This is a genomic window from Pinibacter aurantiacus (assembly GCF_019130065.1).
GTDB lineage: Bacteria > Bacteroidota > Bacteroidia > Chitinophagales > Chitinophagaceae > Pinibacter > Pinibacter aurantiacus.
On record NZ_JAHSPG010000015.1, the window covers coordinates 288,358 to 346,028 of the forward strand.

Annotated in this window: 48 protein-coding genes and 1 tRNA gene (2 of these 49 only partly in view); 19 read left to right on the forward strand and 30 right to left on the reverse strand. The window is 41.2% G+C overall.

The window, feature by feature from the left end; all coding sequences use genetic code 11:
* The 4 genes from KTO63_RS19655 to KTO63_RS19670 all read right to left on the reverse strand — a co-directional run.
* A protein-coding gene (locus tag KTO63_RS19655) for an aldehyde dehydrogenase (NADP(+)) (RefSeq protein WP_217793516.1) crosses the window boundary here: on the reverse strand, positions 1-636 show its 5' end (the start). 849 nt of this gene lie to the left of the window's left edge; the window shows 636 of its 1,485 coding nt (coding positions 1-636); the start codon lies at positions 634-636; its stop codon lies beyond the left edge, outside the window.
* 157 nt (positions 637-793) lie between these two features.
* Entirely contained in the window at positions 794-2,941 is a 2,148-nt protein-coding gene (locus tag KTO63_RS19660) for a zinc-dependent metalloprotease (RefSeq protein WP_217793518.1), read from the reverse strand.
* A 233-nt stretch (positions 2,942-3,174) separates the two neighbouring features.
* Complete coding sequence (locus KTO63_RS19665) at positions 3,175-3,588, reverse strand: DUF3276 family protein (protein ID WP_217793519.1); 414 nt, start codon at positions 3,586-3,588, stop codon at positions 3,175-3,177.
* Positions 3,589-3,720: 132 nt separating this feature from the next.
* A complete protein-coding gene (locus tag KTO63_RS19670; protein WP_217793520.1) occupies positions 3,721-5,550 on the reverse strand; it encodes an ABC transporter ATP-binding protein in 1,830 nt (609 codons plus the stop codon).
* Between the two features lie 218 nt (positions 5,551-5,768).
* On the opposite strand from KTO63_RS19670, the gene KTO63_RS19675 reads away from it, so the two are divergent.
* The 3 genes from KTO63_RS19675 (at position 5,769) to KTO63_RS19685 (ending at position 9,169) form a co-directional block, all read left to right on the forward strand.
* Positions 5,769-7,610: an acyltransferase family protein gene (locus tag KTO63_RS19675; RefSeq protein ID WP_217793522.1), complete on the forward strand. Its 1,842-nt coding sequence runs from the start codon at positions 5,769-5,771 to the stop codon at positions 7,608-7,610.
* A 213-nt stretch (positions 7,611-7,823) separates the two neighbouring features.
* Positions 7,824-8,243 (forward strand): CBS domain-containing protein, encoded by a 420-nt coding sequence (locus KTO63_RS19680; RefSeq protein ID WP_217793524.1) that lies wholly within the window; start codon positions 7,824-7,826, stop codon positions 8,241-8,243.
* 371 nt (positions 8,244-8,614) lie between these two features.
* Positions 8,615-9,169 carry a dihydrofolate reductase family protein gene (locus KTO63_RS19685; protein ID WP_217793525.1) on the forward strand — a complete coding sequence of 185 codons (555 nt, stop codon included), beginning with the start codon at positions 8,615-8,617 and terminating at the stop codon, positions 9,167-9,169.
* Between the two features lie 138 nt (positions 9,170-9,307).
* Here KTO63_RS19685 and KTO63_RS19690 read toward each other — a convergent pair whose 3' ends face one another.
* The 3 genes from KTO63_RS19690 to dinD all read right to left on the reverse strand — a co-directional run bounded on the left by KTO63_RS19690 (position 9,308) and on the right by dinD (position 12,267).
* Positions 9,308-10,528 carry a dipeptidase gene (locus tag KTO63_RS19690; RefSeq protein ID WP_217793527.1) on the reverse strand — a complete coding sequence of 407 codons (1,221 nt, stop codon included), beginning with the start codon at positions 10,526-10,528 and terminating at the stop codon, positions 9,308-9,310.
* Positions 10,529-10,623: 95 nt separating this feature from the next.
* Positions 10,624-11,346, reverse strand: coding sequence for a phytanoyl-CoA dioxygenase family protein (locus tag KTO63_RS19695; protein WP_217793528.1), 723 nt, complete (start codon positions 11,344-11,346; stop codon positions 10,624-10,626).
* Between the two features lie 78 nt (positions 11,347-11,424).
* Positions 11,425-12,267, reverse strand: a complete 843-nt coding sequence (gene dinD / locus KTO63_RS19700) for a DNA damage-inducible protein D (protein WP_217793530.1) — start codon at positions 12,265-12,267, stop codon at positions 11,425-11,427.
* A 324-nt stretch (positions 12,268-12,591) separates the two neighbouring features.
* Between dinD and KTO63_RS19705 the strand changes: the two genes are divergently transcribed.
* Positions 12,592-13,353, forward strand: a complete 762-nt coding sequence (locus KTO63_RS19705) for a carboxypeptidase-like regulatory domain-containing protein (protein ID WP_217793532.1) — start codon at positions 12,592-12,594, stop codon at positions 13,351-13,353.
* 185 nt (positions 13,354-13,538) lie between these two features.
* Here the strand turns inward: KTO63_RS19705 and KTO63_RS19710 are convergent, their stop codons facing one another.
* Positions 13,539-13,955, reverse strand: a complete 417-nt coding sequence (locus KTO63_RS19710; RefSeq protein ID WP_217793534.1) for a helix-turn-helix domain-containing protein — start codon at positions 13,953-13,955, stop codon at positions 13,539-13,541.
* 217 nt (positions 13,956-14,172) lie between these two features.
* Positions 14,173-15,180 carry an aldo/keto reductase gene (locus KTO63_RS19715; protein WP_217793536.1) on the reverse strand — a complete coding sequence of 336 codons (1,008 nt, stop codon included), beginning with the start codon at positions 15,178-15,180 and terminating at the stop codon, positions 14,173-14,175.
* 449 nt (positions 15,181-15,629) lie between these two features.
* On the opposite strand from KTO63_RS19715, the gene KTO63_RS19720 reads away from it, so the two are divergent.
* Positions 15,630-15,717 (forward strand) — tRNA-Ser (locus KTO63_RS19720).
* Between the two features lie 339 nt (positions 15,718-16,056).
* Positions 16,057-16,302 carry a hypothetical protein gene (locus KTO63_RS19725; protein WP_217793538.1) on the forward strand — a complete coding sequence of 82 codons (246 nt, stop codon included), beginning with the start codon at positions 16,057-16,059 and terminating at the stop codon, positions 16,300-16,302.
* 73 nt (positions 16,303-16,375) lie between these two features.
* Here the strand turns inward: KTO63_RS19725 and KTO63_RS19730 are convergent, their stop codons facing one another.
* Positions 16,376-17,089, reverse strand: coding sequence for an endonuclease/exonuclease/phosphatase family protein (locus KTO63_RS19730; protein ID WP_217793539.1), 714 nt, complete (start codon positions 17,087-17,089; stop codon positions 16,376-16,378).
* A 137-nt stretch (positions 17,090-17,226) separates the two neighbouring features.
* Positions 17,227-17,718, reverse strand: coding sequence for a hypothetical protein (locus KTO63_RS19735; RefSeq protein ID WP_217793541.1), 492 nt, complete (start codon positions 17,716-17,718; stop codon positions 17,227-17,229).
* A 343-nt stretch (positions 17,719-18,061) separates the two neighbouring features.
* Here KTO63_RS19735 and KTO63_RS19740 point away from each other — a divergent pair, with 343 nt between their 5' ends.
* From KTO63_RS19740 to KTO63_RS19750, 3 genes are all read left to right on the forward strand, one after another.
* Positions 18,062-19,393, forward strand: coding sequence for a Gfo/Idh/MocA family protein (locus tag KTO63_RS19740; RefSeq protein ID WP_217793543.1), 1,332 nt, complete (start codon positions 18,062-18,064; stop codon positions 19,391-19,393).
* A gap of 322 nt (positions 19,394-19,715) precedes the next feature.
* The gene (locus KTO63_RS19745; RefSeq protein WP_217793544.1) at positions 19,716-20,768 is read left to right on the forward strand and encodes a hypothetical protein; all 1,053 of its coding nucleotides are present in this window, start codon (positions 19,716-19,718) and stop codon (positions 20,766-20,768) included.
* Positions 20,769-20,772: 4 nt separating this feature from the next.
* Positions 20,773-21,342, forward strand: a complete 570-nt coding sequence (locus tag KTO63_RS19750; RefSeq protein WP_217793546.1) for an FUSC family protein — start codon at positions 20,773-20,775, stop codon at positions 21,340-21,342.
* A gap of 178 nt (positions 21,343-21,520) precedes the next feature.
* Here the strand turns inward: KTO63_RS19750 and KTO63_RS19755 are convergent, their stop codons facing one another.
* The 6 genes from KTO63_RS19755 to KTO63_RS19780 all read right to left on the reverse strand — a co-directional run bounded on the left by KTO63_RS19755 (position 21,521) and on the right by KTO63_RS19780 (position 26,914).
* Positions 21,521-23,170 carry an ABC-F family ATP-binding cassette domain-containing protein gene (locus tag KTO63_RS19755; protein WP_217793548.1) on the reverse strand — a complete coding sequence of 550 codons (1,650 nt, stop codon included), beginning with the start codon at positions 23,168-23,170 and terminating at the stop codon, positions 21,521-21,523.
* A 204-nt stretch (positions 23,171-23,374) separates the two neighbouring features.
* Complete coding sequence (locus KTO63_RS19760) at positions 23,375-23,881, reverse strand: hypothetical protein (RefSeq protein ID WP_217793550.1); 507 nt, start codon at positions 23,879-23,881, stop codon at positions 23,375-23,377.
* 107 nt (positions 23,882-23,988) lie between these two features.
* Positions 23,989-24,915, reverse strand: a complete 927-nt coding sequence (locus KTO63_RS19765; RefSeq protein WP_217793552.1) for a CPBP family intramembrane glutamic endopeptidase — start codon at positions 24,913-24,915, stop codon at positions 23,989-23,991.
* Between the two features lie 252 nt (positions 24,916-25,167).
* Positions 25,168-26,109 (reverse strand): phosphate acyltransferase PlsX, encoded by a 942-nt coding sequence (plsX, locus tag KTO63_RS19770; RefSeq protein WP_217793554.1) that lies wholly within the window; start codon positions 26,107-26,109, stop codon positions 25,168-25,170.
* A gap of 38 nt (positions 26,110-26,147) precedes the next feature.
* On the reverse strand, positions 26,148-26,342 hold the full coding sequence (gene rpmF / locus KTO63_RS19775; RefSeq protein WP_217793555.1) for a 50S ribosomal protein L32: 195 nt from the start codon (positions 26,340-26,342) through the stop codon (positions 26,148-26,150).
* A 26-nt stretch (positions 26,343-26,368) separates the two neighbouring features.
* The gene (locus tag KTO63_RS19780; protein WP_217793557.1) at positions 26,369-26,914 is read right to left on the reverse strand and encodes a YceD family protein; all 546 of its coding nucleotides are present in this window, start codon (positions 26,912-26,914) and stop codon (positions 26,369-26,371) included.
* A gap of 165 nt (positions 26,915-27,079) precedes the next feature.
* Between KTO63_RS19780 and KTO63_RS19785 the strand changes: the two genes are divergently transcribed.
* The 3 genes from KTO63_RS19785 to ligD all read left to right on the forward strand — a co-directional run bounded on the left by KTO63_RS19785 (position 27,080) and on the right by ligD (position 29,196).
* Positions 27,080-27,277: a hypothetical protein gene (locus KTO63_RS19785; protein ID WP_217793558.1), complete on the forward strand. Its 198-nt coding sequence runs from the start codon at positions 27,080-27,082 to the stop codon at positions 27,275-27,277.
* Between the two features lie 113 nt (positions 27,278-27,390).
* The gene (ku, locus tag KTO63_RS19790; RefSeq protein ID WP_217793560.1) at positions 27,391-28,164 is read left to right on the forward strand and encodes a non-homologous end joining protein Ku; all 774 of its coding nucleotides are present in this window, start codon (positions 27,391-27,393) and stop codon (positions 28,162-28,164) included.
* Between the two features lie 123 nt (positions 28,165-28,287).
* On the forward strand, positions 28,288-29,196 hold the full coding sequence (gene ligD, locus KTO63_RS19795; RefSeq protein WP_217793561.1) for a non-homologous end-joining DNA ligase: 909 nt from the start codon (positions 28,288-28,290) through the stop codon (positions 29,194-29,196).
* A gap of 157 nt (positions 29,197-29,353) precedes the next feature.
* Here ligD and KTO63_RS19800 read toward each other — a convergent pair whose 3' ends face one another.
* The 3 genes from KTO63_RS19800 to KTO63_RS19810 form a co-directional block, all read right to left on the reverse strand.
* Complete coding sequence (locus KTO63_RS19800; RefSeq protein WP_217793563.1) at positions 29,354-30,289, reverse strand: NAD(P)H-dependent flavin oxidoreductase; 936 nt, start codon at positions 30,287-30,289, stop codon at positions 29,354-29,356.
* A gap of 127 nt (positions 30,290-30,416) precedes the next feature.
* A complete protein-coding gene (locus tag KTO63_RS19805) occupies positions 30,417-31,448 on the reverse strand; it encodes a Smr/MutS family protein (RefSeq protein WP_217793565.1) in 1,032 nt (343 codons plus the stop codon).
* Positions 31,449-31,734: 286 nt separating this feature from the next.
* A complete protein-coding gene (locus tag KTO63_RS19810) occupies positions 31,735-32,358 on the reverse strand; it encodes a DUF4294 domain-containing protein (protein ID WP_317195786.1) in 624 nt (207 codons plus the stop codon).
* Between the two features lie 201 nt (positions 32,359-32,559).
* On the opposite strand from KTO63_RS19810, the gene KTO63_RS19815 reads away from it, so the two are divergent.
* Complete coding sequence (locus KTO63_RS19815; protein ID WP_217793569.1) at positions 32,560-33,501, forward strand: bifunctional riboflavin kinase/FAD synthetase; 942 nt, start codon at positions 32,560-32,562, stop codon at positions 33,499-33,501.
* 117 nt (positions 33,502-33,618) lie between these two features.
* Here KTO63_RS19815 and KTO63_RS19820 read toward each other — a convergent pair whose 3' ends face one another.
* The 4 genes from KTO63_RS19820 to KTO63_RS19835 all read right to left on the reverse strand — a co-directional run bounded on the left by KTO63_RS19820 (position 33,619) and on the right by KTO63_RS19835 (position 39,799).
* Entirely contained in the window at positions 33,619-35,664 is a 2,046-nt protein-coding gene (locus KTO63_RS19820; RefSeq protein WP_217793571.1) for a DUF3857 domain-containing protein, read from the reverse strand.
* Between the two features lie 5 nt (positions 35,665-35,669).
* Positions 35,670-37,571 carry a transglutaminase-like domain-containing protein gene (locus KTO63_RS19825; protein WP_217793573.1) on the reverse strand — a complete coding sequence of 634 codons (1,902 nt, stop codon included), beginning with the start codon at positions 37,569-37,571 and terminating at the stop codon, positions 35,670-35,672.
* A 331-nt stretch (positions 37,572-37,902) separates the two neighbouring features.
* Entirely contained in the window at positions 37,903-38,877 is a 975-nt protein-coding gene (gene lipA / locus KTO63_RS19830; RefSeq protein WP_262902012.1) for a lipoyl synthase, read from the reverse strand.
* Positions 38,878-38,983: 106 nt separating this feature from the next.
* Positions 38,984-39,799 carry a hypothetical protein gene (locus tag KTO63_RS19835; protein ID WP_217793576.1) on the reverse strand — a complete coding sequence of 272 codons (816 nt, stop codon included), beginning with the start codon at positions 39,797-39,799 and terminating at the stop codon, positions 38,984-38,986.
* Between the two features lie 148 nt (positions 39,800-39,947).
* Here KTO63_RS19835 and KTO63_RS19840 point away from each other — a divergent pair, with 148 nt between their 5' ends.
* Positions 39,948-40,352, forward strand: coding sequence for an OsmC family protein (locus KTO63_RS19840; protein ID WP_217793577.1), 405 nt, complete (start codon positions 39,948-39,950; stop codon positions 40,350-40,352).
* An 84-nt stretch (positions 40,353-40,436) separates the two neighbouring features.
* On the opposite strand, the gene KTO63_RS19845 is transcribed toward KTO63_RS19840, so the two are convergent.
* From KTO63_RS19845 to KTO63_RS19855, 3 genes are all read right to left on the reverse strand, one after another.
* Positions 40,437-41,618 carry an AIR synthase related protein gene (locus KTO63_RS19845; RefSeq protein WP_217793580.1) on the reverse strand — a complete coding sequence of 394 codons (1,182 nt, stop codon included), beginning with the start codon at positions 41,616-41,618 and terminating at the stop codon, positions 40,437-40,439.
* Between the two features lie 235 nt (positions 41,619-41,853).
* Positions 41,854-44,304, reverse strand: a complete 2,451-nt coding sequence (gene ccsA, locus KTO63_RS19850) for a cytochrome c biogenesis protein CcsA (RefSeq protein WP_217793582.1) — start codon at positions 44,302-44,304, stop codon at positions 41,854-41,856.
* A gap of 11 nt (positions 44,305-44,315) precedes the next feature.
* The gene (locus KTO63_RS19855; protein ID WP_217793585.1) at positions 44,316-44,720 is read right to left on the reverse strand and encodes a cytochrome c maturation protein CcmE domain-containing protein; all 405 of its coding nucleotides are present in this window, start codon (positions 44,718-44,720) and stop codon (positions 44,316-44,318) included.
* A 343-nt stretch (positions 44,721-45,063) separates the two neighbouring features.
* On the opposite strand from KTO63_RS19855, the gene KTO63_RS19860 reads away from it, so the two are divergent.
* The 4 genes from KTO63_RS19860 (at position 45,064) to KTO63_RS19875 (ending at position 48,952) form a co-directional block, all read left to right on the forward strand.
* The gene (locus tag KTO63_RS19860) at positions 45,064-46,104 is read left to right on the forward strand and encodes an agmatinase family protein (RefSeq protein ID WP_217793587.1); all 1,041 of its coding nucleotides are present in this window, start codon (positions 45,064-45,066) and stop codon (positions 46,102-46,104) included.
* Positions 46,105-46,175: 71 nt separating this feature from the next.
* Positions 46,176-46,757, forward strand: coding sequence for a hypothetical protein (locus KTO63_RS19865; RefSeq protein WP_217793589.1), 582 nt, complete (start codon positions 46,176-46,178; stop codon positions 46,755-46,757).
* A 227-nt stretch (positions 46,758-46,984) separates the two neighbouring features.
* Positions 46,985-47,596, forward strand: a complete 612-nt coding sequence (locus KTO63_RS19870; RefSeq protein WP_217793591.1) for a hypothetical protein — start codon at positions 46,985-46,987, stop codon at positions 47,594-47,596.
* A 54-nt stretch (positions 47,597-47,650) separates the two neighbouring features.
* A complete protein-coding gene (locus KTO63_RS19875) occupies positions 47,651-48,952 on the forward strand; it encodes a radical SAM protein (RefSeq protein WP_217793594.1) in 1,302 nt (433 codons plus the stop codon).
* Positions 48,953-49,198: 246 nt separating this feature from the next.
* On the opposite strand, the gene KTO63_RS19880 is transcribed toward KTO63_RS19875, so the two are convergent.
* Entirely contained in the window at positions 49,199-52,411 is a 3,213-nt protein-coding gene (locus KTO63_RS19880; protein WP_217793596.1) for a tail fiber domain-containing protein, read from the reverse strand.
* Positions 52,412-52,458: 47 nt separating this feature from the next.
* Positions 52,459-53,985: a T9SS type A sorting domain-containing protein gene (locus KTO63_RS19885; protein ID WP_217793598.1), complete on the reverse strand. Its 1,527-nt coding sequence runs from the start codon at positions 53,983-53,985 to the stop codon at positions 52,459-52,461.
* A 218-nt stretch (positions 53,986-54,203) separates the two neighbouring features.
* On the opposite strand from KTO63_RS19885, the gene KTO63_RS19890 reads away from it, so the two are divergent.
* Entirely contained in the window at positions 54,204-54,674 is a 471-nt protein-coding gene (locus tag KTO63_RS19890; RefSeq protein ID WP_217793599.1) for an META domain-containing protein, read from the forward strand.
* A gap of 156 nt (positions 54,675-54,830) precedes the next feature.
* On the opposite strand, the gene KTO63_RS19895 is transcribed toward KTO63_RS19890, so the two are convergent.
* Positions 54,831-57,671, reverse strand: partial view of a TolB-like translocation protein gene (locus tag KTO63_RS19895; protein ID WP_217793601.1) — the 3' portion only. The gene runs 27 nt beyond the window's last position; only the last 2,841 of its 2,868 coding nucleotides appear in the window; its start codon lies beyond the right edge, outside the window — the gene reads right to left on this strand; it ends in the stop codon at positions 54,831-54,833.

The window sequence follows — 57,671 nt, forward strand, 5'->3', positions numbered from 1 at the left end:
TCCTCCTGCAAACGAGCCGGTAAAACCAACCGCTTTAGTACGTGGATGCAGCACGAGCGTTTTGCCGGTTTCAAAACCCTCGCCATGTATATGCGCAAAAATGCCGTCGGGCATATGCGTCTTCTTTGCTGCCGCGAATATCGCATTGGCAACCATTTCAGACGTTTCTGCATGTGCAGGATGCGCTTTTACTATAACAGGACAGCCGGCCGCAAATGCACAGGCAGTATCGCCGCCTGCCGTTGAATAGGCGAACGGAAAATTGCTGGCACCAAAAACAACGACCGGACCGAGTGGCACCATCATTTTGCGAATGTCTGGCTTCGGTGGCGTTTTATCGGGAATGGCGGTGTCTATTCTTATATCGAGCCAATCGCCGCGTTTACAAGCATCGGCATAGCTCTTCAATTGAAATACGGTTCTCTTTCGTTCTGACTCCAACCTGTCTTTCGGCAAATTAGTTTCCTGCGAAGCTATCTCTACCAGTGGAGTGGCAATGTTATCGAGCTCATTCGCCATGGCATACATGAATTCCCATCTTCTTTGCAATGGCAATTTTCTATAGGCTAAAAATGCATCCCATGATTTTTCCATTACTGCATTGATCTCTTCTGTTGTTGCGTCTGTAAATTTCATCGTTGATTCTTTTTTGATTAGAAAAATGGAACGCAGATTTCAAGATTGTCATGATTTCTTATGATATCTGATTTGATATTTAAGATCAGTTCTGGCAGTCAATCTCAAATATCAAATCATCAAAAATCATGACAATCATGAAAATCTGCGTTCTCGCTCATTGTTTCAAAATCTTCGCCACATATTGCTGATCTTTTGTGTGCACAATCAAAATGTACATGCCGGCTTGCAGGCCCTTATCACGAATATCGAATTGATAGTTGCTGCCTGATCTGTCCGTTTTCCACTGAGCAACTTGTCTGCCGGAAACGTCTATAAGTGTTGCTGTCAGCGCATTGCGCGCCCTCCCTTTCACGCTGAAAGCAACATTGTCAATGACAGGATTTTTCATCAAGGCAAAATCACTTTCCACATTCACATCACTTCGTTTTAGTGCAACAACATTACTCAATGTGGATTGTCCGTCGATATCAATTTGCTTGAGCCTATAGTACAATTCAGTTTGCTCGATATTAAAATCTGTAAACGAATAACGATGTTGCTCGGTGTTTTGTTGAGTCGCTTTTACAAATCCAATCGTGGTAAAATCAACCCCATCGAAAGATCTTTCAATTTCAAACCCTTTGTTGTCGATTTCTTTAGTAGTTATCCAGTTTACAACCACATCGTCTCCTTGTTCTTTGGCGGTGAAGCTCAATAATGTTACAGGCAAAACAGACGTTATCATCACGGGATAATCCTCGGCCTGTCCATACATAAGATCATTGCAGGCTGAGTTAATATCCTGAACCGGAAAACCAGAATAACTTGAGTAGTCATCCATTACGCGCATGCGCACAACAACATTTTCCATTGCCTGTTGCGGCACTGTGAAAGTGCCGGAAACAGTACTGTTTGGTGCTGCGTCAATTCTTGTGTTAATGTAAATTTGTTCAGTAACATTATCAAAAAAACCATCGTTATTAAAATCGATCCACACTCTTATTTGCTCCTGCTCTTCGCCCAAAACGCTGATCGAAAATGTATTCAGACTCCCTTTGGTAAGAGAGATCACATTCAGACATCCTGTGGCTGCATTTAAATAGCCGCTGTGAGGATTATCGTCTTTAGAAGCTCCTGATAGAAAACTTCTGTCATTGATGGTAACGTTTGTTATACCCGCGAAATAGCCACTTAAACCAATTGTATTGGTAGCGGGAGTACACCGGGCGCCTGCAATAGGCACAACGCCTCCGGGAAATACAATGGGATTCAACGCTCTTGAATTAATTAAAGAAGGTCGGAATTGAAGAAGAGCAGCACGCATTTTTGCCACCTGCCCGGGAGTGAATCTATCCTGGCAATCTTCTGAAGAATAATCCATGTAATTCTTTACCACGTTGTTATCGGGAGAGCAGCTACCATAGGGAACTGCGGGACAATCTGAACGGCTTCTTTCGTGTGGCCCCGTGTCACACACACCATCTCCGTCTACGGTGCAATCTGCGTTTGGCGGGCACCTGTCAGGAATACCATCGAAATTTGCATCGTCACCCTCAAAAGTATGATACAGGCCAAGTTCGTGCCCCATTTCATGTGTAACGATCTTATTTTGCCGTGTACCAGCTTTCAAATTGTATCCAAGTGTACCGTCCGGGTCATAACCAAACGCACTGTACAAAATAACCAGTCCATCCACACCTGAGGGTGCACCAGGCAAATAAGTAAATCCCTGCGTCCCGGCACCGCCATCATTTCCGTTTATTTCGCTTACAACCCAGATATTGCAATAGTTTGTATTGCTCCAGTTGCTTAGTTTTTTTACGTCCAGCTCATTCTGGTATCCCGGAAAGGCACTATTAGTAAGGCCGTACTGAAGATATCCATTTACCGATGATCCGTTTACACGGTCGATCCCGGCAGTGGGCTGGCAGGATGGATCAACTTTTGCCAGTTCAAACTCAATGCCCACATCTACGCTGTTTCCTAACTGCGCCCGGTAATATTTTGTAAGAAATGTTATGGCGCTTGTCACTTGGGCATCTGAAATATTGGAGCCAACGCCGGCAGCCTCGCCTTTATGAATAACGTGCACTACCACCGGTATTTTGAAGATGGAACCAGGAGTTCCGTCGCCACCGGCAGAACCCAGTGTTTTAGAACCGTTCTGTATCTTAAAGTTTTCGTTTAATTTTTTATAGTGGGGATCGGCTTTCTGAAGCTTGTGGTTTACTTCGTCAAAACCACAGGTATATTGGGCATTGGCGCGGCTAAATAGTATACACAAAGCCGGAATAATGACTATCCACAGACACAAGCTCCTCATATGCAAGAATTGTTATCGTAAGTTACCGATTTCCTTTGGGAAGCCGTGTTACCAATCGCAAATCTGTGATTTCTAGATATCTCCATAATTCAGCGGTGAGCAGTTTGACAATTATGGTTTTCAATGTGCGGATAGCGGGGTTACCAGATCAAACAATGACGAAATATTGTGCCAATTTTTTGCAATAAAAAAAGCCGCAAATAATTGCGGCTTTTCATTTATCGGAAAAAATTTTACCATTTGTCTACATCTTCGCCCAGAGTATCTGCAACCGGAGCTGCCGCAGGTGAAGGAGTAACTGTAGTTGATTCAGCAACGATATTTTCGCTAGTTGCAACCTCACCCTCGTTGTCGTAATTATCGTGGTTGTACGCGTCAAAATCAAAGTCGGGCATCAATTCTGTCTTCACGTAGTCTACCGCTTCTGTCAATGCTTTCAAGAACTTGTTGAAATCTTCTTTGTAAAGGAACACCTTGTGTCTGTCATACCCATCTTCGTTGAATTTCTTACGGCTTTCAGTAATTGTAAGATAATAGTCGTTGCTGCGGGTTGCTCTTACGTCAAAGAAATAAGTTCTTCTCTTTCCGGCTCTGATGCGCTTACTGTAAACGCTCTCCATTCTTTTTTCATTACTTTCGTACGCCACGGTAATAATTTTTTACAGTTAGGAATTTTTTAATTATTGTTCATTAAGCTACAAATATAATATTGTTTTCGAATTGGCAAAATTTGAAACCATTGAATCTACTGATTTTTATAAGAGTATCCACTTATTTCATCAAGATTCTTTCTCCGAGTGTTCCTGCAACTGTTGCTGTTCGTATAAATAAGCATAGTAACCATTGCGTGCGATCAAGTCCTGATGTTTTCCCATTTCTACAATGCGCCCGTTTTCTAAAACTACGATCTTGTCAAAATCAAATAGGGAGAAAATCCTATGAGTTATGATAATCGCTGTCTTATGATGTAGAAACGCATATAGATTTGCGATAATTTCTTTTTCCGTACTTGCATCTACTGCACTTAAACAGTCGTCAAACACTACCATCTGTGGATTCTTGATCAGCGCCCGGGCGATGGATATACGCTGTTTTTGTCCGCCACTCAAGGTTACGCCGCGCTCCCCTATCATTGTGTCAAACTTGCCGGAAAACTGGTTGATCTCTTTTTCCACGCTGGCAAACTGCGTCGCTTTTACAACATCTTCAAATGATGTATTTACCGCTCCGAAACGAATGTTGCCCGTCACAGTGTCGCTAAACAAAAACACGTCCTGCGGCACATAACTGATTTGCTCGCGAAGCCTTCGCAATTCAATATGTTTTAGATTGGTTCCATCAATGGAAATACTGCCACTACCGGGGTCGTACATGCGCAAAAGCAATTGTGCAAGGGTTGTTTTACCACTTCCCGTTCTGCCGATGATGGCGACTTTCTCCCCCTTTTTTATGTCGAGAGAAAAATCTTTCAACGCATGAATTCCTGTATCAGGATATACAAAATTCACATTGTCAAATTGTATATGCCCCGTTAACACCGGATCGATAGCCTTTGGCGCATTTGCAATAGCGGGTTCGGTTTGCAAAAATTCGTTGAGTCTTTTTTGTGAAGCAGATGCTCTTTGTACCATACTGGCCGTCCAGCCAATGGCACTTACCGGAAACGTAAGCATATTCACGTACATCACAAACTCCGCAATCGTTCCGGTTGTTACACCCGAACCGGGAGTGAGTGAATAAAACCCACCAATCATGATCGTTAGCAAAGTGCTTAAGCCAATGATCAACGACATGGAAGGAAAATAAACAGCTTCCAGTTTTGCCAAACCAATAGCATTTGCGCGGTATTCCTCGCTTTTCTTATCGAAAAAACCAAGCATGGCTTTTTCCTGAACAAAGGATTTTATCACACGGATGCCTGAATAAGATTCCTGCGCCGCCGTCGTAAGATCTGATAGAAGTGCCTGAATCCTTTCACTTTTCCTGTGAATAATATTGTTGATGAAATAGATGATCGCAGCCAGCAATGGCAAGGGAGCCAGAACATACAAAGTAAGGCGCGGATTTTCTCTCACCATATAAGTAACACAAAAACCGATGGTAGCTGCAAGGTTGATAAAATACATCAACGCCGGGCCGGTGTACATTCGCACACGACTAACGTCTTCGGTTATGCGATTCATCAAATCCCCTGTACTGTTTCGTTTATAGAAAGCCGAATCCAATAATTGATAGTGGCTATAAACTTCATTCTTCTGATCATATTCGATCAGCCTGCTCATTACGATGATCGTTTGTCTTGTGAGGAACAGGAAGAAGCCGCTGACCAGGGCTGTTACCAACAATACAACGCCGCATAAGACAATTTTTTGATTGAATGTAAATGCCGCCGCCGAACGGAACATTTGCGCAACCAAGGGATCGTAATGGGAAGAAACATTTTTAGGTGTGTAACCCGGAAGGCTGCTCTCCACCGCATCCACCACAAATCTTGTTATTTGCGGCTGTATGATTTTAAAATAGTTGGAAAGGATAATGAAAATAAAACCGAGCAAAAATCTCCAACGATATTTCCAGAAATACTTATTAACTGCCTTTAGGTGCTTCATGGTCATGCGAAGGTAGGAAATTGTTATCAGGCCTGTTTTTCCTGCACGAAACTGGTGATTAACTAATGATAAAAATCATATTACGCTTTTGCAGAGACAAGAAATGGACTATTTTCGCCCGCTGTAACTAACAGATATTCAAAAGGTACCGTCAAATAGTAAGAATATACTTTAGCTACCATTAAAATGAGGTTTAAAGACCCCAAAACAAAATCCTGATGAAATTCAGATACGACATCAATGCATTAAGGGCCATCGCTGTGGTGGCAGTTATTTTTTATCATTTCAATGTGCCCGGCTTTTCCGGCGGCTTTTTAGGTGTGGATACTTTTTTTGTTATCTCTGGCTATCTAATGTCTAAAATTATATTGGATGGATTCGATAACAATGATTTCTCATTAAAAGAATTCTATTTCAAGCGCGTAAAAAGAATAATACCGGCGCTGTTGGTTGTAGTCGTATTTAGTTTGCTGGCTGGCACCATTCTCCTGTTCCCTTTCGAACTAAAAACACTTTGCAAAACGTCCATATCAAGTCTCACTTTTGTTTCAAATATGTATTACTGGCGCAATTCCGGATACTTCAATCCCGCCGCTAAAAATAATCACCTTCTTCATACATGGAGCTTATCTGTAGAATGGCAGTTTTACATGATCTATCCCATAGTGCTGATGATGGTTAGAAAAGTATACTTATCTAACAAAAGACTGTTTAAGGCAATTATTATCGCTTTAACAGTTCTCTCCTTTGGTACGACCTTACTTGTAATGGAGAAAGGAAATTCGCTGGGGTTTTATTCTTTTCCAACCCGTTCATGGGAAATGTTGATAGGTTGTATTATCGTTCTTTTCGAGAAAAAATTTATAGACACAGTTCACTTACATCTGCGAAATGCTATTTGCATACTTGCTTACATAGTACTGATAGCTTGTGTTGTTTTATTTAATGAAAAACTGACCTGGCCCAACGCATATGTGGGCATTCCGATAATTGCAACTTTTTTAATCCTCATTTGCAACTGCAACTTTACTTTATTAAGCAATAGGCTAATTCAATTTATTGGAAAAATCTCCTACTCCCTTTATTTATGGCACTGGCCGTTATGGGTGTTTGCCGCCGGACTTGCTTTCAATAAGCCTGGGCACGTCTTTGTTATATCGATTTTGACACTTTGTTTTTCAGTCGTATCATATAGATATATTGAATCAAACAAGAAATTATTTTATCCCTACAAGATTATCGCATGCACAGCATTCATGACACTTGTTGCCGCTTTGCTGTATGTATTTCCGGTTAATCAATATTTTATCGACAAAAAAATAATTGCCCTGGCAAACTACCAGGCAAGTCACGATGAAGAAATAAACGAACAGATGAAGAGAGGCTCGTGCTTTTTGTATTCAAAATCAAACGAGCAGGATTTCTCAAACACAGCTTGTTTAACGTTGTCGGATTCGATGGAAAATATTCTTCTGATAGGCGACAGCCATGCCGCCGTTCTATCATTAAGTCTAAGAAAAAAACTGGCAAGCCAGAATAAAAATTTATTACAAGCCACTACTTCCAACAGCGGTTTTTTTCTGAATCCAACAGGCAGGGATGCCAAACTGGTTAATTACGTCTTACAAGAATTTATTCCTCAAAATCATAGCAAAATCAGCGAAATAATTATCACCAAGAACTGGTTAACGCTGGAGAATGATCAACTAAAAGCCAAGGTATTAGAACTAGTGGGATATTTACAACGTTTCAATATAAAAGTAAGGGTTATAGGACAAACCAAAACATACGCAATATCGTATCCAACCATTGCAGCGAAGGAAATTTACCTGAGCAAAGACCTGAACAATAACTATGCTATGACTGAATCACAGCAAGCAAATACGCTATTAAAGCAATTGCTGCCTTCCAGTGTTTACGTGGATGTATACGATGTTAACCTGACAAAAATAAAAACACAGGCAGAAGGCTACACTCCTTATATGTATGACGACAATCACTTAACCGTTTTTGGCGCAGATCAGCTGATTGATTACGCAGGAAAAAATGGATTATTCTGATATGCCGCCCGAGGTTCATATATAGAAAGAACAGAATAGACTAACCTCTGGAGATTACTACTCCTGATTCAATTTAATCGATAAAAAAGCCCATAGCATGTACTATGGGCTTTTTTTGTTGGCGAATGATGAAAATCATTTAATCACCTTTTACATGTCAGAATGTAACGGATTATCGATTCCTACTTTTGAGTGTTTCCAAAAATGATCTATATGAAAAAGAGAACCCCGGTTGCCAAGATCATGACCTCTGATGTAATATCTGTCGATATCTGTGAAAGCCTGAAAAATGTCGACAGGATAATGCATGACAGACATATCCGCCATCTTCCCGTGATATCGCATGGTAAGCTTGCGGGGATCATCAGTCACACAGACATCATGCGTTTGAGCTTTGGTTCACTTTTCGATGGTCAGCAATCTTCTGACGAGGCCATTTTTGAGATGCTGAAACTGGAACAGGTCATGGTTTCGAATCCGAAAACAGTTGCACCGACAGAAAGCATTAAAGATGTAGCAGAGTTTTTAACCAAGGCTGAGTTTCACGCATTGCCGGTGGTTGAGGACGGCAAACTTTTAGGAATCGTTACAACAACAGACGTCATCCGTTATCTGGTTGACCAATACGAATAGGTTCAAACCCAACATGAGAAAGCAATCCAGTATCCAACAAAATGAAATAACACAATCCAGTATCCAATAAATGAAATAACCTGGAATCACATGGTGTTTTGTTTACAAAGGGTATGTTTCAATCTGGCCCCGCCCCCCGTAGGCGGGGTTTTTAGTTGAGAGCGGAGAATTGAGAGTTGAGAGTTTAATGGATAGTTGTTAATTTAAAATTGAAAGTTGAAAATGAGTAGGGACAAATTGAATTCCTCTTTAAAAGAAAAATCTGCTTTAATTTAAAACTCTCAACTCTCAATTCTCCACTCTCAACTAAAAAAACTTCCTCCGCTTGTCCAACTTTCGCCATCCCAATTGTTGTAATTAAAACTTCGTCTATGGGCAAACTACATTCATTCACTTTCATAACGCTTGACGGCTATTACAAAGGCGCCGGCAACGACATTAGCTGGCATCCGCATGGCGGAGACGCGGCAGAGTACGCTGCTCAAAAATCGCAGGGAGAAAACACGCTCGTCTTCGGAAGGGTGACTTATGAAATGATGGCCGGCTTTTGGCCGACTCCCATGGCCAGGGAAAGCTTTCCAGAAGTGGCCGAGGGAATGAATAAGGCAGAAAAAATTGTTTTCTCCAGAACGCTTACAAATGCAACCTGGGAAAAAACACGAATCATCCAGAACGATATTGTCGGGGAAATGAAGCATCTGAAAAAAACGAGCGACAAGGATATGACGATTCTGGGAAGTGGGAGCATTCTCGCCCAGTTCGCGAGTCATGGTTTGGTGGATGAGTTTATCATAATGCTTGATCCGGTTGCGATTGGCAAAGGCACGTCTATTTTTCAAAACATTGAAAAGCAACTCGACCTGAAATTAAAAGAGCACCAGGTTTTCAAGAGTGGCATCATAGTGATGACCTATGTCCCGGCTTAATGAGCGCGCAGATGACACAGATTTGACTGATTTGCGCAGATTTTAATAACAGAATAACTGAATGTTGAATGGCGAACGGTCTGATCATTTCTTGTCTTTCGCAATACAAAGAATCAGTGTAAATCAGTCCAATCAGCGTCATCTGTGTGCTCCCTCAAATACCCTGCAATAATTTCCGCCTCCTATTTTTCCTATTTCCTGTTCTGTAAAACCTGTTTTGAGCAAGGCGTCAACAACGGTAAAATAGAAGCCGGTTTTCTGATCGGCCCAAGCTTCATTGGTTCTTTCACCAATGCGCTTGCCGCCGTTTTGCGGATTTGGCTTCCTGTCACTTTGTTTATTGTCCCCGGGTTTATTATCCTGATTTCCCGGAGGTGGTGCATTATTGGGCTTACCGCCAAAATCATTTGGAGAGCGGTATGCAGGCGTTAGTTTAGTATCTGTGCCAATACATACGTGATCAATGCCAACTACGTCTACAAGTGCGCGAATATTTTGTGCATGTTCCAACGGAGTGTCAGCCAAGTGCGTCCACACACCGATAATGCCACCTGCTTCAGCAACAATCTTCGCTTGCTCTTTGCTTATTAGCCTTGGCCGCATCATCTTTGCCATCATTTCATTTTTGCCCAATTGCGAATCAAGCCCCGTGTGGGAGATAATGACAGGCTTTGTCGTTATTTTTAAGGCTGCATTAATGGTGTCGTTACTCGCATGTGCAAGGTCAATCAACATTCCAAGGCGGTTACATTCTTTTATTACATCGGCGCCCAAACTTGTAAGGCCCCCAAACTTCGGGGGATTGGTGTACACATCACCCAAAGGCATGGAGGCATCGCTGTCATGCAGCAAACCCAAATGCCGCAAGCCCCGGTTGTAGGCTTCTTCTACACGTTCAACCTTGCCTTCCAGGAAATGACAGCCTTCTATCGATTGAATAACTGTGGGTGTTTTCTTTTTGTGCGCCGCCTTGATGTCTGCGAGATTCAAGGCCCGCTTCATATCGTCGTCCTTTAGCACTTTGTCCATTGCTTCCAATCCATTGAGGAAACGCTGGTAAGCTTCACCCGGCTGAATGTTTCTTTTGTAGTCTGTGGCAAAGGTCATGACAATGGCTGAAAGACCCGACGTCTTCAATTCGCCTGCGAGATCCAATGCCGGACCGGGCAACTCAGCATTGTCAAGCGGCACATCAATATGGTTGTGGGTGTCAATGCCAATAGTGCTGGCAACGATTTTGGCAACCCGTGAATCCTGATCGTTAAGCGCCCATGACCATAAAGGATTCAACATTACTGCGGCTCCCGTTCCCGATATAGATGTGATGAATTTTCGTCGCGACCATTCGTTTCTGTTCATGCCTTTTGATTTGCAGTTTATTTCAATAAAACAGGAAGATAAACTTTAAGGCACTGCAAGATTTGAATAATCGATGAACGGCGAGATTCACTCGGTCAGGCAAAACTTTCTTTCTCGGACCATTGCAAGGCTCCTCCCAGCGAACAATTGCTAAACTCAATATGTATCACTCGTCTCTTGTTATTGTTTGTTGTTCTGTTCGATGCATGCAGCAGCAGGGGTTTCATGATCATTACCCCGCCTTGTTTAACATTACAAAAGGTTTCTGTTTCTACTTTCCAATCAATCGTTTCCGGTCTGTAAATCCCTTTGAGATGTGAGCCTGGAACGACTCTTAGTGCACCGTTATTTTCATCCGTATCGTCAAGGTGAATGCGAATGGTGAAGTTGCTTTCCAAAATATCAAGTGGAGGTTGAACGGCAAACTGATTCTGTTTAACCGACCACGGACCATAGCCTTCAACGTCAAGTTTTTTATCTACAGAAATTGTAAGATCCTGGTGATAGGCCACAAACCAGTTTGATTGCTCGGGCTTATCAAAATAAATTGATTTCACCACAAAGTAGTCGTTGCCGAAAAGTGATGAAATAATGGAGCGTATGTTACTGTTGAAAATCAAATCGAATGTCTCCGGCACTTCTTTTAAAAACTGGCGGATTGCAAATAAGTCACTTGTTTTTCTAAAAGTAGGTTTTGTAGTATCAACGCGTGAAATGGTTTGAAGGATTTTGGTGAGTTCTTCCGTTGAGAAAACATTATCAATAACTGCAAAGCCCTCTGTTGCGATGTTCTTCCTGATGTTCGGCGTTATATTCATTGAAAATTGTGCAAATTTTATCTTTCTCTTTAGTTATAAGTGCATCTATTTTATTTTACCTAAAAGCTTCAAGGACTTCTATTTCTTCTTTCTTTTAGCGTCTTTTAAAACGTTCTTTTCATCAACATTTAACTGACGCTGCACCTTTTTAAGATCTTCTGAGGCAGGTAGCTGTTCTGGTTTTACTCCTCGATCTATAACCATTTTTCTAACTGCAACGTTATTATCAACATGCTCCTTAGAGATAGGGTGTTCACCTCTTAAATCTTTCTCTATCACGTTATGACTAGTTAATTCTATTGCAAAATCTTTCGCCTTAATTGTAAGTGTAGGTAAAAAATCTGCCAAAGTTCTGCCTTCTGGGACTTTTATTTTTTTCTTCATTTCATTTGTAGCAAACCCACCAAAAAGAGCTTGATCTCCTTTGCTACGAATAATAGCAAATCCTTTTTCGTCCACTCCTCTTTCATAGATTATGCCAGAAAGCTTCTTCTCTGATTTAGTCAACTTTTCTCTAGCTGTAATACGGGCAACGTCCAACAATCTTTTCTCAATTATTTCCTGTTTCCGTGTCTGTACAGCAAAATAGGTTTGAGCAAAAGCTATTCCCGGTTTACCTGCATCTCCATTTTGGGCTATAAGGTAACACGCATATCTTGTAAGTGCAGTGTCTTCAACCTCGCGCTGAGCTCCTTTCGCTATACTTATCATTTTCCCGACGTCGGCAAAATGATCAGAAATATTGGCTCCAGCATTTTCGCAAGACATTTTCGCTTTGTCAATAACGTTTACAAAATTGTCCCATTTGCTATAACCCAATATACTCTGTAATTCCCTTGCGCTCCAACACTCAATGTCATCGTGGTAGTAACAAGCATTTTCAAATTGCTCAAAAAGCTGTTTTATTTGTTCCTTTTTCATATTTGTAGCTTTTGCTGTCGTCATTTATGGTAGGTATTTGTTTAAATCGTTCAGCATTTGGGCTACTAAGAGGAAAAATTATTACTTATCGATATGGAAAGATAAAAATAAGATGGTTGAGGAATTTAACCCAGCACCTTTTTCTAAAACGTTCATTGAATATTTTCAATGCTTGCCGTTGTCAACTACAAATATATTAAAAATGGGATTTTTGACCTGAACCAAAGAAAACAACCTCCTCTTTTAAAAGCCCCTAAACCTTTGTATATTTAGAGTAATAGGCGACGATTGCGACTCATGTTTGTGTTACCCAACTAACGCTTTATGAAAACCGTACTTGTAACATTGCTAGCCATTGCCTTTCAGTTTGCGTTCGCGCAACAGCCAAACAAAAACTCTCCTTTTCTTGGCAGGGACTCAGTTTATATTTCCGGGAAGGTCGTTGATGAATCCGGTAAGCCGATGGAAAATGTAATGGTGCTTGTATATCCATTCTACACCGAAAAATTTGACGTTAACTGGTATGAGCAGGATACTTTTTACACAAACAAAGATGGAAAGTTTATTGCGGCGCTAAACGGCAGACAATTCGACAATCATTTATATTTCAAAGCTCATGACTGCCTTCCTTCAAGCATTTATTTGCCCAACAAATCTAGTTGGTTGATCGTTGAAGAACCAGTGAAAATGCTCAGTCGCAAACTGCATTATTTTGACACAAGGAAAATAGACAAGAAAGACTTATCGCTTACTGTTGAAAAAGCATTGCAGAAATATAAAGTCAGCCTGAGCCAAACTAAATTATCCTCCTTTCCCACCGATATCGGCAACATGCGTGGCCTTCGATTTGAGACTGCAGACAGCTCGATCATACTTTTAGCAACGGCAAATTTTTGGAACAACCCGGCAACTAATAAAGCTGATCTGCTTGACAGAAAAATAACCGGCATAGGCATCGCGTTTGCAAACGGCGACAAAGTTGTATTGGGCAATGGTTTAGAAATCGCTGAGCGGAAAGTGTACAATGAGTATTTTCAGGAGAAGAAGGATTTGGAAGCGAAGCAACAGAGTGCGATAAAAAAATGAGAACAAGCTTTTATTCAAACAAACCCTAATATTGATGCCCTACGGGCAAAACACTCATTCATATTGACTTCTATTGATATTGTTTCCCTACGGGAAATGCTTTTGCCCGTAGGGCATCAATATCAATAGAAATATAACATCACGAGCAATATTGTCCGTAGGACATTAACATCGTAACACCTTCTTTATTGTTTGTCTAACATTTTTTGAAGAAGTTCAACCTTTTCTCTTTCGGCTTTAAGCAAGCGCTCGTATAATTCTTTGTTTTCTTGCAGTGCCTCCATTAGTTTATCCAATGGATTAAAATTGCATTGATAGTTCATTGCTGATGCAACTGCATTGTCTTTAAAATCCTGAAAAGTATTTGAAACAATATTGATTGCCATCTCTTCGTCAAAATTTCTAATCGCATCCACGGGCACTTTTAATGCTTTTGCAATTTGCTCAAGCAACTGATCTTCGATTTCTTCTTTTTGCTCTAACAAAGAAACTTTTCGTTGGTTCCAATCTTCTCCCAATTCAGAGGCTAGTCCTTCTTGCTTATAGCCCATCATTTCTCTGAAGCGCTTTACGTTACGTCCGTGATGAATAGTCTTTTCCATGGTTTGCGGTTTAATCACAAATATAACAAAATGAGGATGGCAAAAGAGAAAGCGTTTTTTGAGGACTTAATTTTACGGTGCTTAAGAAACGTACGCGCCGCCTGCACGATGAAGCACATCGTCTGGTAAAAATAAAAACCACAGTAGAAAAGAGGATTAATGCCTCTCCTTTCCACTGTGCCTTTTGACTTTCTAATTTTTACTTTTTACTTCTCTCTCAAAACCATCCTTCCTCCAGCAAACCCGCCTCTACCATTGCCTTCCAAAAATCTCCAGGCACTGCCTGGTTAACCATATCCACAGTTGCTTTCAATCTCTCTGGTTTGGAAGCAGCAACAGCAATGCTTTTCACGCCAGGTGCCGTTAAACCAAATTGCAGCGCCACGGCAACATGTGAAAGACCATGTTTTTTGCAAAGCTCATAAAAACGTTCGCGCCAGCTAAGCAGGTCCTGTCCACGTTTAGTAGTATCGTCTACAAATTGATAATTATAAAAACTTCCGCCCGTTAAGAACCCTCCATTAAACACAGCTGAGTTGATAACAGTAACGTTTTTATCAGCAAGCGATTTCATGAATTGGGCCAACTCTTTGGGATGACTATGAATGCTCATGCTGTTGGCAATCATTACCCAGTCAAAATCGATGTCATGACTTAAGCGTTGGATCGATTTCCAGTTTTTTGCACCCACTCCAATGGCATCGGCTTTACCGCTTTTCTTCAACTCAAAAAGGGCGCGATAGGCTTCTAAAATTTCTTTATATCTTTTTTCTTCATCGCTAGCATCAGTTGCTGCTGCCAAATATTCATCCGGGTCATGTACAGAGACAAATCGGGAATCGTATCCGCCCAACAATTGATTGCCTTGCTCAAAGCAGGCAAGAATACCGTCATAGCCTAACTTTTGAACTGCATCATTCTTAATATCCTTCCAGATATCCTTTTCAAATGTTGGCTCGTCTGTAGTTAATGGTACGCGGTACCATCCTAATTTATTACTGATGATAACATCTTCCGGTGAGATGGAAAGTTCTTTCAGGCCTTTGCCCAATGCTTCAAGAGCAAGGCCGGCGCCATATTTACCTGCTGTATCAAAAAAATATGGTTTGTCGGTTAAGGAGATATAAGCCTCAATTAGGGCTGTCTTTTCCTCCTGAGAGAGTGCATTGTAAAGGTTTCCGAGCGTGCTCGTTCCCATAACGGCCTTTGGTAAATTAACGTGCATGGTCGAAAATAACCAGATTTCGGCTCGTAGAAAAATCAAATTAGCGTACTATATTAGCAACAGAGAGGACGCAGATTTTCATGATTTTCATGACTTTCATGATTTACGCAGATTTTTATTATTTGAAATTTGACATTCAAGATTTGAGATTGAAAGCCGGACGCAGATCCTTATGGTTTTAATAGTGAACCATAATGTAATTTCAAATCTCGAATCCAACGAGGTCCTTTTTTTAGTGACATAGCTGATATCGATCGTCTCGATGCTTGTTCCGGTGCATGTTTCGTTATATTAAAGTTTTGTCTTCAAAACTTTTCTTCAAGCATCAAACGCCCAAACCTCTTGCTATTACTAAGTTTCAGCCCATCAATCATATAGTTGAAAAAAATATTTTCGATTTTTTGAAATCTTTTTTGGCAAATAAATCCCGGCACCTTTATTTTGCACCCGGAGAGATGGCAGAGCGGTCGAATGCGGCGGTCTTGAAAACCGTTGACTGTCACAGGTCCGGGGGTTCGAATCCCTCTCTCTCCGCCAAAACCCTTCAAAAAAAGGAAATAAAAAAAGCGCTAATTTTTTAGCGCTTTTTTATTGGAACTATTCACTAGTGAACCTTGCATGAACACAGAACGAAAACATAAAACATTTTATACAACATCTTTAATAATAGGACTGATACTTCTCATGTTGGAGATAGGTTTCTATCAAAAAACGATCATTCCGTTATGGATTGCTTTTTCTGTCATATTGATTTCATCTACTATCACCTTTTTTATTCTTAAAAAGGACTATCAACAGACATATTTAAGTAAAAAAATAATTTACCCCATAGCTCAAAGTGTTGGCTCTTTTGGATTCATTACATGTTACTTGTTTATGGCCATTAACTTCCAATTCGCGGATAAAGAAACCACTGTTAAAACAGTTTCAATCATATCAGAGAATACAATCGGAACACAAAATCCAAGCACTGCAATAAACATTGACTACGATGGATCAGAGAAACAAATTGTTTTTAGCTCAATTGAGAAAAACGAAGTTTCTGCAGCAACCACTGTGAGACTTACAGTAAAAAAAGGATTCTTTGGGTATGACGTTTTATACGACATACAACTAAAGTAGCTCTATTTCATTTTAACTCTAAATTCAATATGTGTTTTATTACGGCAGATGAACTTTTATAGATGACCATGTGCTAAGAAGTAAATGTTACCATCACAGGAACATGATCGCTATACTGTTTCCAAAATTCATAATCTCCGATCTCTACCGATTGAATTTTGTCTATCATGTCAGTTGATGCAAAACAATAGTCAAGGTGATAGGGTTTGTTCTTGTGCTTGTACAAATAAAAAGTAGGATGTTCTTCTTTACCTTGTACTTGTTTGTGATGTAAATGATAACAACTAAAGATTCCTTTCTCTTCGAGTCGTTTCACCACATTTGAATGATTGCCGATTCTGTGTTGCCTATCCCAAATCGTATTACTATTAAAGTCTCCGACCAATACCGTTTTCTTGTTCCTTATTTTTTTATCATAATGATCAATTGCCTTCCAAACCTGTTCGATATATCGACCATCAGGATCGTCCGGGTTGTTCGCCCAGATTGCGTACAGCGTGAACTTTGTGTCATTCCCCGTGACAGCAATGGGAATAATCATTTTCAATTCTGGATTGTGATTCTTAAGTAATTTAAGCCTAAAGCCATTGTAAGAAAAAATGCCAAGTCCTTTATTCTTGTTGCTGCCAAACCAAAGCGTGTCGTTGGGTATTGGCATCGCCGGGTTGTATTTCAATTTGTCTGGATGTTCGCATTCGGGAATAATCAAAACTTCGGGCGTGTGAGCCAAAATAAACTCCGCCTTTTTCCTGAAAGCCATATTACAGTTCCACGTTATGATTTTCATTTAGCGGAATGTTTGATTAGAATTACCCACACAAGCTACAATTTGGTGAAGTGTGTCACCCAAGGTTCCGCAAGCCTCACTAAAGGTAAATTGTTCCTTAGAATTACAAATGCTGATTTATGTATTCAATCTTTGTTTTATAATACGTTAGTGTAAGGTCTTAGCTGGTCTTCAATCTTCTCAATAATTTGTTTGTTCGGTGAAGTAATTTGTCCCCAACCATCAGAGGCTGAACCAGGAATAGCTATTTCTATTGTCCACCCGAAGTTTGTCAACGCTCGATACCGTTTATCGTCAGCCAAATTGGTCGCTTTCAGCTTTAGTGAAGCTGCATCATGAAATACCGCATAACAGCCTTGTTCATCCCACACATCAATAAATTGTAGAAATTCAATCTTGGAAATCGAAAAATCAACGTCAAATCCTTTTAGCGATGGAGTTAATATCAGTCCTTTGCTTTGTATTTCAAATTTAAACTCAGTTCGTTGCATTCCGAATTGCCTAAAGTTTTCAATAGTGACATTGTCACTTCCTAACTCTGCCGCAAATAGAATGATTTCTTTCGGACATTCGAAAATCTCCAGTGCGAAACATCTTTCATTTAAGTCTTTTCTTCTATACCTTTCCATACGAAAAATTTTAGCGATAGTTTTCTGCGAGTGTTAGGACTTTACAAACTATTTTTTCTTTCCTCTTTGGAGATTTAAATCTAAGTCATGCAAATATAATCTTGGTTGGAAAAGTCAATTTTGAAATCTCTTTTTGTAAGAAATACATACCGATATAGCAATGCTTCGCCACCTAAGTCACCGACAAAGGGTTTAGGTAGCGAGGAAGTGAACTTACTAATTATTCAGGAAATCAAAAAACAGGTAAGCATTGAAGAAATTGTCAAATTATCCCATAATATTATCATTGATTAAATTTTAAACAGACTCTTAGTATATTCAAACAAAAATTACTACCAGCTATATGAAAAATGAAGAAAAAAATAACAATGTTTCCCGCCGCTCATTCATGGGCAGTACCGCAATGGCCCTTGCAGGGATTATGATTGTTCCCAGGCACGTGCTGGGTGGAAAGAGTAAAGCAGGACTTCTTTATACCGCACCCAGTGATATGATTAACCTCGGACTGATTGGCGGAGGTAAGCAGGGTAAAATATTGTCTTCCTATTTCCTGAAAACAGAACAGATTCGTTTTGTGGCGCTGAGTGAGGTGTATGACGCAAAAACAGAGCTTACACTCAAACACATTAAAGATAGCTACGCAAAGATGCCACAGCTAGGCAACTATGCCGATATAGCGGTGCACAAAGATTTTAGGGAACTATTGTCCCGTAAAGATGTAGATGCTGTGGTAATTGCAACCCCTGATCATTGGCATGCAGCTATGGCAGTGCGGGCAGCCGAAGCTGGAAAAGATATTTATTGTGAGAAGCCCATGGCCCTTACCGTTAAAGAAGGAAGAGCAATGGTGAATGCTACTCGTAAATACAATCGCGTATTTCAAACGGGAAGCATGCAGCGTTCATGGCCAGAATTCAGGCAAGCAGCAGAGCTTATTCGTAACGGCTACATTGGAGAAATTAAATCAGTAAAGGTGAATGTAGGCCCTCCGCCTAAGCCATATGACCTTCCTGCAGAACCGATGCCGGAAGGGCTTGACTGGAGCAAATGGCTGGGGCCTAATGCAGAACAATCTGTGTTTAATGCAGAGCTGGCGCCACCTGTAAGCAAAGATGTATATCCGAACTGGCGCAACTATCGTGAATTTGGGGGTGGCATGGTGACTGACTGGGGCGCTCATATGTTTGACATTGTTCAATGGGCGCTTGACATGGATCATAGCGGCCCGGTAGAAGTAATTGCACCCGATGGTGGCGAACACCCATTCCTTACATACAAATATGCGAACGGAATAATTATGACGCATGAGAAATGGGAATGGAACAATGCCATTCAGTTTATCGGCACCGAAGGAGAACTTAAAGTGCAACGTGGAAAACTGGAAACTAATCCCGCCTCGCTAAAAGACAGAGTGATTGGTGATACAGAGAAACATGTGTATCGCAGCACGGATCATTACAAAGATTTCCTCGATGCTATGCGCAAAAGAACCATGCCAATTTGTGATGTGGAGATTGGGCAACGCACAGCAACTGTATGCAATATCGGTAACATTGCTTATCGTCTTAATCGTAGCCTGACTTGGGACCCTGTGAAGGAGAAATTTAAGCACGACGCAGAAGCCAATCAATTGTTGGGAAGAAAGATGAATAAAACCTGGGGAGTACACATATAGTTCCGGATACCGGCCTTTCCATAAAACCAATTTCAAAGCGCTAATTTTTAGCGCTTTTTTTTATTGTATCCATTCAAATGGGACCGGATTCGTTGGATGATTGGCAAACCGGATTTCTGACCTCTTACATGAGGTTGATAAATGAGCAACATCAACACAAAAAGAGCCACACTCTTTCAAAAAACGGCAGTAAAACAACCACTTCAGCAACGGCAGTTTACCGTTAAACGCTTCCTATCTCGTTAAAAAATTTGTACTTTATAGAGAGTTTGATACTCTCTCCTTGCTAACACTTGAACCTTGTCCTTATAATAACTCTATTATGCAAAAATCACATGCCCCGGTAAAGCCGGCAAAGAAAAAAAGCATTAAAGCCAAGGGAAGGCACCAGCCTAAACCAGCTAAAAAAACTGCTACAAAGTCAACACCTTCTTCCGGCCCAACAACTGAGAACGGACATCCGGAAACCAGCTCGTGGGTGGGAAAGATACCACACATAGAGCAGGGTGTATATTCTGACGGTCTTCCCTATCCGGATTTTAACTATCTCGCATTCAAGCTCATCCTTAAGCCCAACCGCTTTATTTCGAGAGACAGTTTGTTCGATTTCGCAAAAGTGATCAAAGCGCCTGCGGCAGAGCATGGGGTTAGTTATAACATACACAACTATATTGACGCTCCTACTAAAATCCGCGAGATCATTTTTATTGACACGGATGACTTCAGACTGTATAACAACTCTTTCATTTTGCGTCGCCGCATAACATATGTAAACGGATTCCCGGAAGGCGATCCTGAGATTGTCTTCAAGTTTAGAAATGCAGATCTACAGAAGACTGCAGAAACAGATGTACGGCCGCAAATACAGGGAGATTACACCGTCAAATTTAAGTGCCAGGTATTGCCACTAAAAGAAAAGCTCGGCGGTGTACGCATTCTATACTCCAATAATGTGCAGTTCCCGCGCAAAAATGTAACGCAGAGTGATGTGCTTTCTTTTGATGTTATATCTGAAGTATTTCCGGCCCTGCAATCGCTGAAACAGAAAGAAGGAGAAAGAATTAATCTCGTAAACAACGCCATTGTAGAAGAAGTGCTGCAGGATATTTGCCTGCTCGATTTCGGGGATGGGCTTACCGCAAAGGCAAATGTGGGCATCTGGCGCACCCGTGGCGAGCATCGTCCTCTCATTGGAGAATTTGCTTACCAGATTAAATTTAAAGACAGAAGAGAACTGACCCGGGAAGCAATGCAACGTGCAGAAGCATTTTTTCTTGCACTACAGTATTCAGCAAAGGACTGGATGGCTTTGAACGCCACAAAAACGGGCATTGTGTATAGACTGCTCGGCAATCCGCCTAAATCCAACGAGTAAAAATATGGCACGACCATCATCACAAAGAGCTGAGGCGTTAATGAAACGGCTTGGCCTTTCTTTCGATCACATTCTTGCGATGCGGTTTGCAGTAAACGTTGGCATTGCTACATGGATCACTTGGGTCACATTAAGGTCCATCGAGGACACCAATCCCATTTGGGCAATCGCATCAATGGTAGCAGCATCGGATCCTCAACCTGCCGAAGCACGAAAGATGTTCAGAGCAAGACTCATCAATGTATTGGTTGGTTGTGCAGTCGGGCTCCTGTTTCTGCTGATCGGAGGTGCAAAGGAATGGCTGCTTCCAATTGCGCTGGGCACTACAGTACTGATATCATCATACGTTGTTCGCATTAAAACGATGTGGCGACAAGCGCCTATTACAGCCGCAGTAGTTATAGCTGCCAGCATTACACATGGTGCTTCTGCAAGAGTGGGTATACAATATGGCCTTCACAAAGTTGGAGAAGTAATTTTCGGTTGTCTCGTCGGTTTCTTAGTGAGCCTTGCCATGTCAAGACTCTGGCTTATCCAGCGCAATCCGGAAGAAACAAAAGTCTTATCGAAGTGAATTACGTCCGAAGTCAAAAGTAAAAAATCAAAATTCAAAAGTTTGTAACATAATCGCAAACTCCAGCGAAAACAAATCAGCGTAAATCAGTCCATTCAGCGTCATCTGTGTGCTCCCTCCAAAAAAGAAGCCCGGCTGAATTTAATCAGACGGGCGTTCAAAAAAATCTAAAACTATCTTATGCTAAAACTTTATCGCCATACATTTCTGCACGCAATTGTTTTACTCTGTCGTCTTCAAGATATTCGTCAAATGTCATCAACCTGTCGAGAGCACCGCTCGGTGTAATTTCTATTACACGATTTGCCACGGACTGCATGAACGTATGGTCATGAGATGTCAACAACACTACGCCTTTAAATGTCGTCATGCTTTCGTTGAAGCTTTGAATGCTTTCCAGGTCAAGGTGGTTCGTAGGCTCATCAAGAACAACTACGTTAGGGTTTTGCAGCATCATACGGCTCACCATGCAACGTACTTTTTCACCCCCACTCAATACTCCTACTTTCTTCATGATCTCATCTCCGCTGAACAACATCTTTCCAAGGAATCCGCGAAGGAATGGTTCATCCACGTCCGTAACCGTTGGCGGCACATATTGACGCAACCAATCCATCAGGTTAAGGTCTTTGCTATTCTCAAAAAACTCACTGTTGTCGTTAGGCAAATAAGCGGCAGTGATGGTTGTACCCCACTCAAATTTACCACCGTCTGCTTGCGCTTTATTGTCAATGATCTCAAAGAAAGAAGTCAATGCCAAAGGATCTTTCGAGAAGAAAGCGATCTTATCATTTTTGCTTACAGAGAAACTAATGTCTTTGAAAAGAATACGTCCGTCATCAGCTTTCTTCGTTAATTTTTCAACGTTCAGAATCTGGTTACCAACTTCCCTATCCTGTTTGAAAATGATACCAGGATATTTACGGTTAGACGGCTCGATATCTTCAATAACCAATTTCTCCAATGCTTTCTTACGGCTGGTAGCTTGTTTACTTTTAGAAGCGTTCGCACTGAATCGCGCAATGAAGTCAAGCAAGTCTTTACGCTTTTCTTCCATCTTCTTGTTCTTGTCAGTCATTTGACGTGCAGCCAATTGGCTTGACTCATACCAGAATGTATAGTTACCAGTGTAGATTTTAATTTTCTGACGATCAACGTCTGCTACGTGGGTACAAACCGCATCCAAAAAGTGACGGTCGTGCGATACAACAATTACAATGTTTTCGTACTCTGCCAGGAAGTTTTCCAACCAGCTGATTGTTTCTACGTCAAGGTGGTTCGTAGGCTCATCCAGGATTAGTGCATCAGGATTTCCAAACAGTGCCTGTGCTAACAATACACGCACTTTCAAACTACCACTTACATCTTTCATCAAAGAGCCGTGATATTCTTCTTTCACACCCAACTCGCTTAGCAAACTTCCCGCATCGCTTTCTGCAGTGTAACCGCCCATTTCGCCAAACTCACCTTCCAATTCACCCGCACGGATACCGTCTTCTTCGGTGAAATCCTCTTTGGCGTAAATAGCGTCACGTTCCTGTGATACTTCCCACATTTTTTTGTGGCCCATTAACACCGTATTCAACACAGTAATTTCGTCAAATTCAAAGTGGTTTTGTTTCAACACGGCCATACGCTCACCGGGAGTAATGCTTACAGAACCTTTACTTGGTTCTATTTCACCAGATAAGATCTTTAAAAAAGTAGACTTACCTGCACCGTTCGCTCCGATAACGCCATAACAGTTGCCTTTGTTAAACGTTAAATTCACTTCGTCAAACAATACCCTTTTTCCAAATGATAGAGAAACATTATTAACCGTAATCATGTAATTGCTAAATTTTTCGAGTTGCAAAGGTACGATAATACAGGCAGGAGAAAAAGTAAAAAGGCAAAAGTAAAAAGTCAAAAACGTTAACGTTCTACCTTTACAATTTCACGCGAAGGCGCAAAGAAGCAAAGACCGCAAAGGATATCTAGTTTGCAATAACATATGTATAATCAATACGTTATCTTTTTGACTTTTGAATTCTTACTTTTTACTTGCTTTAATTTCCAGCGTAAACTCACCTTTGTAAGGTTTCTCCGCCATTAAATCCTCTCCTATTATCAATTTGTAAAGTCCTGTTCTCTTAATATCATAATTAAGCTCCTTTCCAAACGGCCCATCAGAGGATTTGTCCGGCATAAATATCTGGTTGAACCGGATATTGCCTTTGCCAGCCGGAGTTATGATCCTGGCGGATAAAACGCCCTTATTTCTAACCTGGAAATTACAGGAAACCGGCGCAGATTTCTTAAGGATTCTAACTGTCAAACTATCCCCATTTTGTGGTAGTTCCAGATTTAATACGGAATCAGTTTGGACCGCACCGCTTTCCGGAGATTTGGCAGGCGAAGAAGCCGTATCGTCCGTGTGTTTTTCTATCCGTTCCTGTGTCACACTATCTGCACGTCCCTCAGTAACAGGTGATTTTGAACCATTGTTGTTGCAGGAAACAATTGCAAAACAGGCAATTAGAAACAATGTGCTTTTCATGGGAAAACTTTGAGGGATTTGCTAAAAAACCATTCCCAAATATTCGTTAGGATGTTACGACCAGATGACATTCGTACATCGTACATCGTACATCGACTGAAGTGTTATTAATGTCCAAAAAGATTCCCCAAATATCCTCCTACTTCCATCATCCACGCAATGCCAAGATGCACCATTAAACCACCGAGAATGGAGCGGGTTCTGTAGGTGATACAGCCCAATAAAAATCCGCCGAAGAAACTCGAAATACATTCCAGCAAAGGTTTACCAAAATGTATGCTGCAATAAAATGCGGCCATTGGCAAAATAGCATCTGGACCGACGTATCGCGCAAATGCTATCACTAAAAAGCCCCGAAAAAAAAGCTCAATACTTACAAAGTCCAGTCCGTAAGAAATCTCATACAGCAAATGATAAACCCAGTTGTTTGAAGTATGTTCATCGATGAAATAGATGTTTTTCATTTTGGGATAGGCCTGCAAAAAATCGTGCTGCGTAGAAGCAAAGGTTATCAGTGGAATCATGCACAAGAGCATAACGGCATAGGGTTGCCATACAAATCCTTTTGTTGTGAAGCCCCAAAAGCTTTCATCGTTTTGCCATATTTTTCTTGCTAACCACAACAAACAAACTGTAATGCATAACCGAAGTGGCAGGTCAACGATAACACCCACATACTGCGACCATGGAGACGCCAAAACCTCATTAAGCAAGGCTTTCCAGCCGCTTGCGCTTACCTTGACAGCAAATATTGCGGGAGCGACAAAGACCAACACCCAAAACAATTTATCTTTTGTGAGCAGTTCTTTTTTGAAAAGAAAAATAATCAGATAAGGAATGATGAATGCTGTTAAATAGATAAAATAAAAACCAAAAAATTGCTTTACCCCTCTATAACCGTAAATAACTTCCGTTTCTATATGATAAGTGTAATTCAATGTGATAAGCAACGCTACAACTGGAATAACGCATAACAATATGCGCTTATCAATAATGGAAAAGGAATACTTTATGTAGGTGAAAATTGTTTTCAAGCGATGATTTTAAGGAGCGCCCGCCTGAATGGCTTTAGTCGGGCAGGCAGATTTTGATGATCGTGAAGATATGTTATGATTTGAGAAGTCGAAACTCAAAATGAAAATTAAAAAATCAAAACTCTGAACCTAATAATTAAGCCAGGACGATAAACAAACTCCGTTGAAGACTGGAAGCAGTAAACAAACGAAAGATTAACCTATAAAAATCAGGGAAAATCATGACAATCTGCGTCATCGGCGTGACTTCTCTTAACTCTTAAAGCTTTCCTGCATTTTATCCAGGAATTTTGAGTCGATCATTTTTGCAGCAAGTTTGATCATGTTCATGAAAGCCTTAGCGTGGGAAATGCCGTGGCCGATAATTACAGGTTTGGAAACCCCAAGAACGGGCGTTCCTCCGTAATTTTCGAAGTTGAATTGTTCAAGGTATTCGTGGCGAATGCCTTTTTGATGGGTGATCTCGTAAAAAGATTCAGCCATTTTGAGGATCACATTTCCTGTGAACCCTTCGCAAACCATTACGTCTGCTTTGTCAATGAAAATGTCCCGGCCCTCTATGTTTCCAACGAAGTTGATCTGGTTATTTTCCTTAAGCAAAGGATAAGTACCCTGCGCAAGAATATTACCTTTTCCTTCTTCTTCACCTATGTTTACCAATCCCACTTTAGGATTTTCAATGCCTAAAATGTATTTGGAATAAAGCGAGCCAAGAATAGCAAATTGGTTCAGATGTTCCGGCTTGCAATCTGCATTGAGGCCTACATCTAACAATAAACCAGCGGTGCCATCTTGTTTTGGAATAATTGTAGAAATAGTGGGGCGTAAAATACCTTCAATAGCTTTAATGCTGTACATGGCTCCTACCAGCATTGCACCGGTGTTGCCTGCACTGATAAAGGCATCGATCTTTCCTTTTGCCAAAGCATAAAAACCGACAGCTATAGAAGACTGTTGTTTTTCCTTTAGCGCTTTTGTGGGGTGCTCGTTCATCTCAATTACCTGAGGAGCGTGCACCACGGAAATATTTGGAGCATTCACATTGAACTGTTCCAAAAGGGGTCGAACTTTCTCTTCGTCACCGAAAAGCACAAAATTAGCCGGAGAAACATGTTCATTCATGAATAGATGAAGGCCCTTCACAGCTTCAAGCGGTGCAAAGTCTCCACCCATTATGTCTAATCCAATGTTCATCTCCGGCCAAGCTATTAAATAAATCTATTAACTAAGGACTATTTCTTGATGGGTGCTTTTTCAGCTACCAATTTACCTTTGTAAAACAATTTACCTTCGCTCACGTGTGCACGATGACGTACGTGTGTTTCACCAGTTGTGCTGTCTACACTCAAAGTTGTTGTTTCAGCTTTGTAGTGTGTTCTTCTTTTAGCAGAACGTTGCTGTGAATGACGTCGTTTGGGATTTGGCATAACTCAACAATTTATAATACAAATAATCAATTATCTAAATCTTTAAATTTCTCTAACCCTTTCCAGATGGGGTTTTGGGTTTCGTTGTTCCCCGTGTCCATCTTTTTCAACATATCAAGAACCTCTTTATTGCATTTGGGTCCGCCCATTTCATCTTCACTGCACATTTTCTGCATCGGGATACTAAGGTTAATAAACTCATAGATCCAATCAGATACATGTAAATGGCTCTCGGTTCTGGAAATATAATAAACATCGGGATCTTCCTCTTGTTCGTTCATTTCCTCCGGGTTTTCCACCAGTTTCACGACTATGTTAAATTCGTCCCACAAATTAAATGGGAGCGGATTTCCACAACGGTCGCAAACTACTTCCAGTTTGCCGCCAATTTCAAACTTCAACAACATAAAGCCTGTCTTCTTATCAAGACTTAACTTTACAGTGGCGTCTACATTTGAAAAATCCTGCGCCTGGTACGCTTCAAAGAATTTATCTTTAATTTCATAGTTATATTCATGAACACCTGGCTTTAAACCCACAAATGCGATATCAAATTCCCTACGATGACTCATGAATGCCCTTTTAAAGAGTTTGCAAAGGTAAGGGATATTTTTGGAAAAATATCTTTCTCTTAAAACAAATTTAATCAACTAGTTAATATTCTCACTGTCCAATTTTTTCCACAGCCCTCCGTCCCTAAAATGGAACAATTTTTTAACGTGTTCAAAATAAATGACATGGCTAAGAAATCCATTATAAATCAGCCTGATCAGAATAAGCATTCGGGCAAACCAGATCCTAAAAAACCTAACAGCGACCCAAAGCACCAGGCAGAACTACACAAAAGAACGAATAAAAAAGGATACAACGAGCAGACAACAAGTAATACTCCGGGTGCGAGGAAAACGTCGAATGAGGATAAGCATGATGGTTAAGGCTCTACGCTTAATGCCTAACGCTTAACGCAGTACTATGTGCTGCACCCTGCGTTAAGCGTTAGGCGTTAGGCCTTCAGCGTTAAAATATCTCAAACTAAAAACTTCAAACAATGAGAGCAATTTGGACCGGATCGCTGGGCTTCGGCCTGGTTAACATCCCTGTTAAATTGTACAGCGCTGTGGAAGACAGCACTTTAGATCTTGATATGCTGGACAAAAAGGATCATTCGCACATTAAATTTTTGCGGGTGAATGAGAAAACCGGCAAGGAAGTGAAATGGGAAAACATTGTGAAAGGTTATGACCTCGATGGTAAATATGTAATACTTACGGATGAAGATTTCCAAAAAGCCAGTCCCGAAAAGACCAAACATATTGAGATCCTGCAGTTTGTGGAACAAGCGGAGGTGGATTCAATGTATTACGAGTCACCTTATTACCTGGCGCCGGAAAAAACGGGTGCTAAAGCTTATGCCCTTTTGAGGGACGCCTTGGAGAAATCAGGCAAGGCTGGTGTGGGGACCTATGTTTTGAGAAACAAGGAAAACATCGGGTTGATCAAAGTATCGGGCGACGCGCTGGTGCTGAACAAGATGAGGTTTGGGGAAGAAATACGTTCCACAGAAGAATTGAAGCTTCCTGAAGCCAATCCTAAAGCGACAGAGTTAAAGATGGCGATGGCGCTGATCGACCAGCTTACGGAGAAGTTCGACATGTCGAAATACCACGATACTTATTCTGACGAGCTGATGAAGCTGATCAAAGCAAAAGCAAAAGGTAAAGTCATTACTCCTGGTCCGCTTAAAGTGGTGCATTCAAAATCAAAAGATCTGATGTCACAATTAAAGGCAAGTTTGGAAGGTGGAAAAAAGAAAGCGAGTTAGGTAATTGAAAGTTGAAAATTGAAAATGGTTGCCGTAGGGGCGAATCGCATTCGCCCTGTTGCACCGAACGTACCATATTTAACAATTTCGTACGATCGACCTTGATCAAACAAAAATCATTTTATGGAAAATACAGTCACCGTTGATAAACATACTTTGGAGTTTACAAACCTGGATAAGATCTATTGGCCGAAAGAAAAATATACGAAGGGCGATGTGATCCTTTACTATGAGAAAATCGCTTCTTACATTTTGCCTTATTTAAAGAACAGGCCATTATCGCTTTTGCGTCACCCAAACGGTATTGAGCAGCCGGCGTTTTTCCATAAAGATGTTGGCGATAGCGCACCAAAGTGGATCCAGAAATTTGAAATATTTTCTGAATCCGCCAATAAGGATATCAATTACATTGTTTGCAATAACAAAGCGACATTATTGTACGTCGCGAACCTTGGAAGCATTGAAATCAATCCTTGGAACTCTACCATTAAAAAACCAGAAAATCCAGATTACATCGTCATCGATATTGATCCGTCAGATGGAAACACTTTTGACCAGGTGGTGGAAACAGCATTGGCGGTAAAAGAAATTCTGGACAAAGCAGGAATTGATGGCTATTGCAAAACGTCGGGAGCATCCGGGTTGCATATATATATTCCCTTTGGAGCAAAATACAACTATGATCAGGCGAGGGATTTCGCGCATGTGATCGCTTCGCTTACAGTTGAATTATTACCAGATTTCACAACGCTTGAACGTTCGTTGTCAAAACGTGGCAAGAACAATATTTATGTTGATTTTCTTCAAAACAGAAGAGGACAAACGCTTGCATGTGCTTATAGCATACGCCCCAAGCCAGGGGCTACTGTATCTACTCCGTTGGAATGGAAAGAGGTTAAGAAAGGATTGACTCCTGCGCAGTTTGATTTTAAAAATATTTTCAAAAGACTTGAAAAGAAAGGTGATTTGTTTGCTCCTGTGTTGGAAAAAGGAATTGATATGAAAAAGGCGCTGAAGAACCTGGGAGTGTGAACGAAGGCACACTGATGACACGGATTGGACGGATTTACACGGATCTTTTTGGGGCACTCAGAAGACACTTTATCTAGCAGATTTTCACAGACTATTATATAATGGCAAATTCAAACAAGTGTCGAAAACTAATCCGTGTAAATCCGTCCAATCAGTGTCATCTGTGTGCTAATTGGCGCAAGCAGTCATTGTATTCTTTCCAGATATTTTCAACTACTTCCGCAGCTGGCAGGATATCTTTTACCAAAGCACTTACCTGTCCTATTTCCAATTCGCCTTCATCAAGATCGCCTTCGAACATGCCTCTTTTGGCGCGACCGCGGCCAAGGAGTGTTTTCATTTCTTCTTCTGACGCGCCGGAAAGTTCCGCTTGCTTCACCGCTTCAAAAAAATGGTTTCGCAGAAGACGCACAGGTGCCAATTTTTTCATGCTTAACAATGTATCTCCTTCTTCACTATTGATAACGGCGTTCTTAAAATTAATGTGTGACGAAGCTTCGTGTGTTGCGACGAAACGAGTTCCAAACTGCACGCCCTGTGCGCCAAGCACCATCGCTGCCAGCATCTGCCTGCCAGTTGCAAAACCACCTGCGGCAATCACAGGAATTTGTACAGCATCAACCACTGCAGGAATGAGCACCATTGAAGTAGTTTCCTCTCTCCCGTTGTGGCCGCCAGCTTCAAAGCCCTCCGCTACCACAGCGTCGCAACCTGCCTGCTGTGCCTTTAACGCAAACTTGCTGCTGCTTACAACATGCACTACTGTAATTCCTTTCTCTTTCAAAACGCTTGTCCAGGTTTTTGGATTGCCGGCAGAAGTGAAAACAATCTTTACGCCTTCGTCGATAATTGTTTGTATGTGCTTGTCAATATCAGGATATAACAAAGGTACATTTACTGCAAAAGGCTTGTCTGTTGCGGCTTTGCATTGTTGAATGTGATAACGCAATACATCGGGATACATACTTCCGCTGCCTATTATTCCTAAACCTCCGGCATTACTAACGGCACTGGCTAAGCGCCATCCGCTGGCCCAGATCATGCCGGCTTGTACAATGGGGTATTTGGTGTGGAAGATACTTGTTATGTTCATATGGCTGAAGTGAATGAATAACTGAATAACTGAATGACTGAATAACTGAGGGGTTGATAGTTATCGACCAAAATCGAAAATGAGCTACTCAGTTATTCAGTTATTCAGTTATTCAGTTACTTCTTGATTAGTATTGAAAATAAATTTCCGTGGCTCCGTAACCATACGACGCATGGTACTGGTTAACGAAAAATTTTACTTCTTTGCGGTGCTTTAGCAGATCGTGTATTTCATCACGCAGTTTGCCGCTGCCAACACCATGTATTACGGTGAGGCTGGGCTGCCTGTGTTGCAAGGCAAGTTCATAATACTTTTCAAACTCACTTAACTGGAACGACAGTATTTCGAAGTTGCTCATGTGCTTCCAGTTGTCGGTGATCTTTTCCATGTGCAGATCGACCACAGTGCGTGCAGGCGGCAAGTTTTGGCGCACTTTGGAAGCGTCGTAAACTTTGAAGCCTTTTGCAGCCAGTTTACCTAATTCAAATGTGTCAGGTTCCACCGTTTTTTGTGGATAAACATCAAACAGCTGATAAGAAAATGTAGGTTCACCTTTCTCTTTCAGTTCTTCAATCTTTGTAAAAAGCTGTTTGGGCTTCAGTTTGAGATTGCTTTCAAAATGTGAAGCCTTATCTTTTTCCGGAGTGATCAAAGAGAATTCAAATTCAAAATTCGGGTTGTCGCTGAGGTCTGAAAATGGTACATCGTGCAAATAAAAATCCTCAAATGCATGCACCTGGTTTTTCAAACCAAATTCAGACTTGCCGAAATAATTGACTTTATATTCGAAGTTGTAACCGGTTTCGGTTTGATTGATGAGGTGTATTTTGAAAAGTTCTACTACTTCATCTCCAAATTCGTCTGTTTCAAATTTTGGCAGGAAGCTTAACCAAACACCATTGGAAACTTTTTTGCCGATGGCTTTCGGTTTTTCCTTGGGCACCTGGTCTATATATTGTTTCGGCTTTTTTGCCGGTGGTGTTACCAGTTTTTTTTCTGTAAATCTTTTAAAGTATGGGTAATCAAGCTGGTCGTTATAAGCGGGAAATTTCACGCCTTTTATTTCAACCATAACCATTGTGTCGTTAATAATATCAATCACCTCTCCTTCTTCGTTGGTAAGCTTTACCAATACTTTGTCGCCAACTTCAAATTTCATGCGGAATTAATTCTAATCTAGATTAAAAAAGTAGTGCAAAGGTACAATTTTCACGCGAAGCTTTTTGTTTCACGCAGAGGAGCAGAGACAATTCACGCAAAGGCGCAAAGAAGCAAAGGACGCAAAGAGATTGCTTTTTGCGCAAAAATGTTTTATGTTCAATAGTATTACTTCAGTTGAAGAGTGCGACGCAAGGATGTTTAATTGAAATACAAATGCTTAGTTCAAAATCGGTCTTAACTTTTTGTATTACAATCTTGGAGTGCAGGGTGAATGCGATTCGCCCCTACATTTTTGGATACATTCTTTCTACTTCCAGCACGATGCTTTCAATCTGTTTGTCGTCGCCGGAGGCGTCGTAGGGTTGCTTTAAGCTGCTATTGAAGAAGAAGGCAACGGTTTGGTAAACGCGTGCGGTAAAACCACCTTTATATTCTTTGATGATGTCGTAGCAGTTGTTGCCGGTTTGACGGTTGATCAGCTTCATCAACACTTTTCCCTGGTAAACGGAAAGATTGGTGAGCGGCTCAGTAAAATCTTTCCTGAGTTCCTTTTCCCTTGATTGAATATACTTTTTGCGTTGGCTTTCATCCATTTTGGCAACTTTGTTATTGATGTCGTTAAGGATGATGCCCGCTCTTCTCGCGTATGGATAAGTGACATACACAGCGTTGCGCAATCTTGTCCATGCCTCAAGGCGTTTGCGCATTTCAGGTGGCATTGGAGCCTGTACCCAGGTCCATTCGAGCGTGTTTGCGGGATAAAGTTCGCCGTCGGCGATTTTAGCGGGAACCGGTATCGTATCATTCGGGCCAAGTTCAGGATGCTTGACACTTCCCAGCGTGTCCTTTGTCTCCTGCGCACGAGCGCTGGTTACGGAAAGGAGAGCACCTAAAAAAAGGACGGCCACAAAATGATATTTACGCGTCAGGGTCATGTTTACGACTACAATCTAAATATTATTCCAATAATGACAAAAAACTAACCTAAAAAGCTGTCTTAAATACTTTAAAAAATAGTAAAGTTTTTAAAGGTCACTGATTTTCAATTGCAACATGAAAAGCTTGCACAAATCACTCTAACTGATTTAGTATTAACTTCGTTCGCAATTATGCAGGTTCATACAAATATCGAATCGCTTCCATCATTCAGGAATGCGGTTGTTACTATAGGCACATTTGACGGCGTACACATCGGGCATCAAAAAATACTTAACCAGCTGAAACAAGAGGCAAAACTTGTTGACGGCGAAACGGTTGTGATCACATTTCACCCCCATCCAAAAAAAGTGGTGACAACAAATGCGGACCCGGTTTATCTTTTAAACACCCCCGAAGAAAAAATTGCGCTGCTTGAAAAACAAGGCATTCACCACGTCGTAATCATTCCTTTTACAGAAGCATTTGCAAACCAGACGGCTACAGAATATATCGAGCATTTTCTTTGGCAAAAATTCAAACCGCATACACTGATCATCGGTTACGACCACAAGTTTGGAAAGAACAGAAGCGGTGATTATCATCTGCTTGAAAAATACGCTCCGGAGCTGGGCTTTCGTTTGATTGAAATTCCTGAACATCTTTTAAATGAGGTAACAGTGAGCTCTACACGCATTCGCCATGATTTGAAAGCGGGAAAAATCAACGAAGCAAATTCACTACTTGGATATACCTATTCTTTTGAAGGAAAGGTTATTGAAGGAAATAAACTTGGCCGCACAATCGGCTTTCCAACTGCCAATCTTCAAATTTTAAATGAGGAAAAGCTTATTCCGGGAAACGGGGTATATGCAGTTAGTGTGATAATTGAACATTCAACCATTCATGCGTACCACGGCATGATGAATATCGGCATCCGCCCCACTATCAATGGCACCAACAGAGTGATCGAGGTAAATATTTTTGATTTCAACGAAGATATTTATGGGCAAACGCTGCGTGTCTTCGTTCATCAGTTTCTTCGCCATGAACAAAAGTTTGCGGGGCTTGATGCGTTGAAGGGACAGTTGGCGGAGGATAGGAAAAATGCGGAAGCGTTTTTAATTAATAATTAATAATGAATAATTAATAGGTGTAGCTGCGAAATAAAAATTAAACTCAACTCTGTTCAAATAACGACAAGGCCGCATTCAATCACGAATGCGGCCTTATTAATTTTTAATTCCTAATTATTAATTTTTCTTCAACAGTATTTTGGCATTATAAAACCCCTGCGCCGATTTTGTAAACGCTGTTATTTTATTCCAATCTGATGCAGGATAAAAGTTGTTGATGTAATATTTTGTTGTGTGTATCACAAGATTTTTCCCGTCTATTTTGGCGGTTGAAACAAATGCCCCTGATCCGTTTTCGGATTTGATATTGAAGTTCTCAACACCTTCTACTGTATAGCCATCAGGAATTGCAAATACAATGTCGTTGGAAAAAGTTCTTGGATAAGCCATATAGATATCTCTCGTTCTTTTCAATTGATCATCTTTAATTTCCAATTGTTTTTCGATCACCTTTCCAAGTTCGATGATTGTATTTGGCCCCGCTTTTTTTGTCAGGTTTTCTATTGTAAAATTTTCAGAGTACTCTGTGGTTGGCTGCGTTTCCCACATGCCAATGCTTTTCAGATTGAGCTTGAAGTTGGAAATCTTCACATCCATTTCAGATTCTATCTCATCCTTTATACGCTTGTCTCTGTCGTTGTAATCTGTCGTAAGTCGCTGTTCGTATTTATCTTTTTCTTTGTTATAATCTTTAATGATGCCGCCCATCAAACGAGATCTTTCTACCTGGTACTTAGGCAAATCGTAGGCTTTAAGATAGTCATAGTTAGTAACCACCAATCCCTGGTGATACTCTTTTGTATGCCCCTTTGCAACGATATTTCTTTGAACGTTGATCTTCGTTTTATCCGCATCGTCCAATGAAACTTTTATCTGCATATTGGTGACGTTTTGCTCCATTGAAGAGGTTCCAACAGTATCCAGATTATCTATTGTATATTTTACTGCAGCAGTCGTGCCTTCGTATTGGTAAGCGGTTTCATTGGCTATAGAAAACGGTGTTGGCCTGGTAATGTAAATTTTAGGCGTTGTATTTACACGAATCACGATGTCGCATGACGACAGATTTACCAGGTTGGCAAATGGCCCATAGCCGCGTGAAGGCGCCAGCATAAGATCGTGGCTGATCTTGTATTTATCAAGGCATTGACTCATCACCAGGAAGAATTCCATTGGCAAATTGTCCAGTCGCAAAGGATTTCCCTGCTGAATGCCGAAATAAGCTTTCAGGTAAAGAGGATTGCGGAGAAGATTATACAACTCATACGTAATCTTTTTCTGATCTGTTTCGCCTTTGAAATTTCCTTTCATGTAATCGACAACCACGCCGATGTCAATTCCGGGAAATCTGCTTATATCGTTCAGTGTATTTACAGCCAATGTTTTTGCATCAGGCGATACCTGCCTGCTTTTGATGCGGTACCTGAAGTTTGGCGCTGTTCTGTAATCATAGTCCCACAGCAGATCTGGAGATTTTTCACGCATGTTATCTTCCAACGTATATACTACACATCCATCACCAAATGATCTCTGGAATTCAGGTGCACCATTGAAGCTTTTGTAAGTAAGCTCCAATTTGTCATACAGGTTAAAACGCAATGTTTGTTTTATTACCGGGTATTTCATTTCCAGCAATTCTTCATCACTTACCGAAGAACTGTTATCGTCTTTGAGCGCGGCGAAATAATCAATGATGTCACCTGGTTCAAGATTGGGAATAGGAATTTTTAATTCCTTGTTGCTACCCGCATCTTCTTTAACAGCGTCCTTCAGATCAATCTCTTTTTCAGTGCCATTGGCCTTAATTACTTTGATGCCCAAAATCCTGTAACGCAGGGCTTTCCCAAACAAATTTGTTTTAACCGTGTTGTTGTTAAAAGACATTTCGGAAAATTCCTGCACAGCAGCTTTATCCTGTAGCTTAATGCGATAGTGAGAATTGAAAGTTTCATGATAACCCGCCTTTGCCGTTTCCCATGAATGCTCTCTTAAAACAGCGATCAAAACAGCCGATTCATTTTTCCATTTTTCCGGTACTTTGGTTATTTTAAACTCTGCGGGAGCCTCATCCCACATTTGTTCTTTCACCTTTTTTTCGGTCTGGGAAAAAAGGGCACAGCTTAACATCACGTTACAACCCAACGTAAGCAATACTTTCTTCATAGAAGTTATTTTTTAAGGACTATTTGGTTATCGTAAGATTTAATCAGTTCTTTAACGGCGTTGTTCCATTTGGAGAAATTCTTCTTTTGAATAACGCCTTCTGGTATGTTCAGTTCTTTTGTGTAGATCACTTTGTCGCCTTCCTGTTTGTATTGAACATTGAAAGAAAATTCAGGTTCTTTAATGTTGATGTTATCCGGAAGAGTTGCCACTTTATAACCCTGTGGCACCGCTAATGTTACTGTTATTTTCTCGTGTATTCTTTCTTCAAAGTCAACATCACTTTGCCTGTCGTCTTTGATTACCCAGCTTTGAAAACTTTTTGAAGGATCAAGATCAACATAGCATTCGTTGTTAAATGAACTTACAGCGCCGGGATAAGAATAGTTACAGTCAAATGACAGCATACCTTCTCTTTGATCCAGGTTCGGCAATTTCAAGTTGGTTATTTTGATCTTGTCATTGCCGTCAGAGGCAAAACTGTTTACCCATTCCGATTTGTCGTCGTTCTTAGTGTAGTGGTATTGATAGAGGAAATTCTTTTTGGATTCTCCTTTTAATGTCACTGTGCATTTCCCTTCCAGCGCTTCGCCATTGATGGTTGCGGTAACGTTCCTCACATCTGCATCGCTATCAGCAACTGGAATTTTTTCAAGGATAAATTTATTTCCATCCTCAATCATCGCAGGGCGTCCCTGTATGCGCAAAGCGTTTTCACCAAACGGAACATATTTTTCCGTTCCATCAAGGAAATATTTTTTGCCGTTCAGGATCAATGTACAGATCATGTGATTATTAGCTGCTAACGTAGGAATTGACTCATACATGATGTGGCGTGTACCTATCCATGTTAGCCTGGCATCGAAACCGGCTGCTTTCAGCATTTCTTTGGTAAGGTTTGCCATGCCTTTACAATCGCCGTATTTTTTTTCAAATACATGCTGCGCCTCATCGGGTTTGAACGCAGCAACGCCATCTTCAAAAGCGATGTAGCGGATGTTGTCCTGTACCCAGTAATAAATCGCCTTTACTTTTTCTTCGTCTGTTTTTTTATCTTTTGTAAGTTGATTAACGGTCGATTGAAGGGCTTGCCTGTTGGGCTGCAACTGACTTGCAAGGCCGCTGTACCAATTGTACAGATCTGCATTGGAAGACAGGATCATCATTTGCTTTCCCGAAACGTTGGCAGATTTTGGAAGTATGAGCAAATGCGGATAAGTATATTGCATGCCGCGTTCCGCCCGCTCCGTTTTCATTCCTTTCAACTTTGTAGCGGTGTATTCAATAACCTTGTCGCTGCCATCGGCCGTTTCCGACTTCTTTATGGAATAGCCATCGAAATTGAATTCTTTGATCTCTATGTCCAGCTCTTTGGGTATAACCAGTTTTATCTTTTTTTCTGCTGTTGGATAGGAAGATGGGAAAAAAATGGTGCTCAAATATTTTGCGTCGTAGATCTTCTTTTCAAAATGTGTGTGCCAAACCTCTCCTACTTCTTTTAATCTTAGCTGGTGACCGCAGAACTTGCTGTCGTCGAAAAACAACCCATCACTGGTGTAGGTGCCACAAACTTTTTTATCGTCCGGTGCTTTTTGATGCAGGTTACTTTCTGCGTAAAATTTCTCAATTTTCGAGTTACCATCATAAACCTGCAAAAGACTTATTCCATCATTGTATCGCAACGACAGCAGATCCTCATCGCCTGATATCTCCACTTTCGCACCGGCTTTACTGTCCTTCGAAAACTCGTAGGTTGTAGCCGTGTTAAGCACATATGCTTTATCGTCTTTGAATTGTTGTTGCAAGTCCTTCGCCATTTTAGGGTAATCCTGGCAAAAAGATATAAGTGGTAAACAGCTCAGGGAAAGAAAAGCCGTTTTCTTTAAAGCGGTATTCAGTAAGTTCACTGGTCTAAAGGTTTACGATGTTCGAAAATTGGTCTGCTATTTAACGCATTTAGCTCTTTACTGTTGTGCAAGAGTATTTACAGGCGGGAAGATTTTAGTTTTTCCGGGAAGAAAAACAAATCTGTTTCGACGAGTAAGGGTCTTTGCAGTCAGGGGTTACTAAACCGGTTTTAGCAGTAGCAAAATAAAATGTATTGGTTATTAAAACAATATCGCCAAACTACTATTTGAACATTATTAAATAAATAAAGCGTAAAACGGTGACTGCCTTGGCAATAAATAAAGAAGCCGCAAAACATTTTGCGGCTTCTTTGATGAAAATCATATGTTCTTATGCGATCAGCATAGCTTTTTCTTCTTCCCATTTTTGTCTGCCATAGCCAGGAACAATGTGTTTTTCGCTATGATAACTTGAACGAACCAACGGACCACTTTCTACATAGTCAATGCCCAGTTCGTAACCAATTTCCCTGTACTCTTTGAATTCGTCAGGATGGACAAAACGCTGAACCGGCAAATGTTTTTTAGTTGGCTGCAAATACTGGCCAATTGTAATAACATCCACTTTGCTTTCAGCAAGGTCTTTTATTGTTTGAATAACTTCCTCTTTAGTTTCGCCTAACCCTAGCATGATGCCGCTTTTGGTACGCATACCACCTTCTTTCAGTGTGCGCAGTACTTCCATGCTGCGCCAGTATTTGGCTTGTATACGCACTTTGCGGGTTAGGCGCTCAACTGTTTCAATATTGTGAGAAACCACTTCAGGAGCAGCTTCAATAATGCGTTGAATGTTCTCTTTTTCTCCTTTAAAATCCGGGATCAAAGTTTCGAGCGTGGTATCCGGGTTCAAAGATTTCACGGCTTTGATGGTATTGTACCAAATGATAGAACCACCATCTTTTACTTCGTCTCTGTCAACGGAAGTAATAACGGCATGTTTTACTTTCATCAGGTGAATCGCTTCTGCCACGCGTTGTGGTTCGTCCCAGTCAATCGGATCGGGGCGACCGGTTGCTACGGCGCAAAATCCACAGCTACGGGTACAAACGTTACCCAAAATCATAAAGGTAGCAGTTCCTTCTCCCCAGCATTCACCCATGTTAGGGCAATTTCCGCTTTCGCAGATCGTATGAAGTTTGTGGGTATCTACAAGGCCGCGTACATGTTTGTAGCTTTCTCCGGTGGGAAGTTTTACGCGCAGCCAATTGGGTTTTTTAATCTTAGATTCAGTTTCAACTATATTTGAGACGATAGGTAATTCCTGCATAGCTTTTTCCTTTTTCCTTTTTCCATGATCTCCCGACATTCGACCGGGATTAATTAATTCTAATTCAATAACTTAATACAACAAACAATCGATCGATGAATCATTATCCCCATCTTGCGGAAAAAATTCATTCTGCAAAAATACGTTACTTGCGCCTTCCAAACAGTATTGTTAAATAAGCGTTGAAAAAGAACTTCTTTTCCGTTACCAGCAGCATCTGTTCTACACCTGTAAAATAATATTCTGCATTTACACCAGCTTCGATAGCGGCTATGGTTGGATTGAATTTTGCGTAGTCAAAGCGCAAGGCAGCTTTCGCATGTAAACCGGGAGCAAATTTCATTTTGCCCCAGCCTTTGAAAGGTCCGGAACTTCCAAGCACCACGTTTTCATACACTCCTGTTGAGTCCATGTAAAAATCTTTTGATGGCACGCTTACTGTTTGCCTGGTTGTAGCGTCCACAACGTCGAGGTAGTAAGGTTTCATCAACCCGGCAGAAATACCGCCGGCACCAATTGCAGTAACGGCAACACCGTTCTTATTTCCTTTCCCACCAATAAGATATTGCTGGCCCATGCCTATTTTGAACTGATAAAAATTATTGACTTTGCCATAGATCGCCTGGTTCAACTGACCGAATGCATCGACACCGATGGATTGTTTTTCTTCCTTCGGATGCTTTTTCTCGTTAAACTCAAATTGTAAAAGAGTCGTTTTGCGCGGCGTTTTGTATTTGCCTTTTTCGAAAGAGATCCCGTAGCCATCGGTAGCTAGCTTTATACCGAAGGCGCTATGTTTATTAAAAATAATTTCATCTTCTTCGTGCAGTCTCGCCTTACTGTTTTCCTTTGCTTTTTTGTTTGCCTTTGCGCTTGACTTTGCGGGCTGTGTAGGTTGGTTTTGGGCCATGGTACACAAGCATACGAACAAGCCTAGTGGTAGCAACAGTATTTTTTTCATCCGGTGAATTATTATTTTTTAAATAGTCTGCCGAGGATTTCTTGGTCTATTCTATTACAATCTCGTACAATATTTCCTTATAAAAAAATTATCGCAGCAAGATAAGTCTTAAGCGTTTATGTAGGTAAATTTAGGGCAAAAATTGATAATGACTGCATCTGTTATTTACGAGGGAAATTTGCGTTGCAAAGTAACCCATAATCAAAGTGGAACGGTAATAGAAACTGACGCTCCTACCGATAATAAGGGCAAAGGCGAACGCTTTTCACCTACCGATACTGTTTGCGTGGCGCTGGCAACCTGTGTGGTCACCACAATGGGGATCAAAGCCAATGAAATGGGCATTGTGCTGGATGGCACTACCATCGACATTCAAAAATACATGCTGGCAGATCCGCGCCGCATCGGCAAAATTGATGTGACTTTGAAATTTCCTAAAACGCTGAATTTATCTGAGAAAGATATTACGATCCTGGAGAGAACGGGAAACAATTGCCCTGTGGCGAAGAGTTTGAGCGGAGAGCTGGAGCAGAATATTACTTACGTTTGGTAATTGAAAGTTGAGAGTTGAGAATGGAGAGTTGAGAGTTCTTTGGATACTATCATACATTTTTAACTCTCAACTCTCAACTCTCAACTAAAAATTATAGACAAGCTCTTCCGTCTGCGGCAACTTAATCACCAACTCCTTCTTATCGTTCCACTCTACCCTTCCCACAACTTTTGCCTCCATGCCGAATGATGCGGCCATTTGGATCATGCTTTCAGCGTTTGCGCCCGGAGTGAAGATTTCAAGACGGTGGCCCATGTTGAAAACCTGGTACATTTCACGGTTATCGCTATGCGACGCTTCCTGGATGAGTTTGAAAATAAGTGGCGTTTCAAATAAGTTATCCTTAATGATCCTGAAATTATCAGGAAGATATTTCATGCATTTTGTTTGTCCGCCGCCACTGCAGTGAATAAGGCCATGCACTGCGTCCAGATTTTCAGATAACAGCTTTTTAAGGAACGGTGCATAGGTGCGGGTTGGACTCAACAATAAATGACCAATGTCCATTTTGCCAAAACCTTCCACTTCTATTTCGTCGGTCATTCTGTGTGGCCCAATGTACACAACACTTTCGTCCAGCATCGTATCATAAGATTCCGGGAAACGGGCGCCATATGTTTTGTGTAAAGAATCGTGACGTGCACTTGTTAAACCATTGCTTCCCAAACCGCTATTGTAAGCTGTTTCAAAGTTTGCTTTACCAAAACTTGCCACGCCTACAATTACGTCTCCGGCTTGTATTTTATCGTTGGTAACCAATTTATCTTTTGGCCAGCGAGCAGTCATGGTACCATTTACAGCGATTGTTCGTACCACATCTCCTACGTCTGCAGTTTCGCCGCCGAGGTAGTGAATGTTCACTCCGTAGGTTTTCATTTCGTCGAAAAACTCCTGTGTACCGTTTATGATTGTTTCCAGCACTTCGCCGGGAATGAGGCGTTTATTTCTATCAATTGTAGAGGAAAAAAGCAGATTATCGTGAATGCCTACGCAAAGCAAATCATCAATGTTCATCACGATCGCATCCTGGGCGATGCCTTTCCATACCGACAAATCGCCTGTTTCTTTCCAATACAGGTAAGCGAGGATGCTCTTGGTGCCCGCTCCATCCGCGTGCATCAAGTTCACCCAATTGGCATCGTTACCCAAAAAATCGGGATATATTTTACAAAAAGCATTGACATACAAACCTTTATCTAACTTTTCTGTTGCTTTGTGTACTTCTTCTTTTTGGGCAGATACGCCGCGCTGATTGTATAACGACATGAAGGTTTCGATTTGAGCGGCAAAACTAGTTTTTTTAGTTGAGAGTTGAGAATGGAGAGTTGAGAATTGAAAGCAGGAATGCAGATTCTCACGATTTTAATGACCTATCATGATAATTAACTCCGGCGGAAATACCGGAACTGAAAATGGCAGCCTCATCGGCTGCCATTTTCATTAAATATTGTTATTATTTTCCTTCATTCTCCATTCTCAACTCTCCATTCTCAACTATCGATTACTTCGCCACTTTAAGCCTATTGCTCTGCTTAAGCCTGAATACCATGCTCATTACAAAGCCAATAATCATGATGAGCGTTCCAATCCACAGCACGTTGATGTGTGGGAACTCGTACACTTTCAGCGCTACGAACGGCACCATTCGGGTTGATTCTTTTACTTCCAGCTCTATTTTACCACCATCCAGGATTCTGCCGAAACCAATTGCAAGGTTTTGCGCAAACACGGTGTCCAGTGTATAATTGGCCTGGTTGTTTTTTACGTAAAACGCAGGACGGGCTTTGTACTGACGACCATCTTTTGAAAACACGGTAATATCTGCCATCACCGCAGTATCGCTGGAAGTGAATTTGTATTTATCGTTGTTAGGATTAGGAACTACTTTGTTTACCACAAAGAAACCGTTGGAGTAAAACACCGTGTCACTAACGTTTACAGGATACTTTCTAAACGAGGTTGTATCCTTCTCACTATCCATATCATCTGCATAGCTGATGTATGTAAAGATGTCTTTTCCGAAATAGTGTTTTGAATCCGGGTTATTGGAAAATCCTTGCTGTCCCTTTGTATTACGGATCAGGTTTGGATAAAGATTGAATTCTTCTTTGCCGTTTTTGTTCTTAAAGTTTACTTTGAAATACATCACAGTTCCGTGGCGGCTTGTAGAATCATTGCTTTCGTAGGTCGCCATGTATTTGCCCATGTCTGTTGGTAATCCTTTAACCAACGTGAGATTCTCCAAAGATTTTTCTTTCGACTTAGGATCAAATGCCAAATTGATGCCTGTTGTATTAATGGACAAAACTTTTCTATTGGAAGAAGCGATGATAATACCAACCAGCATCAAGCCGAAACCGATATGGGCAACTGAAGCACCTGCTGCTTTTACTTTTCCATGCAAGCCCGTCCAGATGTAACCCATGTTTGCAACTATTGCATATAAAGCCGCGAACAAAGCAACGTGAATGGAACCTAAAAAACCGATACCTTGTTTGTTGTATTCTATGCCGCTGAAAATGCTGATGCAAAGTGAAAGCACTGCTGCGATCAAGGTAGGAACGGCAATCTTTTTCAGGATCGTACCGCGCGGAGTGTCTTTGTATTTGAAATATTGGGTAATGGCGGTCAACACCCCAATTACGATGGCAACGAAGACTTGTATTTTGTTAAATGCAAACTCCGGATCCTCCGGCATTGCAGTTGTTTTGCCGGTAATCTTGTTATAGATCGGGGTGAAGGATGTTTGCCATGTAATTACCAAGGCTGACAAGAACAAAACCAACGCGCCAATGAACATCCAAAACTCGCGGGAATAGGAACTTTCCTCCTTTACTACATGCGGGATTTTTGTGTAATTCCTCGCCATCAGATAAATCGCCGGCAGGAAGAATACAGCGATAAACAGCATCAGTTGGAAGTTCATGCCGGAATCTGTGAAAGCGTGTACGGAGCTATCTCCCAATACGCCGCTCCTCGTAAGGAAGGTAGAGTAAAGAACCAATACGAAACTTAGAATATAAAAAATGTAAGTGGCTCTCAAAGAGTGTCCAGTGGCGTTGAAGATAACGTGGGTGTGCAAACCGGCTATCATCACCAACCAAGGTACAAGCGATGCGTTTTCTACCGGGTCCCAAGCCCAAAAGCCGCCGAAAGTAAGTGATTCATATGCCCAAGCGGCACCCATCATAATACCGGTTCCCAAAATAGCACCTGAAAACAAACTCCATGGTAATGCAATTTTTGTCCAGCCGCTGTAATCTTTTTTCCAAAGACCCGCGATGACGTAAGAGAACGGAACGATGGTAGAGGCGAAACCAAGGAACAATATGGGCGGGTGAATGACCATCCAATAGTTTTGCAGCAATTGGTTCAGGCCTTGCCCATCTTTCATTTGAGGAATGCTCAAATAATCTGCACGCTGGAAGATCGGTGCATCCTGGAAATGCTGGCGAACAAGCAGGAACGGGTTGCTCCCGATTTTAGTGTCTCCCAAATAAAGACCTATTATCATTGTAGCAAGGCAAACCTGCGCAAAACTGATCACCGTCATTACCGGGGCTTCCCATTTACCACCTTTGGAAATAAGTATCAATCCGATTATGGAATGCCAAATGGCCCACAGAAGGAAGCTTCCCTCCTGTCCTTCCCAGATACAACTTAGAAGATAGTTGACACTCAGTGAAGTGCTACTATGGTTCCATGCGTAGAAATATTCAAATGAGTGGGAGGAAACGATATAATATATAATAGCGAAGGTTCCGAATACAGAACCGGCTTCAATGAAAAAGCTAATGCGTGCGAGCTTGCGCCAGCTGTTGTGTTCTTCGGGCACGAGTGCATTAGCGGCTTTTATGTATGCAATTGCAGCAACCAACGAAGCGACCAAGGAAAGCACAACAAAAAAGTGCCCAAGCTGACCGGGCAACAGGTTTTCACCAATGTATTGCATGTAATTGCGGATTAATTAGATGTAAGATTTTTCTTCGCGGCGTTAGGATCGTCTTTATATTTCGATGGACACTTCATTACAATTTCATTGCATTCAAACTGTCCGTTTTGCATTTTACCTTTCAAAACCAATCGCTCGCTTTTCTCAAAGTCAGTTGGTTTGGAGTTATGATAAACTACCCTGGCGCTTCCACCTAACGAATCCAGTACGGTAAAAGTCATGTAGTTAGGGTTCTTAACAGGGTCGTATTGTACCGGCTGTTTCAAATCCAATTTTGCTATAAGATGTACGAACTTGCCTTCCTTTTGATTAGCTGATGCGATAGTGTCATAAGTCGTCAAATCTCCCATGTAACTAACCAAAACAGCGATTGCTACGGCAATTAGAATGAGGATGATAATGTGAGTTTTTTTCATGAGCGCCAATTTCGTCCGCAAAATTAGTTCAAAAAGCCATGTGTTAACTATTAGTTTGAAAGTTGATACATTTTTTAACGATTTTCCGTTAGAGAGATGGGTGTCAACATTTTTTACCTCTGTAAATAACTAAGTAATCAACAAGCAACGGATGATAAATGTTAAAATATAAACTAATCTAAATCACTGTATAGAAATTAAAAATATTTTGATTTTCATTATAAGAGGTTGACTATTAATAGTATTAGGTTTGATGGTTGCACACTAATGTGTGGGAAATACGATTTATTCATTTTGGCGCTTAGTAAGACTACTGTAACTTGCGCAGCATTTCAGTAAAATCATGACAGACCTTTCAAACTTTGATCCCAACAGTCCGGGTAATCCCAACAACAATATTTTCGGACTTCCTTTTTCGGAGGACGATGCCCAACTTGTGATCCTGCCAATTCCGTGGGAAGTAACGGTAAGTTGCGCGGCCGGCACGGCAAGATCATCTGAACATGTTTTTAAGGCAAGCCTGCAGGTGGACCTTTTTGATGCTGATTACAAGGACATGTGGAAGAAAGGGATTTACATGCGCCCGATGGACAAAAAGATCCTTATTAAAAGTGACTACCTGAGAAAAGAGGCGGAGCTGTACATTGATTATATCACCAAGGGGGGAATTGTGGAGAAGAATAGCTTCATGTGCAAATCACTTAAGGATATTAATGAGGGCGGTATTTTTCTGAACGACTGGGTTTATCAGCACACAAAACAATTACTGGACAAAAATAAACTCGTCGGCCTGCTGGGTGGCGACCATAGCACTCCTTTCGGTTTTTTCAAGGCCATTGCAGAGAAATATGGCGATTTCGGAATGCTGCAAATTGATGCGCATTGCGACCTGCGTAAATCTTATGAAGGTTTTAAATACTCTCACGCCAGCGTAATGTATAATGCGTTGACTGAAATTCCTGAAATAACAAAACTGGTTCAGCTGGGCGTTAGAGATTTTTGCGATGAAGAGTGGGATTACGTTTGCAACAGCAATTATCGTATTGTTACTTATTTAGACAAGGATATTAAAGAGCGTTTATACGAGGGCCAAACATGGAAACATATTGTTGACGAATTGGTCCATCATTTACCTCAGCAAGTTTTCATTAGCTTTGACATTGACGGTCTTGATCCAAAACTTTGTCCAAATACCGGCACTCCGGTCCAGGGCGGTTTTGAGACGGAGCAAATATTTTACCTGATCAAGAAGATCAGCCAAAGCGGACGCAAAATCATCGGCTTCGACCTCAACGAAATAGGTGTTGGTGAATACGAATGGGATTCGAATGTTGGGGCACGTGTTCTGTACAAGCTTTGCAATGTTTTGCTGGCAAGCAACTAGCGTGAACAGCAGGCATTAGGCGTTAAGCATTTAGCGTTCGGCAATACGTACAAAGCATTAAACTTTTTTCAATGTCCATAGATACACAAGATAGTCGCAACGAAGTTTTTCCTTACGTTGTAATTTTAAAAAGCGACAACGCCCGTTTAGCCAATCTTACAGGATTGTTTGTCAGCCTGATTTCTATCTTCTTCTTTGTTCTTAGTTATTTTATCGTTGCTGACAGAAACATTGCCTGGCTCATTGGTGCAGCGGCTGTGGCATCTGTAATTGTGTGGAACCTGATACAGCAGAAAAGAAAGAAAAAAGCATGGTATAAACCCGGTTTTATTCTGGCCGCTATTACATGGGTCAGTATGCCCTACCTGCATTGGATGGCTATTTTGTTGGTGGTGATGTTCTTTCTGGAACACCAGGCCAAAAGGCCTCAGGAAATAGGTTTCAGTGAAGATAAAATTGTTGTAAACTCACTATTCAATAAAATCTATTACTGGCAAGACCTTAGCAATGTTATTTTAAAGGACAACCTTCTTACACTCGATTTTCATAACAATCATTTCATTCAAAGGGAAGTGCTCGACGACGACGATCCGGATGCAGACGAAGACGAGTTTAATGAGTTTTGCAGGGTGCAGTTAGCGCGGTCGAGATAGTTGAGAGGAGAATGGAGAGTTGTGAGTTTTTGGGCCTCGGCTACTCATAACGATATTGTAAAACCTCTGTATCTTCAGAGGTTTTATTTTTTCAACTCTCAACTCTCAACTCTCAACTCTCAACTCTCAACTCTCAACTCTCAACTCTCAACTATAACTAAACACTAACACGGGAAGGTTTTATGGAATTTTAGCAAAAGCGTATCTTAATAGGAAACTACCCTCTTATGAACGCTCTTGCTATTGATATCATTCATCCGGAGTTCGAAACGCTCAAAAAAACAGGCCGCGGATTTCATCTTTTTGCGGCTTTGCTCATTATTATAAATGCGGTAACGCTCTATAACAAATTAGGGGGAAACGCCATTTTTCTCTGGTGCCAGATCATTATTGCCGCCGATATTTTATTGCTTTTATTCACTTGTCGCAATCTTGCGCAGGACCTTCCAAAAATCAATCTCATTTTTCGCATCATTGAGTGCGTTGTCTTCATTGGGGTGGCTACTCTTTTGCTGCTGGATGGCAAATGGTTTTTAGGCGCGTCCTCACTTGCCATTGGAATCGCATACTGCTATATTTCTTATTGTGAGAAAAAAGCGGCTGAAACTGAGCGTCTTGCGTTTCATCACTCAGGTGTTGCCATTTCCGGTATTCCCGAAGGAAAATTCTTTTTATGGTCGCAAATAGACCGCATAAATGCACGATACGACAGCATTTCAATAGAAACCTCGTTTAACAAAACCCTTGTATTTTCGTTAAGACACAAACTAGAATTCGAAGAACTGGAACAAATTCACGAATTTTGCCGCTATTATTTAGGTCAACAGGTCAACAGCTGATAATTGGTGTCAACCAATCAGTTAGCGGTTGACATTAATTATTTAAAACAGATTATGTCGCAGTTGCAATCGTCGCCTTACATTTTATACAGTGATGGAAAGGGAAATATTTTTGAAGACACTTCTTTGTACGTTGTAGGAAGAAGCGGTTGGGATGCATTTCCTGTTCCAGTGGAAGAGTGGATCGAATTACCTGAAGGTGGAAATTTATATGAACTTCCAGGTCGTCGTGGTATTGGTATAGATGTAAAAACGGGGGAAATGCGCCTTTGCGAAAAAGGTTGGGCTGTGGCAGCGTTCATTCCGCCTGCACATACAGGTTTGTATATTGCGGCGTATGAAACCATGCCGGATGCGCCGACGCTTCCACTGTTTTGCTATACAGCTGCGGGTTGGCACAACGAAAAATTCTACGTTCCTGCAGTAAGAATTGAAAGAGATATTCGCCAGGAATGTGCGGGTTATGACCAGGAAAAAATAGAGCATGGCGTGGAGCATATTATGAAGGCTTATCCGCACAACAGACTGATCAAACATCTTGCGGAAAATTGCTGTCAAACTTATCATTGCCCAGCCGCCAGGAATTTCTTCCTGAGCAGATGGGAATGCCCGGTGCCTTCCTCTCCTGCTTGTAATGCGAATTGTATTGGTTGTATCTCTTTCCAACCGGAAGATGAAACGATCGTTTCTACTCAGGACCGATTGACGTTTAAACCAACGGCTCAAGAAATAGTAGAGTTTACTGTTCCGCATTTACAAACGGCGCCTTACCCATTGATAAGCTTTGGACAAGGCTGCGAAGGCGAGCCTTTGCTGATGTGGGAAACGATTCGCGAAGCAATTATTGAAATCAGAAAGCACACTGATCGCGGCAGCATCAACATCAATACAAACGGTTCAAAACCGAATGCAGTTAGGGCCTTGTGTGAGGCTGGTTTGAATAGCATTCGTGTAAGTACGAATTCTGCAAGGGAACATATCTACACACCATACTACCGCCCTAACAATTACAAGTTTGAGGATATTATTGAGAGCCTGAAGGTAGTACGCGGCTTTGGTGGCTGGACATCTATCAATTACTTCGTTTTCCCTGGTATGACAGACAGTGTTGAAGAATATGAAGCGCTTCGCAAACTGATCATTGATACTGATCTCAGCATGATCCAGTGGCGCAATTTCAACATTGATCCAGACTGGTACATGGGCAAGATCGGTGTTCACGAAACAGGAGAAATATTGGGCGTAAAACAATTAATGGAACTTATTCACGAAGAATTTCCTAAAGTAAAATTCGGATACTTTAATCCGTCGATGGAAAGGATTAAGGGAAATTATGAAGCAGATTTCGCGCACTAGCAATAACTGAATAACTGAGTGTTCAAAGTTAGGCAGTGTTTTGAACATTCGAGCATTCAATTATTCAATTATCAAGAGAGCCAGATCGATGTTATCGATCTGGCTTTTTTATTTAATTCTATCGGTTGAAGAGAATCAGGTTCGTTGACCTTCACCCCCTTCAGTTATTCAGTCATTCAGTTATTCAGTTATTAAAAAAGCCCGCATTGCTGCAGGCTTTTTCACAATCTAATCCGTATCAGAGTCTTATTTTACTTTTGCTTTGAGTTCGTTTACTTCTTTCAACAATTGTTCAAGTAGTTTTTGTTGGTCGTCTACTCTTTTAGTCAACTCTTCATTTTCTTTTTTCAATTCCTGGATTGCTACCAAAGCAACACCTGATGGATCCAGTGAACTGATGTGTTTATCATCTGTACCTAAGCTGAACGCAGCAAAGAAATCCTGCGCCATTGGTCCGATGTGGTATTCATTGGTTCCTTTGTATTTCCATTTTGTTACATCAAGAGCCATGATCTTAGCAAGTACGTCGGCACCGCTTACTTTAGAAAAGCTTTCTTTTAGGTTTTTGTCAGAAGCGTTGGTCCACACACCACCTGTTGTCAGGTAAGCACCGTTACCGTTTCCTCCACCTGTACCTACTACAAGCGCTCTGTTTGCGTTATAAGCACCACTGTTCATAAGAACAGCGGTTGTTCCGCTTCCAATCACTACAGTGTTGTCGTTAGATACGGAAGCATTCGCACCGATGGCGGTAGAATTCGCGTTACTAGCAGAAGATCCATAACCTATGCTAGTAGACAGATAACCCGTTGCAGCACTCTGAGAGCCAAATGTACTTGCACTTTGAGCAGATGCATTTGAATTGAAACCAAACGCATTGGAATTAAATCCGTTTGCTTTTGCAGATGAACCTACCGCTGAACCATTCTGTCCGCCGGCAACTGAATTACTACCAATTGCAGCTGTGTTCTGGGCAGTGGTGGATGCACTGTAACCAACTGCTACACCAGACTGGGCACTTACAGCTGATCTACCCACGCTAACGGATTGGAAGTTGGTTGTACTGCCGGTACCGATTGAAACGCCTTCATTACCGCTTGCTGTCGCATTTGAACCAATTGCAATAGCTTCCTGGGCGGCATTTGCATTGTAACCCACCGCAGTGGCATTGCCGGATGTAGCAGCCTTTCCACCTACCGAAGTAGCACCTGGGTTCCAAGCTATCGAGCTTGCTCCGATGGCTACACTATAAGTGTTGCTCCATTTTGCCGCAACGGCATTGTTTCCAAATTCTACTGCGTAACCATTCGCACTATTTCCAATATATCCAGCCTCAGTGTTATTCATTTTAAACATTAATGGAACGTCGTCAGTGGTACCCACAAAATTTGTACCCGCAGATGTTCCTGAATTACCAGTTAATTTCCAGTCAGTAGATGTACCTGTTGAGAAATTACTCATTGCAACTTTTTTCACAATACCATTAGTAATGGTCAAAACGCTATCGCTGGTTGTGGTTGTACCCACCTGAACTCCATACAATGCCAGGGGATTTGTTGCAACAACTGTAAGTTTATTACCAGCGGCTGTTGTACCAATTCCAAAATTTCCCGTTTTTGTTAAACGCATCCACTCTGAGTTATTGGCAATGAATGGCAAATCGAAGTTTGAAGTAGTACCCAAATTTGTTGTCGCTGTAACTGCGTCTCCATTATATGACCAGCCAGATAATCTGTTTATGCTTAATCTTCTTACAACACCTGTAGTTGGATCGATACTAAGCAAACTATCTGTCATCGTACCGCTTTGAACACCTGTCAATGCCAGTGGATTAGATGCTGCAGAAACTTGCAGTTTGTAGCCGGGAGTTGTTGTACCAATACCGAAATTTCCCGTTTTTGTCAAACGCATCCATTCTGCGTTATTAGCAATGAATGGCAAATCGAAGTTTGAAGTGGTACCAAAATTAGTATTAGCAGTAACCGCATCCCCTCCGTATGACCAATCCTGAAGCCTGCTCATGGCCATTCTTTTTACAACACCTGTTGTTGGATCTATAGTGAGGATACTATCTGTCAATAAAGCACTTTGAACACCCGATAGTGCCAAAGGATTAGATGCTGCTGTAACTTGCAATTTGTATGCAGGAGTTGTGGTACCAATACCCAAATTTCCTGCTTTTGTTAAGCGCATCGACTCTGTATTGTTTGTAATGAACGGAAGATCAAAGTTTGTTGTGGTACCCAGGTTAGTATTAGCAGCAACTGCATCACCACCATATGACCAGCCTTGAAATCTTGCAACGCTTAATCTTCTCACAACACCAGTTGTTGGATCTATACTAAGCACACTGTCCGTTATCACGCCATTCTGCACACCTGTTAAGGTTAACGGATTTGAACTGGAAGAAATGCTCAATGTATTTGCAATAGAGGTAGTACCCATTGTGATTCTGCCGCTGTTTGCAATACGCATTCTTTCCGTATTGTTTGTAATAAAAGGTAAATCAAAGTTTGAAGTTGTACCCAGCGTTGTTGTTGCAGCAACAGCATCGCCATTGTATGACCAACCGGTAAATCTGCTCACGCTTAGTCTCCTTACTACACCGGTAGTTGGATCGATGCTGAGCAAACTATCTGTGATCACACCATTCTGTACACCTGTTAAAGCCAGCGGGTTAGAGGCCGCAGAAACATGCAAAGTGTTTGTTGGAGTAGTTGTTCCTATTCCTACAAAACCTGCATTTGTGATGCGCATTCTCTCAATATTGTTCGTGATGAACGGAAGGTTATTGTTAGAAATTGTACCAAACTTTTTGTCAGTAGCAACGGTGTTGCCGTCTATGAGCCAAGCATAACCGCCAGCGTTGAACCAAACTGGTGGAAGTCCGGCGCCTGCAGATACCAGGAAGTATCCGGCTGTTCCGGGATCATTGTTAGGCATTAATGCTCCTGAGAACTTTACGGCACCAGTTACGTCCAGTTTTTGTGTTGGCGCAGTATTACCAATACCTACGTTACCTGCATTGGATATACGTAGCCTTTCAAAGTTGTTGGTTCTGAAAGCCAGATCCACGTTGTCTGCTGTTCCTACAAAATCTGTAGAAATATTGGTTCCTGTATTGCCTTTCAACTGCCAGCCGCTAACTGCGCTGCTGCCGTTTCCGAAAGCAAACCATTTTGGACTTGCAGGTGTACCAATGTTTATCTCAAGGCTGTCCACGTTTGTTACATAGATCAAAAGACCTTTTGCAGGAGATGCGATCACATCTCTTTGCGTAGTAGTCATACGTGGTAACAGAAATCCTTTTTTCGCAGTTGCACTCACGCTTACATCAAGCATGGCACTGGGATCGGCTGTTGCATTATTGTCATTAATCGCAATGCCTGTTTGCGCATGGGCCTTGCCGACTGATAGTGCAAGAGCTAATATACATGCAGGGTAAAACGACTTCCTCATACGGTGATATTGTTTGGGTTAGATTATGTGTTTTAGATAGATTTGGATTACAGAACGTTCACCATTAACGTTTGAACATTTCCGTTTGCTTTATTTATGATAGATACAAAATATACGCCTGCGGCTAAACCTCTCCTGCTAATTGCTATCTTTTCAAGCGGACCGCTTATGGTAATACTTTGCTGTGTGATGGTTCGACCATTATTGTCCAATACACTTACAACATAGTTGCCTGCTGCATTTTTAAAGTGTACCGCAATATCTGTCAATGCAGGGTTTGGATAGATAGAGATCAATCTGCCCGCATCATTATTCAGTTTCACAGATACTACGTTGCTATAGGAAGTTTTTCCATCCAGGTCAACTTCACGGATGCGATACAAAATATCTTCTGCCGTAACATTTATGTTGTTATCAACAGTTGAATATTTTTGAGTAGTGACGCTGTTACCTGCTGCACTTACTTTTGCAATGCCTGAATAGCTAACTCCGTCCAGGCTTTTCTCTACAATAAAGTAATTGCTGTTGACTTCAGTAAGCGTTTGCCAGTTAAGCAACACGTTGTTGTTGTTGCCCAGCGAAGCGGTGAGTTTCAAACCTGTTACAAGAAGCGGATTTACCAATGAACTTACCGTTATCGGATAGTATGGATAGAATTTATTGTCGTAGGTTACCGTTTTGATCGCATCATATGCATATGGCCCTGCTCCTGTTGTTGCTGATAAAGCATTTTGCGGGAACCATATCCAGTTGTGGTTTCTGTCGATACCTGCGGCGTTGTGATTAAAACCAACATCTTCATTTACTGCGTTCCATTCTGCTTTTGCAAGAAATCCATCTGTAAAATCTGTAACCGGTGTTTCTTTATTTACGATCCAGGTTTTCTTTACAAACGCTGAACTTTTAGTAGATACCAACACAGTACCTGGATCACCATTTGTTTCATCGTACGAAAAATATACGTTATCTAAAACACGCACAGCGAAGTTGTCAGGAGTTCCACCATACGCCAAAGACAACGGCGTATAGTTGTTGGCGTTAGCAGCAGTTCCTACCGGAAAAAGCACAGGACCGCCAAGGCTGCTGCGTTTGAGCAAACCATGTGCGGTTGTAACAAAAAACTGATTCGTGTTATTGTTGCTAACAAATGGAGTAACGGAAGTATTCGCCAACCAGTAGTTGCCTTCATTGATCTCTGTGGCTCCACTGTTGAACGTATGCAAGCCCAACACTTTTGCGTTAGACTCAATGCGAATACCCGAACTGTTGTTTTGATTAACATTACCGAACACGGTATTGTAAACCGAAGAATTAAAAACATTACTGCAACCACCACCTGCAAGACAAGTGATTCTTTGCTGAGAAGAGCCAATGAAAGAGAAGTTGTTACCAGCAGTCGAATTGATGTTGCCATCACTTCTTATGTCACCGGCTATAACGCTGTACGAACTGTTTCCTCCTACGTAGTACGCTCCTGAACCTATTATTAACGATGCATTTTGCGCATGGGCACTCACAAAATGGAATAACATGGCCAGTCCACTTACGAGGTAAGTTTTGGTAAAGGTTTTCATTTTGGTATATGGTTCGTGGGTCAATCAGAATAAAATACTAAGGGTTTTTCATTAGAGGCGCTTAATATTTTTTCTTTAGACCAATAAACGTAAAAACCACAACCGAATTGTGCGGCACAAATTTTTTTTTTCGGTAGTTCCTACTTCACTTTCAAAAGTTTACTATTGATCAGGATCAATTCATGGCAAGAAAATTGAAGTAATATAGTAAAACTACTATGTTAAGTTCATTTTTGTTGATTGCAGTTTTTGCGGTGTTTTCACGCAATAACGATACTAACGTAGTTATGCAAACGAAGTATGTCAACGCAAATAATATAGGTATAACTACTGATTCTTCTTTAAATGGAACATGGTACCTGATTCCTGTATTGGCATCGGATACTGCTGCCGGCAAGTTTCCATTTCTCACCATTAACCTTAAGAAAAAACAGTTTACCGGCAATGATGGATGCAATGATATCTCCGGCACGTTTGTAGCCGCGGAAGACAAACTTACTTTCAGCGATAATATAAAAGGAACTAAAATGGAATGCAAGGGTTACGATGAGAAAGCTTTTCTACACAATTTTCTCCTGACAAGTAATTACAAAATAGAAGATGGCATACTAAGCCTGATGAATGGAAAAACAGTGATTTCGAAGTGGAGCAGAAAGAGAGCCGGAGGTGTGGTGAAGGAAACGATGTGAGGATAATTAAGAATTAATAATTAATAATTAAAAGGTTGAACGACGCAAGCAAAGATCGACACTATTGTTTTCAACAATTAACAGGGTCGTATCAATAAAGAATGAAACACCCTATTAATTTTTAATTATTAATTACTAATTATTAATTCCCGCTCTCTACCGGCTTATCAAATTAATCGGCAGCACAAAATCCCACCTGTTGTGGCCGGCGCCTCCAAATTTGTCATCGTCCAATAAATAACTATAGCGGATGCCAAAACTTATTGGCAAATTGTTCCACCATTTTGTATCGAAGAAAATTTCTGTTCCAGTGCTTCTGAAGTTTTCATTGAATTTTGAATGGTTGCTATAAAAGTCCTGTGTATTGGTATAATCAAAAAATAAGTTGGCCCGCACACGCTGAAAATACACGATGCTCGCAAACCCCCAATCAGGATAGCATAATGGTAAGTGATAGTTGACCCCCCATTTGTACATCCGGTATAAATTTTCAGCCTGGTATCCCCTGGAAAAAGGAAAGCCATTGGCAAACGTAAAGGGATGCCCCAAAGTATCGTGTCCCTGGAAAGCAAGGTTCACTACAAAATTGTGATTAATGAACAGTCCCGGCCAGTAAAGATTTGCACTGGCAAGAAACTGGTTGGCTGTATAATTCTGTATGGCTGTTTTGTAATTCAGTGTCAGCGTTTGGGCAAATCGCGGATAAATATTTTGTCTCGCGCTTTGTATTTGATTTGAAAAACTGATCGTGTTGTTCAGGTAACCATAATCAATTGTACCAATTGAATCTTTGTAGCTTCCCTGGAAATAGGAGCTGTTGTAAGTATAAAAACTTCCAACACTTAGCCTGGTAATATTTCTTCCTTTACTCAAATTAAACGGCACGCTTAAACCTGCGCTTGCTTCCAGTTCGTTCCAGTAAATACGGTGGTATCTGCCCAATCCGTTTCTATCAAATGTATAAGCCACACCCCCTGAGAGATAAGGAAACAAGCCGCCATAAATTGCATTAAACCCTATTTTCTTAAACTGCTCATCCCTGTTATAATCAACATAGATCTCCGACTGAAAAGTATTCAGCACATTTTCACCGAACAATGAAAAATAATAATCAGGATCTTCAAAGGCCGGACGCCAGCTATGGAAATTAAAAAGTTTATGCCCTTTTGAGTATTTGTCTTCCGGATAACTGCTATCTCCTACTTTGTCCAGCAGATCGCTTGTTTGTTTATTACTTAAAGCAGTTACACCAAAATCATATTTATTTGGTGCATTAAAGTTGTCCGCGCTTACCCATGCAGCATCAGCAACCGTGGTTTCTTTTAGGCGCATTCCCACTGCAGTAAAATTTGTCCACGCCACTTTTCCATTGCCGCTCGTTAATTGATAGTTGCCTGTAACACCCTTCAGCAAAGAACTCTGAAGTTTGTAAAGTTTTGCATCAGAAACCACTAATGCAAACAACTCGTCTCTATCTTTTGCGGAAGCACTGAAAAACACAGTATCACCTTTTATTTGCGGAAAGCCTATAATGTGCCAGGAAAAAGGAAGCAGCGCTGTGTGTTGATTATTTTCAGTGTTGATCTTCATTAACGACATCTCTCCTTTGCTATTTCTTACGGCCGCAATCACTTCATTGTTCTTGTAAAACTTTGGATAAGTGTAAAACAGTTTGTCTGCGTTTGGTATTCTTTTTAACACCGTACCAGAGTCTGCACTAAGAATGTGCAGTTCGTTCCTTTGATCCGGAAACACAGCCACAGCAACTATTTTCGAGGCTTGGTCATTTATATCGGGAGAGAAATATTTTGTTTTGTGTGTCAATGTTCGCTGCACACCAGTGTTTATATCCAGCAATTTGATTTCATTATAATCTCTGTAACCCCAGCGTAGATCCGTTCTGTAGGCCGCGTATACCAGTTTATTATTGCGAACTGAATAATAGTTATCCAACGAAATGTCCCTTACCCTCAATTTCTTTTCTACACCATTGTTGTTAATCACAAAACGCGGAATCTGTTTATAGCTACTGTTCATATACAATAGCCTGCCGTCTTGCAAATAATTAGGAAATTCCTGGTCGCCGAGAAAATGTTTTGTTGTTGAAATGACAGTGCTATCCGCCAGTTGTTGCCGCATAAATGCGATGGCATCATTCCTGAATGCTTTGTATGGCTTTGACGAATATCTTTTTACTGCAAGTTGAAATGGATAAAATACACCCTTAAAGGATGCCGCATCATGCGTTACATTTTTCCAAAAATCATCTCCGTATTTTTCTCTTCCATAAGCGGTGAGCATGTAGCCAAGTGCATAGTGATCGGGAACAAAATCGCGGTACGAGCCGTTCCTTAATTTCATCCATGAATAGTTCTTTTGCTCCTGCCACAACGAACGGTAAGGGTTGAAAAAATAAGGCAGCCTTCCCCTGCCCTGCTGACTCGTTTGCGTTTCATTAAAAACCGCATCGCCTTCCCAAAACCAGTTTGGCACCACAAGGCTGTTTGCCAATTCCTGCCCTTGCTGGCCAAACAAAATGCGAAACACTTTTGATAAGCCGACGTTAAAATTATTGTATTGCTCCACGTGTCTGAACTCATGGATCGCCAACTGGTCTACCCAGGGCAAACTTCCCAGCTCAAAACTGTTTTGCGAAGGGGTCAGGTAAAATTCGCTTCTGTACGGCCCGATCTGGACGTAAGCATTGGAGACCAAAGATTGATTTTGCAAAACAATGCTTACCGGCTTATACCGGTTCCCTATTGTTTTAGCGATTGATGGTTGAAAATATGCCACCACATTCGCCACGCGCTGCCCCGCACTATCAAGACCTACAGGATAAATTACTTTGGCAATTTTATTGTTGACCTGCCGCCACTGCATTGAAGATGGATTGCCACCAAACACCTGCGCCTGCAGATTGCCAGCGGTTAAAAAAAACAATGCAACATTCAGCAGATGCAGCTTTTTACATTTCAGGGGGCGGATAGTCCAAAA

Excerpts from the sequence above, each read along its gene's own strand:
- KTO63_RS19815 (WP_217793569.1), top strand. The coding sequence starts at position 32,560 with ATGCAGGTTCATACAAATATCGAATCGCTTCCATCATTCAGGAATGCG.
- KTO63_RS19835 (WP_217793576.1), bottom strand. The coding sequence starts at position 39,799 with ATGAAAAAAATACTGTTGCTACCACTAGGCTTGTTCGTATGCTTGTGT.
- KTO63_RS19735 (WP_217793541.1), bottom strand. The coding sequence starts at position 17,718 with ATGGAAAGGTATAGAAGAAAAGACTTAAATGAAAGATGTTTCGCACTG.
- KTO63_RS19870 (WP_217793591.1), top strand. The coding sequence starts at position 46,985 with ATGAACGCTCTTGCTATTGATATCATTCATCCGGAGTTCGAAACGCTC.
- KTO63_RS19885 (WP_217793598.1), bottom strand. The coding sequence starts at position 53,985 with ATGAAAACCTTTACCAAAACTTACCTCGTAAGTGGACTGGCCATGTTA.
- KTO63_RS19800 (WP_217793563.1), bottom strand. The coding sequence starts at position 30,289 with ATGAACATAACAAGTATCTTCCACACCAAATACCCCATTGTACAAGCC.
- KTO63_RS19695 (WP_217793528.1), bottom strand. The coding sequence starts at position 11,346 with ATGAATATAACGCCGAACATCAGGAAGAACATCGCAACAGAGGGCTTT.
- KTO63_RS19750 (WP_217793546.1), top strand. The coding sequence starts at position 20,773 with ATGGCACGACCATCATCACAAAGAGCTGAGGCGTTAATGAAACGGCTT.
- KTO63_RS19875 (WP_217793594.1), top strand. The coding sequence starts at position 47,651 with ATGTCGCAGTTGCAATCGTCGCCTTACATTTTATACAGTGATGGAAAG.
- KTO63_RS19845 (WP_217793580.1), bottom strand. The coding sequence starts at position 41,618 with ATGTCGTTATACAATCAGCGCGGCGTATCTGCCCAAAAAGAAGAAGTA.
- ligD (WP_217793561.1), top strand. The coding sequence starts at position 28,288 with ATGGAAAATACAGTCACCGTTGATAAACATACTTTGGAGTTTACAAAC.
- KTO63_RS19710 (WP_217793534.1), bottom strand. The coding sequence starts at position 13,955 with ATGGAAAAGACTATTCATCACGGACGTAACGTAAAGCGCTTCAGAGAA.
- KTO63_RS19725 (WP_217793538.1), top strand. The coding sequence starts at position 16,057 with ATGGCCATTAACTTCCAATTCGCGGATAAAGAAACCACTGTTAAAACA.
- KTO63_RS19755 (WP_217793548.1), bottom strand. The coding sequence starts at position 23,170 with ATGATTACGGTTAATAATGTTTCTCTATCATTTGGAAAAAGGGTATTG.
- dinD (WP_217793530.1), bottom strand. The coding sequence starts at position 12,267 with ATGAAAAAGGAACAAATAAAACAGCTTTTTGAGCAATTTGAAAATGCT.
- KTO63_RS19740 (WP_217793543.1), top strand. The coding sequence starts at position 18,062 with ATGAAAAATGAAGAAAAAAATAACAATGTTTCCCGCCGCTCATTCATG.
- KTO63_RS19730 (WP_217793539.1), bottom strand. The coding sequence starts at position 17,089 with ATGAAAATCATAACGTGGAACTGTAATATGGCTTTCAGGAAAAAGGCG.
- lipA (WP_262902012.1), bottom strand. The coding sequence starts at position 38,877 with ATGTCGGGAGATCATGGAAAAAGGAAAAAGGAAAAAGCTATGCAGGAA.
- KTO63_RS19880 (WP_217793596.1), bottom strand. The coding sequence starts at position 52,411 with ATGAGGAAGTCGTTTTACCCTGCATGTATATTAGCTCTTGCACTATCA.
- KTO63_RS19660 (WP_217793518.1), bottom strand. The coding sequence starts at position 2,941 with ATGAGGAGCTTGTGTCTGTGGATAGTCATTATTCCGGCTTTGTGTATA.
- ccsA (WP_217793582.1), bottom strand. The coding sequence starts at position 44,304 with ATGCAATACATTGGTGAAAACCTGTTGCCCGGTCAGCTTGGGCACTTT.
- KTO63_RS19820 (WP_217793571.1), bottom strand. The coding sequence starts at position 35,664 with ATGAAGAAAGTATTGCTTACGTTGGGTTGTAACGTGATGTTAAGCTGT.
- KTO63_RS19865 (WP_217793589.1), top strand. The coding sequence starts at position 46,176 with ATGTCCATAGATACACAAGATAGTCGCAACGAAGTTTTTCCTTACGTT.
- KTO63_RS19840 (WP_217793577.1), top strand. The coding sequence starts at position 39,948 with ATGACTGCATCTGTTATTTACGAGGGAAATTTGCGTTGCAAAGTAACC.
- KTO63_RS19685 (WP_217793525.1), top strand. The coding sequence starts at position 8,615 with ATGGGCAAACTACATTCATTCACTTTCATAACGCTTGACGGCTATTAC.
- KTO63_RS19805 (WP_217793565.1), bottom strand. The coding sequence starts at position 31,448 with ATGAAATTTGAAGTTGGCGACAAAGTATTGGTAAAGCTTACCAACGAA.
- KTO63_RS19860 (WP_217793587.1), top strand. The coding sequence starts at position 45,064 with ATGACAGACCTTTCAAACTTTGATCCCAACAGTCCGGGTAATCCCAAC.
- rpmF (WP_217793555.1), bottom strand. The coding sequence starts at position 26,342 with ATGCCAAATCCCAAACGACGTCATTCACAGCAACGTTCTGCTAAAAGA.
- KTO63_RS19715 (WP_217793536.1), bottom strand. The coding sequence starts at position 15,180 with ATGCACGTTAATTTACCAAAGGCCGTTATGGGAACGAGCACGCTCGGA.
- KTO63_RS19780 (WP_217793557.1), bottom strand. The coding sequence starts at position 26,914 with ATGAGTCATCGTAGGGAATTTGATATCGCATTTGTGGGTTTAAAGCCA.
- KTO63_RS19890 (WP_217793599.1), top strand. The coding sequence starts at position 54,204 with ATGTTAAGTTCATTTTTGTTGATTGCAGTTTTTGCGGTGTTTTCACGC.
- KTO63_RS19855 (WP_217793585.1), bottom strand. The coding sequence starts at position 44,720 with ATGAAAAAAACTCACATTATCATCCTCATTCTAATTGCCGTAGCAATC.
- KTO63_RS19690 (WP_217793527.1), bottom strand. The coding sequence starts at position 10,528 with ATGAACAGAAACGAATGGTCGCGACGAAAATTCATCACATCTATATCG.
- KTO63_RS19675 (WP_217793522.1), top strand. The coding sequence starts at position 5,769 with ATGAAATTCAGATACGACATCAATGCATTAAGGGCCATCGCTGTGGTG.
- KTO63_RS19670 (WP_217793520.1), bottom strand. The coding sequence starts at position 5,550 with ATGAAGCACCTAAAGGCAGTTAATAAGTATTTCTGGAAATATCGTTGG.
- KTO63_RS19760 (WP_217793550.1), bottom strand. The coding sequence starts at position 23,881 with ATGAAAAGCACATTGTTTCTAATTGCCTGTTTTGCAATTGTTTCCTGC.
- ku (WP_217793560.1), top strand. The coding sequence starts at position 27,391 with ATGAGAGCAATTTGGACCGGATCGCTGGGCTTCGGCCTGGTTAACATC.
- KTO63_RS19745 (WP_217793544.1), top strand. The coding sequence starts at position 19,716 with ATGCAAAAATCACATGCCCCGGTAAAGCCGGCAAAGAAAAAAAGCATT.
- plsX (WP_217793554.1), bottom strand. The coding sequence starts at position 26,109 with ATGAACATTGGATTAGACATAATGGGTGGAGACTTTGCACCGCTTGAA.
- KTO63_RS19705 (WP_217793532.1), top strand. The coding sequence starts at position 12,592 with ATGAAAACCGTACTTGTAACATTGCTAGCCATTGCCTTTCAGTTTGCG.
- KTO63_RS19785 (WP_217793558.1), top strand. The coding sequence starts at position 27,080 with ATGGCTAAGAAATCCATTATAAATCAGCCTGATCAGAATAAGCATTCG.
- KTO63_RS19680 (WP_217793524.1), top strand. The coding sequence starts at position 7,824 with ATGAAAAAGAGAACCCCGGTTGCCAAGATCATGACCTCTGATGTAATA.